Consider the following 50245-nt stretch of genomic DNA (forward strand, 5'->3'; position numbering starts at 1 on the left):
GGTAGCAGTCAGCGACCACTGTGATCAACGCGGTTTCACAGCGTTTGCGCCGTTGCAGTAACCATTCTGGGAAGTAGGTGCCTGAGCGCAGCTTGGGGATCGCCACGTCGATGGTGCCGACCCTGGTGTCCAGGGGCCGGTAGCGATACCCATTGCGCTGGGCCTGGCGCTGCGGGTCTTGTTGGCCCCACTGGGCCCCGCACACGGTGTCAGCGTCCGCTGAGAGCAACGCGTTAATCACGTGCTGGAGCAGGGAACGCATCAAATCTGGGGACGCCTGGGATAACGCCTCGCCAAGCAGGCCAGCAGGGTCGATAATATGAGGAGCGGTCATCGTTGTGCCTCCAAATCGTTTCGAGTCAGAAGTAGAGAGCTTTCTCGAAGGATCACACGGTGACCGCACCCATATCAAACGGGCCGACCACCCACGGTTACACCACTATGCGGGACGCTACTCTTTCACCGCTTAGTTACCGCCTGTTTGAGGCTAAGCGGTATATCGAAAACGTTGGTATATCAGTCAAAACATGGTGTGTTGCCGCCTCTACCGCCTAATTTCTAAAAAGTGTACACGCGAGTGTTCATCTTCCTACATATGCGTGTGTATATATAAAAGTTTTCGGTTTTAGGCGGTGAAGGCGGTAAAGGGTTGGGATTCGGTTGAGATACGAGGGAAAATGCTATACCGCTTTTGCATTTTCAGGCGGTAAACAGCCGGTATCAACGCCGATTAGGCGGTGAAAATCCTCCTCTGCAACCTCCCTCCCACGAGATCATGCACGAGCGAAGATAGTCATACGCCCCGAAGGGGCGTTGGATGATAGTCCTCGATGTTGGGTGATAGTCCCCCCTCCCCCCACCTCGACGACGGGCCTGAGTTTGGCTGAAAGGTAGGGAATAACATAGGGATTCGGTCTCGTCAGGGCAAAACAAAACCCGGTATCTCAGCGACTTTTCGTTGAGATACCGGGTTTTTCTGGTTGCGGGGACAGGATTTGAACCTGCGACCTCCGGGTTATGAGCCCGGCGAGCTACCGAACTGCTCCACCCCGCGGCGACTCATACAACTATACAGACCCCAAACCGGGCATGCAAGCCAAAAACGCGATTTGTAACCAAGCACACAAAAATAGGGGCTGTTGGGTAGAAAGCAGTTGGGTAGAAAGCAGTTGGGTAGGAATAGGGGCTACGGGGCAGTGCCAGGGGTAGAACATACAGGAACGGGGTGGAAGTGAATCACTTCCACCCCGTTCCCGCAGAGACCGCTAGAGCTAGTCGGTAGGAGCCGTATCCAGTGCAGGCCCCGGATCTAGAGCGAGGACGCTAGACCCGTGAGCATCCGGTATGGGCTACTCCCCCGCTGTCTCTTAGGCTTAGCCTCTTAGTCTTAGCGAGAAGCCGAGGCGCTGGCGCTGGGCTTCGCGCTTGCGGGGGCGCTTGCAGAAGCCGCGGCACTGGGAGCTGCAGAGGCGCTCGGAGCCGCAGAGGCACTGGGCGCTGCCGAAGCCTTAGCGGAAGCCGCGCTCTGCGCCTCCTCAGCCTCCAGAGCCTTCTTCACGGCTGCTTCCAGACGCTTCTGAGCCTCACCGTAGGCAGCCCAGTCGCCCTTCTTCATTGCCGCATCAGCATCGGTCATCGCCTTCGAGGCATCCGTCAGAGCCTGCTTCAGCTCCGAAGACTGCGAAGCCGACGAACCGCCGGTCGAAGCGCCCGAAGAACCAGAAGTACCAGAGGAGCCAGAGGCAGAAGCCGAGGGGCTAGCCGCCGAACCGTCCAGCTTCGCACCCGAAGAGCCACCGAACACCTGGTTCAGCGCCTCCTCCAGAGTCGGAGCGAAACCGACCTTATCGCCGAAGCTCACCAGCACACGCTGCAGACGCGGGTACTTGGCGTCACCGCTCGACTGCACGTACACCGGCTGAACGTACAGCATGCCGCCGCCCACCGGCAGGGTCAGCATATTGCCGTTAATAACCTCAGACGAACCGCGGCGCAGCAGGTTCAGCTGGTTCGACACCTCAGCATCAGAGTTGAAAATGTTCTGAGCCTGGCCCGGGCCCGGAACCACCGAAGAACGCGGCAACTCCAGCAGACGCAGCTTGCCGTAATCGGGGCTACGCTCGCCGTCCTTACCGGTACCGGCATCACCATTAGCGGCAAGGAAGCCGTACATCACGTTACGAGAGTTCGAATCGCTCTGCTGAGGAATGAACGTGGTCGTCAACGAGAAGTGCGCACGAGAATCGCCGGGCATCTGCAGGGACAGGTAGTAGGGCGAAATCGGCTGGTTACGATCATTGGTCGGGTCGTTCGGAATCGACCAGACATCGTCACCGGCATAGAAGCTATTCGCGTTCGTCACGTGGTACTTATTCAGCATGGTGCGCTGAATATTGAACATGTCAGTCGGGTAACGCACGTGGCTCATCAGCGAAGCGTTCATCTCACGGTAGCTCTTCACCGTGCCAGGGAAAACACCCTGCCACGCCTTCAGCACCGGATCCTCCTCATCCCACGCGTACAGGGTCACCGAACCGTCGTATGCGTCCACGGTAGCCTTCACCGAGTTACGGATGTAGTTCACCGAGTTAGAACGCTGAGCACCCGCAGCGGTTGCCGCATCCTGGGAGCTACCCTGCGCGTAGGGGAACTGGTCACTCGTGGTGTAAGCATCCACGATCCACTGCACGCGGTTATTCACAATCGCCGGGTACGGCTTAGAATCCACGCTCAGGTACGGCGCCACCTTACGCACACGGTCCAGCGGGTTGCGTTCATACAGAATCTGCGAACCCTCACGCACCGCATCCGACAGCAGAATGTCAGAGGACTGGAACTTAATCGCGTAGGACAGGCGAGCCAGCAGCGAATCAACGCGAGGACCACCGTAACCGGCAAAAGTGTACTTCGCATCGGAGGCGTTGGTTTCCTCAGCAGAAAGCGGACGGTCCAGCTCCAGGGTGTCGCCCTTACCGCCCACAATCGAATACTCCGGCGAGCTCATACCAAAGTAAATACGCGGCTCATAATCCTCGCTCAGGGTACCGGTCGCCTTAATACCGGACTGCAAGAACTTCGGGTTACCCGCAGAATCCACCTGGTTACCGTACGCGGCAATCACGCCATAACCGTGGGTGTACACCACGTGGCGGTTATACCAGGAATCGCCGCTCGTCTGCGCCGGGTTCAGCTCACGAGCCGCCAACACCGTATCCTGCGTGGTGTTACCCACCGAATAGCGGTCCACCGCCAGCTGCGAATCAAAACGGTAGTACGGGCGGAACTGCTGCATCTGAGCAAACGCCGAGGACACAACATTCGGATCCAGCAGGCGGATATTCGCAATGGTCGCGCTCGAAGAGCTCAACGCACCGGCGCGGGTATCAATCGTCGCGTCATACGGGGTGGTCTCAATCTTGTCCAGACCGTACGCGTAACGGGTCGCATCAATATTGCGCTGAATGAACTTCGACTGAGCACCCTGCTCATTCGGAACCACCTGGAAACGCTGAACAATCCACGGGTACAGGCCGCCAGCAACCACGGCAACAATCACCAGCATCGCGGTGCTAATCAGCGGCAGACGCCAACGATTCATCGAAGCAGCCACCACAAACATAATCGCCACCAGCAAAGCAGAAATCGCCAAAATAGCGTTCACCGGAATCGACGAGTTCACATCCGTGTACATCGCGCCAGCCCAACGGCCCACCTGCTGCTGAGTCGACGAATAGCGGTCCAACCAGAAGCTCACCGCACGAGTCAGCAAAAACACAGCCACCACAATCGCAGCGTGACGGCGGAATGCCGACGTGGTACTCACACCACCGGGCTGCACCTTAATACCGCCGTAGAAGTAGTGCATGAACAGGCCCGCGAGCGCCGACAGCACCACAGCGGAGGTCACCAGAGTCACCACCATGCGGAAGAACGGCAACGCAAACAGGAAGAAGCCGTAATCCAGGCCAAACTCCGGGTCAGTCTTACCGAAGGACTGCTGGTTGAAGAACAGCGCGACGGTGCTCCACTGAGTCATCGTCGCTGAAGCAATGAACAGACCCAACAGCAGCGGAACCACAATCAGCAGAACCTTACGCGCCTTATCCACGCTCTCGTGGTAGCGACGCATGCTCTCCTCAGCACGCTGCTGACCAAACACGTCACGCAGCATCTGCTCGGCAGCATCCGTGCCGCTCGTCGGCACGCTCTGATTCGGGTTCGGCGCCTCCTGCGGCTTCTTCTCGGACGCCGGCGCCACATCAGCATGACGGACCGCGTAGGACATCGAAGCCCACAGCGGCACAGCAATCACCATGGCAGCCACCACAAACACGGCTGCCTTCAACAAAATCTGGGTAGTGAACACGGTGCTATAACCCAGCTGATCAAACCACAGCCAGTCCGTGTACACCTGGGACGCACCCACAAAAGCAGCAATGAGCACCGCCACCACAGCAATCGTCACCCGCAGGGGGCTACGACGCTTAGGCGTTGACTTCTTCGGCTTGGGATGCGCGGTGTTATTGGTCGACTCAGACACAATTCCTCGCTCATCATACGTTCAGAGAAAATAACTGCCTTTAAGTATCTCAGAGGTAACGCGGAAGGGCAGAACCTCGTAGAAGCTCGGGGCGAAATACGGCAGATAAAAGAGGTAGGGAGGGCGCAGAACAGCCCCGGTACCGTAAAATACCGGGGCTGACTTCTACGCTATACGGGTGAGAACCTTGCGGAGAGAAACGTTACGTTAGGAGCCGCAGCGAGGCAGGGAATCATCCGGGGTGCCAGACTTAATTGCCTCGACCGTCTTCACCGCCTCATCCAGGGTCGACACCGGCACAACCACCATCGTGCCGCGCACCTGACCGGCGTGATAGTAGTTGAACAGGTCGGGGTCCTGCGCCTGCATCTTCACAATCGAATCGCAGTTCTCCTTAGGCGCCAAGAAATAACGCGCACCGTAACGGCCCGTCGCCAAAATCTTGTACTTGATGCCGCCAATTGCGCCAACCTTACCGTTCGCATCAATCGTGCCGGTACCCGAAATGTAGCTGCGGTACGGGTCGCCTCCGGCGTCCTCATCGGCGAGCAGGGTACCCTCGCTGAGCTTATCGACCGTGCCCAGCGCCAGCATCAGACCCGCACTCGGGCCGCCCACACCGTCCAGGTTGTACTGCACGTGCGCCGGCAGGTCATAGCTCTGCTTCAAGCCAGCACCCAGAATCCAGCGGCTATTGTCACTGGAACGAACCGGGGTCAGCTTAAACGTCTGCTGCGTGCCGTCACGTTCCACAGTCATCTCAACCGGCGAGCCGTTCGAAGCGTTCACAGCCTTCGGAACATCGGTGAGGGTCTCAATCTGCTTCTCCCCCACCTTCACAATGCGGTCGTTAGCCTTCAGAGCGCTCGCCGCCGGGGAACCCTCCACCGTGGAAAGCACCTGAACCTTCTCGGTCACCGCCATCTTCAGCTGGCGCATCGCCGCGACCTTCGCCTGGGTCTGCGAATCAGCCATCTGCGCGCCGGTCTCTGCCGTTGCCTGCTCATGGCTCACGTGCGGGTACAGGGCATCGGTCGGCACCACGAGACTGCGGTTACCGTCAAACGCCAACCAGCCGTAGAACGCCTCCGCGCCGGACAGCTCCGTGTACGGGCCACCCGAAACCGACACCGTGGTCATGTTCATCTTGCCGAACGTCTTATAGCTCGGCGCACCCGAGACCTCAATGACGTCCTTCTCCTGGTAGGTTCCGAGCACGTCAAAGAGCGGGCCGGGGCCCTCCTTCACATAGGAACTGGGCAGAACAAAAGCACCAGCCAGCAGGGCGCACGTCGCCACAGCGCTCACCGAACGCAGGTTCACGCGGCGCGGCGCAAAACGCGAACGGCGCTTAGCCGCTTTCTCATTACTCTTCACGCTCGCGGAGGCGGCGTTCGGCTGCTGCTCAGCATCGGGGGTGGACTTAGTCATGGTTTCTACAGTACCGGATAAACCTGCTTTTCAACACGCGCGCGGGCACCGTCACCCCGCTAAAAGTAGAGCAACCACGGGGCGTTTACTCTCTTGCCCCCGCTCTTGCCCACGCCGCGCTGTGTCAGCACCCGACGGTGACAGCGGCACGAAAAAGCTCCTAAACCCCGGCGACAGAGACAAGCTTGTGAGCCCTCAGCTGATTAAGCCGCATCCACAGCGGTGGCGCGGGAAATTCTCAGCAAAAATCGGTAGGCTGGACAGCGAGCGGGCCAGCTACGCCCACCCCCGGATTACGAAAGGCTTCACATGTCTGAGAACCCCACCGGCGGCGCCTCCAACGAGCGCGACCCCCTCGAAGAATTCATTAAGAAGATGCAGGAGCAGGGCTTCGACCCCTCCGCAGGGGCAACCGGCCAGGGCGGCAAGGGCACCTCCTCCAACGCACAGAACCCCTTCGGCGCGCTCTTCGGCGAAGGCGGTCAGAACCCCTTCGGCATCAGCATCGACCCCGAAGACCTGAAGAACATGGGCATGGGCTTCGACCCCGCCATGATGCAGAGCATGTTCGCGCAGGTACAGGCAATGTTCTCCGGCGCGGGCGCATCCGACAGCCCCAGCGGCGTGAACTGGGATAACGTGAAGAACCAGACCCGCCAGATGCTCGCATCCATGGGTGAAGACCCCTCCGTACCCGAAAACCTCAAGCGTGCAGTGGAAGACGCAGCGAACCTCGCCGACCTCTGGCTGGACGCCGTAACCACCGTTGAACGCCACAACCACCCGGTGCAGGCATGGTCCAAGGCCGAATGGGTTGAGCATTCCTTCGACTCCTGGCGCGAAATGGTCGAGCCGGTCGCAGCCGAAGTCACCCAGTCCATGGTCATGCCCGGCGCACCTGAAGACGTGCCCGAAGAGATCTCGCAGATTCTCAACAGCGGTTTCTTGAACAACATTGGTTCCGTGATTTTTGGTGCGCAGATGGCTCAGGCACTCGCGCAGCTCGCCGGTGAGGTGTACTCCTCCACCGACGTGGGTTTCCCCCTCGCGCCCGGCTCCTCCGCGCTGCTGCCCAACGGCTACCAGCAGCTCGCCGACAGCATCGAGGTGCCCCCGCAGGAGGTCCTGCTCTACCTTGCCGTGCGTGAATCCGCGCTGATCCGCCTGCACAAGGCAAACCCCTGGCTGCGTGAAGACCTGGTCCAGCTCGTGGCGCGCTACGCCCGCGGCATCCGCGTGGACATGAACCGCATGCAGGACGCCGCATCCCAGGTGGACATGAGCAACCCCGACGCCGTACAGGAAGCATTCGAAGGCGGCATGTTCAGCCCCCAGCGCACCGAAGACCAGGAACTGGCGGTACAGCGCCTGGAGGGTCTGCTCGCCCTCATCGAAGGCTGGGTATCCGTCGTCACCGAGGACGCGACCCGCAACCTGCCCAAGGCACCGCAGCTGACCGAAATCATGGCGCGCCGCCGCATCGACGGCGGCCCCAGCGAGCAGGTCTTCGAGAACCTGGTCGGCCTGGAACTGCGCCCGCGCCTGGTGCGTGAGGCACAGCAGTTCTGGCGCTGGTACGAAAACTCCCACGGCATTGAGGCCCGCGACGGCCTCTGGGACACCCCGGAGACCCTGCCCACCCCCGCCGAGCTGGAAGACTTCACCGCATACGATGCACGCATGAACGAAATCAGCCTGGACGACGTGGACTTCGACTCGGAGCTGCAGAAGCTGCTGGACGGCGGATTCGGCGACGCGCCCGAAGAAAAGTAGAGCTGAGCCAAGTAACGCTGAGCGAAGTAAAGCTGAGCGGCGAAAGTAAATAGCTGACACTCGAGCGGGGGTGGCTTGTGAATGTACAAGTCACCCCCGCTCGAGTGTTTCGTTTGGTTTTTGATTCTTTGATTTTCGGGAAGCGCGTTAGCCGGTTGGATTTTAGCTGGCTGGATTTTAGTCCGCGCTGTTTTCGCCGCGCTCGCCCTCAGCACGCGAGCGCCCCAGCGCGTACCCCTCCAGGTAGGCCTGCGCCCGCAGCAGCTGCGGGTAACGCGACTCCAGGGCACGGAACGCCGCCGAATGGTTCGGCTGCAGCAGGTGGCAGAGCTCGTGGTGAATCACCGAATCCAGCACGTACTCCGGTACGCCCTGCAGCTCCGATGAGATACGAATCTGCGTGTTCGCGTAGGTTGCCGAACCCCAGCGCTGACGCTGGTTGCTCACCCAGCGAATCGACAGCTTCTCGAGCCTGCCCGCGGCAACCAGCTCCGGCAGGTTCTTCTGCGCCAGGTGCAGAGCGCGGGAGCGCAGGTACTCGTCCGTGACCGTCAGCTGCGTGGCACGCTCACGGCGCGCGGCACGACGCTGAATGCGCGGCAGCAGGCGGGCAATATGCTCATCAATCTCCTCGCTCGTACTCGCAGCCGGAATGAGCAGGCGGTAGGCGGGATTGCCGTGCTCGTCCACGCCGTCACGCTGCATGCTGATGGTGCGGGTGCGGCGCGCCGAGCGGACCAGCTCAATCTGCGGTCGATCCTCGGTGGCGGGCAGAATCTCACGTTTAAAACGCTGAGCCATAGTCTCCTCTTCCCTTCGACGAACGGCGAGCCTGTGTTGCACGGGGCTGAGTCGAACGAGCCTGTGCCGAGCGGGGCTGGCTATACGAGGGGCCGGCGCTCTCAGCCCTGCGGCGGCGCTTCGCCGGATCAATATCGTCCAGGAAACGCGAACGCTTACGCTGACCGCGACCACCCACGGTGCGGGTCATGGTCCAGGTCAGCCACAGGTACTTGCGGGCGCGCGTAATACCCACGTACAGCAGGCGGCGCTCCTCGTCCACCTCATCCGGGGTGGTCGCGAAAGTAATCGGCATGAGGCCCTCGTTCAGACCGCACAGGAATACGGCGTCCCATTCCAGGCCCTTTGCCGCGTGCAGGGAGGCGAGGGTTACGCCGTTGACCTGCGGGGCGTCGTTGAATTCGCTGCGGTGGTTCAGGGTCGCCACCACCTCGTGCATGGTCAAAGGGAGCGGCTCGGGCACGCCCGGGCGAGGATTCGCGCGGTGCTCCTGAAGCTGCTCTTGGCGGTGCTGCGCCATCATATCCACCATATGCACCAGGGCGGCGAGGGACTCCCACTTCTGGCGAGTGGCGCCTCCCGAAAGGGGGCCCTCCTCCTTGTAGCCGAGGCCGCCGAGCACATCGCGGGTGTAGCGGGTGACGTCTTCGGTGCCATCGGTGGACTTGGCTGAGCCGCGCAGGGCGAGCATGGCCTGCTTGACCTCGGGGCGTTCGAAGAAGCGCTCCGCGCCGCGCAGCTGGTACGGAATGTGGGCGGCAGCCAGCGCAGACTCAATCGCCGCCGACTGCGCGTTCGTGCGGAACAGCACCGCAATCTCCGAAGGCGGCACGCCGTCCTTCTCAATCAGGTCGCGGATATCCTCGGCAATGCCGGCGGCCTCCTGCTCATCGTCCGCGTAACCGAACCACTCCACATCCACGCCGGGGCCGCGCTGAGACATCAGCTCCAGCGGCGGCGCCCACGAATGCGGGCTCGAATCCGGATGCGGACGACGCGCCGCCAACAGACGGTTCGCCAGCTCCACCACCTGCGAGTGGGAGCGGTAGTCGCGGGTCAACTTCACCATGTGCGCGCCACGGTGCCGGCGCGGAAAATCCAGCAGGTAACGGCTGGTCGCGCCGGTAAAAGAGTAAATCGTCTGGGAGGCGTCGCCCACCACGCAAATATCGTCGCGGCCGCCCAGCCACACATCCAGCAGACGCTGCTGCAGCGGGGACACGTCCTGGTACTCGTCCACCACGAAGTGGCGGTACTGGTTGCGGACGGTCGCGGCGAGCTTCTCGTCCTCCTCCAGCATGGCGATGGTCAGCAGTAGCACGTCCTCAAAGTCGATGAGGTTACGCTCATCCTTGAGGTCTTCGTACGCCTGGAAAATACGCTGCATATTCTGCGGGGTAATCGCCGAGGGCAGCTGCTTCTCGCTCAAACGCTGCATGATGGTGTCCGGGGTGAGCAGCTGAACCTTCGCCCACTCAATCAGCGACGCCAAATCACGCAACAGGGAACGATCCGTGCTAATGCGCAGACGGTTCGCCGCCTCCGTAATGAGCGAGGCTTTGTTCTGCACGATGGACGGGAACGTACCGCCCACCACCTGCGGCCAGAAATACACCAGCTGACGCAGCGCCGCCGAGTGGAAAGTACGCGCCTGCACGCCGTGCGCACCCAACTGATGCAGGCGGGTACGCATCTCCTCCGCAGCACGCAGGGTAAAGGTCAGGGCAAGCACGCGCGGGCCCTGGTAGCGACCAATCGCAATACCGTAGGCGATGCGGTGCGTAATCGCGCGGGTCTTACCGGTACCGGCACCGGCGAGCACACGCATGGGGCCGTCCAGCTCGGTGGCGACCGCACGCTGATCCGGGTCAAGCCCGGCAAGAATATCGTCTGCGGAGATCATATGCTGAGGCTGCTGAGGTGTGGCGGTCATAATGCTCCATCAGTAAGGCGGGCGGTACGGGCAGGCGGCAGGCGCTCGCGCTGGACATATGGATATGCGGGCGCGCGAGGCGGTGATAGCCGGTCTTCCATTGTATTCTCCCAGAGTCCACCGGGGCTTCTTAGCCGTCGCTTCTTTCATTCAGGGCGTGAGGCGCTACCTATCTGGGGGCGTGCAAGTAGAAGCACGGATAGAGGTGAGGGAAGAAGCGCAGGCGGAAGCGTTTAGGCTTATCCACAAGTATCTTCACCACTTGGCATAAAGATCCCAAAAACTACTAAACGGCACACATTGGTTTGGTAACCTTAACCCGTGACTTTATCTCCCCTTCAGCTAGCAGCCATTGTCTCCGCCGGAGTGCCCGGGATTTACCCCGTCGGCGCCGAACCGGTCCGCGAAGACAGCGACGACTTCGACTCGGCAATCATCGCCGATTCCACCGGTCGCCGCTGGCGAGTGCGCGCCCCGCGCCGCCCCGACGCCAGCATGCGTCTGGAAGCTGAACACCTCATCCTGCAGTCGTTCAGCCCCGGCCTGCGCGCCCGACTGCCCTTCGCCGTACCCACCGTCGCCGGCACCGTACCCTACGCGGGCGGCAACGTGTTCGTGTACACGCACATCCCCGGCACCATCTACGACGTGGACCAGCTCGCCGAGCTGAGCCGCCGCGAAGTTGCGGCGAACCGCCCCTCCCTGGCGTCCATCATCGCCAAGGACATTGCGACCCTGCACGTGATGCCCGAAGACATCATTTACGAAGCCGATCTGCCCTCCTACTCTTCGGAGCAGATTCGTCTGCGCAAGAACGCCGAGCTCGAGCGTGCCGCCGCAACCGGCAAGGTGCCCGCCGACCTACTCGCACACTGGCGTACCGTGCTCTCCCCCGGACCCATGTGGCAGTTCCGCCCGCGCGTGGTCCACGGTGACATGGGGGCCGAGAACCTCGTACTGCACGTCACGCCCTCGACGGCGCGCATCGTGGAGGTCACCGGCTGGTCCGATGTGCACGTGGGCGACCCCGCGCAGGACTTCGCCTGGCTGTACTCCTGCCAGGACATCGACTTCACCGACGAGGCAATCGAGGTGTACCGCCAGCAGATGCCTCAGCTGCCCGACGCCTACCTGGCGCAGCGCGCGAACTTCTACGCGGAGTTCGCGATCGCCCAGTGGCTCACCCACACCGTGGAGGTTGGCGACCGCGACGGCGCAACCCACGCGGTGTCCATGCTCCTGGACATTCAGGACGACCTGCGCGCCTCCGGCGAACTGCTCGGACAGGAGGAGGTCGGCCCGCTAGTCGGCCCCACCGAGTAGGTATTGGGTCGGGTAGCTGTTAGGTTGCTACTTACCGCATAGGTTTTCGGTTCAGCTAGATTTTCAGTTCAGCCCCGCAGTACTGCGCTGCGGGGCTGAACTGTACCTACTGGGTTGTATATCCGCTGACTCGCGCCCGGTGAAACCTGCTCTCCTGACTGTCTGTCAAACCGACGGGATGATGCCTATAAGGGCTAGTGGAGGGGCTTTAGTGGGCTTTTTGCCGAAATTTCTTTAAGTGTTTCCCCTCACCTTTTGAGCACCAGTTTTGCATTTTTGTGCATGAATGACTCAGATTAAGGCTGAGACTTGAAGGTGCGCTAAAGGCGCCATTCACAATATTTCCCGGGTGCTAATACGCCACAAACCCACATGAACCAACTTTTGACCTCGGGAGTCCACAGAGTCTCAACTTCACCTTGAACTATGCTCAAAATAGTGCATTTTAGGGTAAAAACTTACCCTGTAGATTTTTTCAAAAACTCCTGGAATACTTTTGCTGTGCCGCGAGAATACCAGCGGACACACTCCCCATAGCGCACTGACCAGCGCTGATATCGTGGCAGCGATAAATTGGGGAGACAGATTGGACGGGACCCTGACCGGTCATGTCAGACCCGAGCCGGATTCATGCACCGCGCAACCAATCACCGATGGCAGAAATCTATAGAGTTACTTTCGAGGTTGTGTTTGAGAGTAAAGACGCACGCAAACCCCACGGGGCGCCGGCGGCGCGAGTGAGGCCGCGAGAGCGGCAGTCGTTCGGCGCGATTCTTTCCCGGAGCGTGCGAGGGCACGAAGTACCTCTATAGTTCTTCAGCGGCTGAGGACGCCTCATCACCCTAATGCAGTGGGGTGAAGAGGCGTTCTCTGCCATTAACCGCAGAAGTCCACGCAGAAAAGCAGCTCACGAGGCGCAATGCCTCCGTGAGCTGCTTTTCTGTATTCGGTTATTGGCTCAAAGCTAACGCGCGAGCGCCGCCCGCCCGGCGCTGGGAGATTCGCTGTTGAGATCCGCTACCTAGCCCTTGCGCGCCTCGCGGATCACCTTCGCCAGCTGCGCCTCCGAGGGCAGGCCGCCGCGGATCTGGTGATCCCACACCTCCGCAACACCCTTGCCGCCCAGGTACACGAACACGGTGCTGATACGCTCCGGGTCCACGCCCATAATGCGGGAGAACGCGATGCGGTACAGGCCCAGCTGGAAGCGTCGAGACTGCATGGTCGACATCTTCGGGCGGGAACCGCTCTTCCAATCCACCAGCACCCAGCGTTCGCCGCCCTCGTCCTCGGTGCGGAACACCGCGTCGATACGGCCGCGCAGGCTTACGCCCTCGATGTGGGTTTCGACCGGGTATTCGACCGCCCAGATGCGGTCCTTCCACTCGTCGCTGCCCCACTCACTGTTGGCGAAGCGCTCCCAGAGGCGCTGAACGGAGGCGTCCAGTTCGCTCTCGGATTCCTCGAAGTCGTCCTCGAAGGTGAACTCGTCCTGTTCCTGCTGGTCAGCAGGCTCAGCAGGCTCAGCGGGCGCGGCGGAGGCGGAGGCAGCAGCAGAAGCAGGCAGGTCAACGCCCACCGTGTCCTCCGCGTCGGGTGCCTCCAGCGGGTCGGCGCTCGGCGCCACCCCGAAGTGCTCCTCAATTAGCGCGTGCACCGCCGTACCAATCGTTGCCGCGCGCGAGGGACGCTGCGGCACCGGGCGCATCAGCTGATGCACCGTGCCCTGCGGGTCCTCGCTTAGGCGAATGAACGTGGATGCGGACAGGTGCCCTGGCAGCTGCTCGCTCAGCACCGGGTCGGTCTGGCCCATCATGAGCAGTAGCAGGTCGGCTTCGCGTTCCCAGTCCACCGCCTGCTGGCGCAGGGATTCAGGAATGGCGGACTCGCCGTGTACAGCGAGTACGGCGGGTGCAGGGTGGTTTGCGCTCTCCCCCGCTACATCCCCGCTCTGGTGCAGGTCATCCTCCCCCGCGCCGACAGCGAGCTCCACCGCCAGGGCGGCACGCTCCACCGCCTCGCGACGGCTCGAGGAGTTAATCGCAATCTCACGTTCCAGCTGCTCATGCTGGCCGCGGCGAAGCACCGCCTCCGTGCCCCGATTGAGGGCATCGTCAGAAGCCCAACGCCAAATCACGGGGCGCTCCAGCGGATCAAAAGGCCACATGGCGGTCAGCACCGCACCCAGGTTCGGGTTCCTGTCCTCGTAGTTCTTCTGGGCGAACTGGCCGCGCACCTCAATCGGCAGCGCCGCCGCCACCGTCGGCGAGAAACCGGGCTGAGGCGGTTGCGCCTCACGCCATTTCTCCCGCTCGGTGGCTTCGATAATCCATTCGGGCACCGGCAGGTTCAGGCGGGTACAGTTCTCCGCCACCGTGCGTGCTCGTACGGAAGGAGCCGCCAGCTGCCAATCCTGCGCGAGGGCAGGAGCCATGGCCTCAACCAGCGCCCACGCGTAGCGTTGCACCTGCTCGGCGTAGGTTGCCCGAGCATTCGCGCGCGCCTCCGCCTGTACGGGAGTGAGCTCGTCAGCGTCTACGGGGTAGAGTTCCAGCTCTTCCAGCAGCGCCGCCTCATCGGGGGCGGGCGGCAGGTTCGAGGGATCCACGACCGTACCGTGCACCAGGGTCACCGGCTCCGCCAGGCGGTACTTCGACTCAGCCAGCTGCTCAGCCCAGCGGCGCACATGGTTCAGGTGCACCTTCTTGCGCTTATCGGCGGGGTTCGGCATCGTGTACGACAGGCCCATGCCCACCAACTGCGGCGCTGCCCAGGGGGTATCCATTGTCTCTTCGAAATGCAGAGAGGGCGCATCCAGACCCACGAACGGGTTGAAGAGCATCTTCAGCAGCTCCTCCCAGAAGGGCTGCACCGGCAGGGGGAGCATAGCGGCGCTCTTCCAGCGGTAGGCGCTCAACGCCAGCAGGTTACGGGCACGGGTCATCGCCACGTACATGAGGCGGCGGTCCTCCATGCCGGCATGCTCGGCGGCATCATCCTTGTGCTCGGCCAGGTAGTCTTCCAGGTCCTTCGCCTTCTCGAAGGCGGTAATCTCCTCCGGGGTCTCAAGAATCGACGGAAGGTACTCGCGGTCGCCACGCAGCGGCCAGGGCAGAGCCGCATTAGCCGACATCTGCCACAGGTTCGGGGTCTGCCCGCCGGTCGCACTACCGCACAGGCCCGGCAGAAGCACGTGATCCCACTCCAGGCCCTTCGCCGCGTGCATGGTCATCAGCTGCACCGCGTTCGGGTCAGGTTCGACGGCGCCCAGCGCCAGGCCCTTCTCCTCGTCATCGGCACGTTCAAGCCACGCGAGGAAGCCCATCATGTAGCTCACGCCGCCCGAAGACAGCAGGAAGCGGCGCGCACCCGGGTCGCCCTCCTCCGCGCTCACGCCGTCAGAGCCGGCGTAAATCATCGCGTTAATACGCGGCGCCGACATGCCGTAGGCGGCGGCCACCTCGTGGAAAGCGTCCAGGTTCGCGCGCGAACCCAGCGGGTCGGTACCCGGGCGGACCGCCAGCTCAATATCCAGCAGCATGGTCCGCTCAATCTCGTACAGAAGCGTGCCCAAATCCTCACTCAAACCGGCACGCAGCACGCGCATCTGCTCGGCGAAAGCACGCAGACGCTCCAGCGCTGCCGGGGAGAAACGGCGGCCGCGGTACTGCTCACCGTAGAGAGGCTCGCCGTCCGCGCCGTCCTGCGGCAGGTTCTCCACCGCCTCAATGAGGGAGGCGTAGCCGGAAGAATCCTCCACCGCGCCCTTGAGGGTTTCGTCCAGGCGCTCCTGGGCGGCACGCAGGTGCTCCGTCTGCAGGTTGATAGCAGCTGCGTCGTCAGCGTCTTCCGCCTCGGCGAGCATACGCAACGCCATCTGCTCACGCAGGGCACGCTCACGCTCACGCACCAGCGACTGAGCCCAATCACCCAGCGCCAACATATCCGCCGCACCCAAACGCCAACGCGCACCCGTCAGCAGACGCGCCAGGGCATCCGAACGGTTCGGATCAGCCAGCACACGTAACGCCGACACCAAATCCACAACCTCCGGTTGGGAAAGCAAACCGCCCAAACCCACTTGCTGCACCGGAATACCCAGGCGCTCGCACTCCACACGAATCGGGTCCAGCTGACCGTGCACACGCGCCAACACCGCAATCTCGGGCATCTTCAGACGCGGACGCACCGAACCATCACCGGAACGATGCGCCGCGTAGGCGCGCTCATACTCGCGCACCGCCTGCGCACGCATCGCCGCAATACGCTCGGCAATCGCCACGGCCTCCTCGCGGTCAGAGTCGTGGTACGTCAAATCGACGCGCCCCACCATGCCCGCGGCAGCCTGCTCAAAAGCGGGCGAGCCAGGCTCCCCCACCAGGGCGCAGCGCGGGCGCAGGTCAGGAACCTGAGCGGCGGTAATATCGCCGTCGGCGGCACGCACCCACTCGGGAACTTCCTTCAGCTTTTCCGCCACGTGGTTCGCCGCGTTCAGCACCGAAATGTCGTTACGCCACGCAATGGACAGGAACAGCGGCTGCACATGCTTAGTCGGGAAATGACGGTAGAAGCTGAACATCTGGCCGTCCGAAGCACCACGGAAACCGTAAATCGACTGCTTCGGGTCACCCACAGCCATCACCGGATGCGCCGGAATACCCGCCGCCTCATCGGCACCATAAATCGAGGAGAACAAGCTCATCTGCGCGTGCGAAGTGTCCTGGAACTCGTCCAGCAGAACCACCTTGAAACGGGCACGCTCACCCTCACGGATCGCCGAGTCAGCCTCCGCAATACGGGCGGCAAAACGCATCAGGTCACCAAAATCCAGCACCTGCATGCGCGCCTTCACGCGGGCGTAGCTCATCGCCATGCGCGCGTACACTCGGCGGTTCCGCAGCAGACGCTGAACCTTCAGAATGTCCTTCTCAGTCTTCGTCTCACGGCGAGGCTCGGGCACCGCCGCGTACGCCGCCAACTGCTCGGTGCAGAAGTCAATAACCTGTTGCGGCTCCACCAGGTGCTCCGCGCACTCGTCAGAAAGCTGCAGCATCTGGTTAATCATGGTCGCCGCAGACACCGGCACGCCGTCCTTATCGAGAGGAAGCTCCCCCTCCCAGTACTGCACAATCTGCGCGGCAAGCTGCCACTTCTGCGCATCACCGAGCATCTGCGCGTCCTGCTCCACGCCCAGGCGCAGACCGTACTCCTTGACGAGGTTATTCGCGTAAGAGTGGTAGGTGAGCACGGTCGGGTCAGCGATGCCCTCGCGCAGCTCCTCATCGCTCGGGGCGACGCGGCGGCTACGGCGCAACGTGTTCAGACCGGCGCGCATACGGCTGCGCAACTCGGTTGCCGCCTTGCGGGTAAAGGTCACGCCAAGCACCTCTTCAGGGCGCACAAAACCGTTATCAACCAGCCAAATCACGCGGTCAACCATGGTCGCGGTCTTACCCGAACCAGCGCCCGCAATGACGAGGGTCGGGGCGGGGCCCGCCTCAATCATGCGGACCTGCTCGGGGGTCGGCTTCTTGCCGTCGGCGCCGTTGAGCATCTCGGCAATGTCGAGGGCACTGCGGTAGCCGGCAGGCTTCAGCGCGGGGTCGTTCGCGGCGGCTTCAGCAGAAAAGAGCACTCCGTTGGGCAGCTGCCAGCTATTGTGCTCGCACCACTGGGCGGGGGTGAGCATGCCGGAAACCGCGCCGGTGCCAGGACCGGAGTTAGTAGCGCCGTATGCGCCAGAGTCAGTCATGATTCCTCTTCCTCATGGATCATTCTCATGGGAGGTTCGGGGTGAGTGATATCGAAAGTAAACGTAGGGTACGCGGCTACTAGGGCTGCGTCACCTGACGGCCGCGCGTACAGATCGGGCAGATCTCCGGCAGACGGCACCCATAGCCGCCCTCACGGTGACGAGCCTGCACCTGCGAGCCAGCAATCAGCTCCGCGGCGTGCTGCACCAGCTCAGCCGCCCACGAATCGTGCTCCGTCAGAGCCGGCTGAACCTGCAGACGAGTCTTGCTCTCGTCATTCACGCCCGAGGCGCCCAGCTGCACCAGCGCCGCGCCTGCGGAATGACCCGTGTAGCCGGTGTACTCCAGCTCCTGGGGGCGGGCATCCGGTAGCGGTTCGCCCGCCTCCAGGGCGGCGGCTTCGGCGCGGTAACGCTCCTCCAGCTGCTCACCCGCGCCAGCCTCCACCGCAACCTGGTAGGCGGCAAGCTGCGGATGCGTCTCCATCTCCGAGCCGGTCGGCTTAGACTTGCCGGTTTTCAGATCGACAATGGCGTAGCGGCGGGTGCCGTCCTCCGCCGGGGCGGTACCCTCGAGGCGGTCCACACGACCGGTGAGCAGCGCATCCAGCTCGCCAACCTCACCGGCGGGGTCGAAGGGCACGGGCACACGCACCGCGAAGGAGCCTTCAACACCGAGGTTCTGCCAGCCGGCGTCGCCCATGTGCTGACGGTAGTAGTAGCTCAGGCGCAGAATCATGCGCTTGGCGCGCTCGTAGAGGGCGTAGGATTCCCAGGGCACGCGCTCGCGGTACTCTTCATCGGTCTCATCGTCCTTGCGGGCGGGCACGCCGAGGGAGCTAATGCGCTCGTCGAGGGCGGTTTGGAGCTCTTCGAGGGTGCCGGTCGGGTACTCCTCGGCGATGGCGTGAACGAGCGTTCCGAGCGAGCGGGACAGGTCGGTTTGGGCTTCCGCGCGGGCGGCGGAAACCAGCCAGTCCAGCGGGGAGCTGTGGATGGTTTCCAGGCGCGAGGGCGAAAGCGTAATCGTGCGGCGGCCGGGGTTTTCAGCCTGTTCTTCGCCGTCTTCGCCATGGTTTTCGTCCAGCTCAGCGTGGTCTGCCGGGCGGTGGGCAAAGAGCAGCTCCGTGCTAGAAAGCGGTAGCAGACCCCACCACTCGTCGGGTGCGGCGCCGGGTGCCTGGGCGTTCGCCAGACGCGCCAGAGTGCGGGAGGCGGCATCGAGTCGGTACGCGGAAGCCTCCGGGGTGGGCGCCTCTTCCGGCGCGTTGTGCATTGGCGCGCCGTTCTGCTGTGTGTCCTCCTGCTGGGCGTCTTCGGCACGCATCGCGTTCATCGATTCCTCAACGAGGGTGCGGCGAAGCTCCGCCACGAGGGAACGCAGGGTGGCGGGGCGGCGCACGCGGGTGATGGGCACGTCCGTGGATTCGCCAACCGCGTCGGTGGGTAGCACGAAGTCGAAGAACTCGCCGGGTGCCTGATCGTCATTGCGTACGGCGGTGAGCACGAGGCGGGTGCTGGCTCGGGTGGCGGCGACGGCGAACATGCGCAGCTCGTCGTGGCGGGTGTCGCGCACGCGTTCGGGGTAGCTGCGGATGCGGGCGGGCGGCACAGGCTGCTCGCTCTCCCCCGCATGTTGTTCTGCCTGCTGGGCGCGCTGGCGGAGGCGTGCATCGCACAGGTCCGTAAGGTCGCCGGTGCTCAGCAGGGAGCCTCGCACGGTGGTGTTGGGCCAGGTTCCTTCCTGCAGACCGCATACATATACGGTGCGCCAGGACTGACCTGCGGCGAGCGCGGGGGTGAGAATCTCGACCGCGTCTTGGCGTACGCCGCGGGCGGCGAGGGTGTCCATGGGCAGGTCCTGCGCGTCGATGAAGTCGAGGAACTGCTCAGCACCGGCGCCGTGCATCTGCTCGTCGAATCGGTCGGCGGCTTCAAAGAGGCCGATCATGGCGTCGAGGTTGCGGTGGGCCGCGTCGGCATCGGGGCCTGCGCCGCGCGACTGGGCGACCCAGGTCTTTTCGAGGCCGCTGGCTTCCCAGAGCGCCCAGAGCACTTCGGTGCTGGTGGATTCGGGGCGGGCGAGTGCTTTACGTCCGGCGGAGAGCACGGCTGCGATACGGTGCACGGCGCGTCCTACGCCCTCTTCGGGGAGGGTTTCGGGGTGTAGCAGGGCGCCGAGGAGCAGGTCGTCGCTGGGTCGGTGTCCACCGCTTTGCAGTTCGATGGATCGTAGCTGCTGGCGGAGTCGTCGCACGTCCATGCTGGATGCGCCGCCGAGCCGGGAGGTGAGCAGGGTGATGGCGCTCTGCGCGCCGCCGAGGGGGTTGGCGCGGCTTTCTTCGGCGATGACGTCGTCGAGGCTTCGGCGCATGAGCTCTTCAGCTTCGGTGGCGCTGAGGGTTTCGTAGCCGCCACGCTCCGCTGCCTCCGTACCTTCTGCACCTTCTGCGGCGAGCATATGCACGGCGGGGTTCAGCGCCTTCTCGCCGCGCTTGCGTGCGTAGACGAGCAGGCTGAGCGCGTCGAGGAAGGGGCGTACGGCGGGCTCGTCGCGCACCGGCACGAGCGCCGCGGAGGTACGCGAGGGAATACCGTTCGAGGAGAGCACGCGGCGGATGCGCGCCACGTCCGCGCTGCTACGCACGATGATGGCGGACTCGCGGTAGGGGTGGTTGCCGTAGATGCGTTCTTCGAGCAGCATTTGGGCGATGAGGTTCGCCTCGTCCTGAGAGCTGGAAAGCGCATACTTATACACGCCAGCGGGTGCGGTGCGGTAGTGCGCGGGGTCGAGGATTTTGCCGTCGGCACCCAGGTGCAGCAGCGGTTCGTCGGCGGCGCCCCAGGTGAGGGCTTCATCGGCGGGGGTGGTGTTGATGCGTCCGAAGGTTGCGGGCGCACCGTTCTTTACCCCCTCCTGCGCGCTGTTCTTCTCCCCTGCCTGTTCGGCGGTGAGCGGCACGAACCGGGTGTAGCGCGGCAAGCGGCGGCGAATGTCCGCCACGAGCGGCATCATGAGCGCGGGCAGGCGGTACGAGGTGGTGAGCGTGCGGGTGCGCATGCTCGGGAAGCTTGCCTGCAGGGTGGTGACGAGGTCGGGGCGGGCGCCTCGGAAGCCCTGGACGACGGCTTCATCGCTGTAGGTCATGACAACCCGAGGGCCTTCAGCGAAGAGGTCGGGGTGGGTTTCGGTCAGGTGCGCGGCGTCTGCGGGGGCGACTTCGGCGGCGATGAGGCGCAGTAGCCGGTAGATGGAGGGGCTGAGTTCCTGCACGTCGTCGATGAGGATCAGGTCGTAGCGGCGGCGTTCTTCGGCGAGAAATTCGGGGGCACGCAGCAGTAGCCGGCAGGCGTCGTTGATGAGTACTGCCGGGTCGTAGGCGTTTTTGGCGCGGAGGGCTCGCACGGCACGGTATTCGGTGTGCAGTTGGGCGAGGGCGTGCCAGGCGGGCTGGTTGTGTTCGGTGGCGAGGGCGTGTACGTCTTCGGCGGTGAGGTCGTATTCTGCCATGCGGTCGAAGAAGTCGCGGATTTCGTGGCGGAATCCGCGGGTTGCGAGGGCGTCGCGGAGTACGTCGGGCCAGGCGGGGCCGGGTGCGATGCCTTCGGCGTGGTTGGCGAGTAGTTCGCCGATGATGACGTCTTGTTCGGGGCCGGAGAGGAGTTTGAGGTTGCCTTCTACGCCGCTGAGCAGCCCCCGGGTTTGGGCTCGTTTGAGCAGGTCGAAGGCGTATGCTGCCCAGGCGCGGGTGGGTGCTACGGAGAGGCTGCGGTCGCTGGAGGCGGCGATGGTGTCTCGCATGCGGGTCGCAGCGGTGCGGGTGGGTGCGAGGATGAGCAGCCGGGCGGGGTCGTTCCCGTCGGCGAGGTAGCGCAGGGCGCGTTCGGTGAGGTGATGGGTTTTACCGGTTCCGGGGATGCCGGTGAGAAGTTGGGTTGTCATGGTTTCAGTCTATCGGCTGTAGCGCGGTTGTACCTTGTGGGTGGTCATGTGGGCTCGTCAGCTGCTTATGTGCCGCCTCGGTGACTTAATATGCCGCCCCGCCGAGGGTTTATCCACAGCCGCGTGACAACCGGGCGCGCGCCCGCACCGCCGCTGGGTTAGTCTTATAGCATGACCTGGATGAACGGCCTGCGCGCCACTTTTGACCTTGAAACCACCGGTGTGGACGTCACCACCGCCCGCATCGTGACTGCTTCCCTGATCCTGCTGGACCCTCAGGGTAATGTGGTGCGCCGTGGCGAGTGGCTGGCCGACCCCGGCGTTGAGATCCCCGCCGGTGCCGCCGCCGTGCACGGTATTACGACCGAGTACGCGCGTGAGCACGGCCGTCCCGCCCGCGAGGTCGTGTGGGAGCTTGCCGGAGCGATTGGTGCGCTGAACCTTGACGGCGTGCCGATTATTGCATTCAACGCCGCCTACGATTTTTCGGTACTGCACCACGAGATGCTACGCCACAATATTGCCAACGGTGAGCTGCCGCCGGGTGTGGTGCTCGACCCGTATGTTCTGCATAAGCACGTGATTCCGCGTAAGCGCGGCAAGCGCACCCTTGAGGTCCTTGCCGCCGAGTACGGTGTCTCCCTGGAGAATGCGCACACCTCCGCTGATGATGCCCTGGCGGCGGAGCGTCTGCTGGTGAAGCTCACCGAGCAGTTCCCCGAGGTTCTCAACGTGGATGCGCGCCAGCTGCACGAGCAGCAGATTCAGTGGGCGGCGGAGCAGGCGGCGAGCTTCCAGGCGTGGTTGCGTACGCAGCCGGGTAAGGAATCTGAGGTCATTGACGGCCGCTGGCCGGTGCGCCGCTAAACCTGCGCCGCTAAAAACCTAGGTAGCGCCCCAATTACTTCTCCTTTGCTGACGGGCTGACACTATCCCCGCTTGGGCTTCTCCCCTATGCTAGAAGGTAACCGCACCTACACGAATAGCACGTGAATAGCACGACCCGGAAGGCCTCTCATGGATGATCAGCCCCGCACTACCGAGCCGTACCCTGACACTAATACGCGCAGTATCTATCTGGGGTCTACCCGTCTGGCGCATGAGCATTTGGTGGCGCAGTCTCAGGTGGTGCTCCGCCTGGGCCGCATCCTGATGAAGTCGGGTGCGAGCGCGTACCGTATTAAGGCGTCGATGGCGCGTTTGGCAAAGGCTGTGGGGTTGAAGGAGCATCACGCGCAGGTGACCTTCACCGAGATTTCGACCTCTTCGTACACGGAGGGTAATTTCCGTACCGAGGTCGCTGAGCAGCGCACGATGGGCATTAACGCTCATAAGCTGGATCAGTTGGGTAAGTTCATTTCTGAGCTTCCCGAAAAGATTACTCCGGCGGAGGCGAATGCTGAGCTTGACCTTATTGATTCGGCGAAGCCTCTGTACACCCGCTGGATGTTGGCGCTGGCGTCGGCGGTAGCGTGTGCCGGGTTCGCGTTCTTGAACCGTGGCGGTCTGGTGGAGTGCACGGTGGTGTTCTTCGCGGCGGGTGCCGGCCAGTTTTTGCGTTCGACTCTGCTCAAGCGCGGGGTGAGCCATTTGGCAACGTGGATGGCGTGCGGCTTCCTGGCGGCGGGCCTGTACATTGCGCTTGTTAATGTGCTGGTCGCGGCGGGTTGGATTAGCCCGAACCATATGATTGGTTTTATTTCGTCGGTACTGTTCTTGGTGCCCGGTTTCCCCATGGTGACGGGCATGCTCGATATTTCCCGCATGGACTTTTTGGCGGGTATTTCGCGTCTAACCTATGTGGGTTTGTTGTTGCTGAGTGCGTCGTTTGCGGTGTGGGTTTTGGGTTCGCTCTTCCACCTGCCGTTGGCGGCTCCTGCGCCTCTTAACCTGGATCCGACCCTGTATTTGGTGTTGCAGGTGCTTTCCTCGGGTGTTGCGGCGGCTGGCTTCGCGATGCTTTTTGCCGCTTCCCCAGTGGCGTGCGTGTGGGGTGGCGTGATTGCTGCGGTGGCGAACCCCATCCGTATTCACATGGTTGAGGCTGGTATGCCCGCGCATATGGCGGCGACGATTGCCGTGTTTGGTGTGGGTATTTTGGCTGAGATTGTGGCGCCGCTGCATCAGCGCAAGTACACCCGTATTTCCCTGTCGGTTCCGGCGGTGGTGACGATGGTTCCGGGTGTTCCGTTCTACCGTTCGATGTCGCATTTTGCTAGCGGTGACATGTACTCGGCGGCAAGCGGTTTCGTGCAGTCCCTGCTGATTTTCATGGCGTTGGGTATGGGCCTGGCCTTCGTGCGTCTAATCTTCGACAAGAACTGGCTGTTCGATCAGGACACCCAGGTTCTGAACCGCCTGGATACCGACCGGCACCTGCGTTAGCGCGTTGCGCGTCCTCTCTGTTCCCTAACTTGTCTGTTGTGTTTTATCGTCACCTTTCGGTACGTTCAGGTGCTTGTCACCTGCGGTTCATCTGTAGCGCCTATGATGGTTAGGTACGGGACGCTAGTGGCGTGCGGGCTCCGTTGCCTGGTGCGCATCGTCCCTTGTAATTCTTTAGTTCGCCGTCTCTGTTGAAAGGCACCGATACGATGACTCCTTCCTCTACCCACCCGCTGCACCACGAAGCCAGCGAGAAGCTGTTTGAGCGTTCTCGCGCGGTGATTCCCGGCGGCGTGAATTCCCCGGTGCGTGCTTTCAATTCTGTGGGCGGCACCCCCGCGTTTGCCGCGAAGGCTAAGGGCGCGTACCTGTACGATGCGGACGGCAACGAGTACGTTGACCTGGTCTGCTCGTGGGGCCCGTCGATTCTGGGTCATGCGCATCCTCAGGTTGTTGAGGCGGTTCAGCAGGCGGCTGAGCGCGGCCTGTCCTTTGGTGCGGCGAGCGCGCCGGAGGCTGAGCTGGCTGAGCTGGTGGTCAACCGTATTAACGCGGCGATTCCCGGCGCTATTGATCAGGTGCGTATGGTGTCGACCGGTACTGAGGCGACCATGACTGCGATTCGTCTGGCGCGCGGTGTGACCGGTCGCGACAAGATTATTAAGTTCGCGGGCTGCTACCACGGTCACGTGGATGCGCTGCTTTCCGAGGCTGGTTCGGGTGTGGCTACCCTGGCGTTGCCGGGTTCTGCTGGCGTGACTGCCGCAACCGCCGCGGAGACCATCGTTCTGCCCTATAACGACCTGGACGCTGTGCGTGAGGCGTTCGCAAACCACGAGGGTCAGATTGCCGCGGTTATTACTGAGGCGGCGCCCTGCAACATGGGTGTGGTGACCCCCGAGCCCGGTTTCAACCGTGGCCTGCACGAGATTGCTCACGCGAATGGTGCGCTCGTCATTTTTGATGAGGTGCTGACCGGTTTCCGTGTGTCTTCGGCTGGTTACTGGGGTTACGCGGCCCCCGAGGATGGCGGCTGGGTTCCCGATATTTTCACGTTCGGCAAGGTCATTGGTGGCGGTATGCCCATCGCGGCGCTGGCTGGTAAGCGTGAGGTCATGGAGCACCTGGCGCCGGTCGGCCCCGTCTACCAGGCGGGTACCCTCTCCGGTAACCCGCTGTCCGTCGCGGCGGGTATTACGACCCTGACCCTGGCTGATGCCGCCGTTTACGCGCACCTGGATGCCCGCAGCGCCCAGCTGCAGCAGGCTCTGACCGAGGCGTTCAACGCCGCCGGTGTGGACCACTCCATCCAGAACGCCGGTAACCTCTTCTCGGTCGCGTTTGGCACCTCTCAGGAGGGCGTGCACAACTACGCCGACATCAAGGCGTCGGCAACCAGCCGTTACAACGCGTTCTTCCACTCCATGCTCGAATCCGGAGTGTACCTGCCGCCGAGCGCGTTCGAGGCGTGGTTCGTTTCTGCCGCCCACGACGATGAGGCGATGGACCGTATCATCTCGGCTCTTCCGGCTGCCGCAGCTGCTGCCGCATCCGCGTAGGAGTTTGAGAGACGTAAGGAGGTGAGCCGCTCATGGATCTGAGCGCTCTGGGACTGCCTATGGAGCAGCTACGCGACGTGTGGCTGATCGCCTTCATGGTGTACCTGGGCTTGTGCCTGCTGGTGGATATCGCCTACCCGGTGCCCATCAAGAAGGAGAAGGCAGCCGAACTGTACCTTGAGGTGTCCGGCTCGCCCGTTGATGAGGCGCGCCGCGCCACCGCGGAACGCACCGCGATGGGTGCGCCGCTGAGCTCCTCCCGCAAGGGTAGCGCCACGAAGAAGGCGAAGAAGAAGCTGGATTCTATTGAGGGCGCCGGCGTGTTTAGCGGCTGGTTCCACGTGGTCATGTACCTGTGGGGCTGGATTGTGGCGGTCTCTATCTTCACCCTGTACTGGGATATCGTGTACGACGGTGTTGTACTACCGGCGCTGATTCTGCCGTTCCTCATGGTGTACCTGGGTGCGCGTATTGGCCGCCGTCAGTGGCGTGCAGTTCGCGGATACAGCAAGGACGACCGTGTGCTGGGCATGCCGCGCATCTACTCGGCGACGCTGGGTAAGCTGAGCGCACCGTTCCGTGTGCGCGGCACGGTGCCGGGTGTAGAGCCGATCCGTGACGACCGCACCGCCTACTGGATCCTCGGCGGTATTGCGTTCCTGCTCGCCTCGGTCTTCCTGGTTTCGTTGGCGGGCTGGAGCATTGACGAGGATTGGGAAGCGATCTATATCGGTCACGCATCCTGGTTCTTGCTGGCGGCGGGCGTTCTGCTGATTATCATATTGCTGATGCGTAGCCGCGATTACGTGCTGTACAACCCGGATTCGTTCCAGGCTGGGCGTCTGCTCCTTCCGGCGAAGTCCCGCCCCTACTCTGAGGTTCGCGCATTCCGTGTGTACCCGAAGAACCCGGACGCTATCAAGCTGAACCCGAAGGACGCGAGCCAGTGGACGCTGGAGATTCTGCTCCCCGGCGGCCGCAAGCACGACTATTCGCTGAATGAGCACCAGATTGATTGTTTGGTGGCGCAGATTGCGTTCAATATTGAGCAGGGACGCTGGGCGCAGCTGGATTCGCCGGCGGACCGTGAAATGTTGGCGAAGTACTTCGTGGACGGCCGCGTGATCTGCACGACCATGGGGTACAAGCCTGCCGGTAAGCATGCGGAGGAGGCGGCACGCCGCGCGTCCTTCCAGAAGGCGCAGTACAAGTAAACCTGTAGCCTACATACCGCGAGAAGCCACATGTGTTTCGAGAAGCCACGTTTTATGTTGCTTTTCGAAACACATGTGGCTTCTCAGCACCGTAGACACACCATCACCGATACCCGTAGAGAGGACAATTCATGGAGCTAAGCGCTTTTGGGATACCCCTAGAGCCGTTGCGCTACATATGGCTCATCGCCTTTATCGTTTACATAGGGTTATGCATAGTACCCGCTATCACCCATCCGGCAACTATCAGCAGGGAAAAGGCGAAGGAGCTCTACATCGCCCGTTACGGCTCCCCCATCAACAATGCAATGAGGTATGCCGAACGCCGCTCCCTGGAGGGTAACCCGCTACCAAAACATAAACTGCGCTCTAACCTCACCCGTGCCCGCAAAGAAATCGATAGCGTATACGGTATCTCCTCGATTGAGGCTTGGTTCCACGTGCTCATGTATGTGTGGGCATGCCTTGTCGCACGGTCCATCTTTCGTCTGTACACAGATATTGCCCATAATGGCATTCTGCTACCGGCTCTGCTGTTGCCGTTCTACATGGTGTTCGTGGGTGCACGTTCAGGTCGCCGCACCTGGCGCAAAGCCCGAAGCATCGATACGGATGACATGACAGCCGGGTTGCCTCAAATCTATAGCGCAGCATTGATGCGTCTCAACCTTTTTGCTGTGCCGAATGGGGCTCATCCTCAAGCTAAACCGGTTCGGGCAAAGAATGATTTCTACGTTGAAACCCACTTTGTGTTGGTTGTGGCTCTCATCGTCTTCTTCTATTCGCTTGTCGGTTGGACAGTTCTAGGTGTTCAGCCAATGCCCATTGGTGGAGCTTCCATAACGCTGGCAATTGTTACCACCGTAACTGCAGTAACTCGGTGGGTTTATATGAGGCGGTACCTGCTGTTCAACCCCGATTCGTTCTACATCGGGCGGCTCTTCCTCCCGGCGAAGAAGTACCGTTACCCCGATATTGAAGAGTTCTGCGTCTTCCCGAAGAACCCCGAACAGATCAAGCCGACCTTCTACGAGCCGTCACAATGGCAGATAGAAATCAAGGTGCCGTCTTTCATTCCGCCGAACCTTGCCAAGCGCATGCCGTGGCTGCGCAGGCATATTGTGGCGGTGCACGATGAGCGCGTCGTCTGCCTCACCTCCCAGGTGGCTTTCTACCTGGAGCAGGAACGCTGGGCGGACCTGCGCTCCCCCGCCGACCGGGAGAAGCTCGCGGAATACTTCACCAACGGCAACATCGTGTGCACCTCCCTCGGGTACAAGCCCGTCAGTGAAGAACCGGAAGAACAATCATAAACGGCGAAAAGCCACATGTGTTTCGAGAAGCCACCAAAAACGTGGCTTTTCGAAACACATGTGGCTTCCCGGCATCCAAAGAGGGAGGGATTTAGGCGTCCAGCTCGCGGAGCCAGCCCGCCGCCTCCGTACCGTAATAGGTCAGGATGACGTCCGCACCGGCACGGTGAATCGAACGCAGCGACTCCAACACTACGGCCTTACGGTCAATCCAGCCGTTCGCGGCAGCCGCCTCAATCATCGCGTACTCACCCGACACCTGATACGCCGCCACCGGCACCGGCGAAAATTCCGCCACCTCGCGCACAATATCCAGGTAGCTGCCGGCGGGCTTCACCATCACCATATCCGCGCCCTCCTCCAGGTCGGCGCGCACCTCCAGCAGCGACTCGCGGCGGTTCGCCGGATCCTGCTGATACGTCTTGCGGTCACCCTTGAAGGTCGACTCCACAGCGTCACGGAACGGGCCGAAGAACGCCGAAGCGTACTTCGCCGAGTACGCCAGAATCGACACGTCTTCGAAGCCTGCTTCGTCCAGGGCGGCGCGCATCGCCGCAATCTGGCCGTCCATCATGCCCGACGGGGACACCGTGTGCGCACCCGCGCGGGCCTGCGAAACCGCCATCTTGCAGTACAGCTCCACAGTCTCGTCATTATCCACCACGAGGGTGCCGTGGCCGTCATCGACCAGCACGCCGCAGTGGCCGTGGCTCGTGAACTCATCCAGGCAGGTGTCAGCCATAACCACCAGGTCGTCGCCGAACTCCTCACGGCACACCGCAATGGCACGGTTCAGAATGCCCTGCGGATCCCACGCGGTCGAACCGATCTCGTCCTTATCCTCGTCGCGGGGAATACCGAACAGGTCAATGCAGCGGATGCCCGCCTCGTACGCCTCACGCACGGCGGGGATGATGCTCTCCAGGGTGTGCTGGTACTGGCCCGGCATGGAACGAATCGGCTGCGGCTCAGTGATGCCGTCACGCACGAAGAACACCTGAATCAGCTGCGAGGGGCGCAGGGTGGTCTCGGCGACGAGGGAGCGCATGGCTGCGGTGGTGCGCAGGCGGCGCGGGCGGCGGGTGAGGTTCATGATCTCTCCTGAAAACTCGATAAAAATATGTGGTCTTAGTAGATGAGGGATGCGCCTACATGAGGGATACAGCGGCGCGCGCCAAATCCTGCGGTGACGGCGAATCGGCCTGCACGTAGCGCAGGTTCAGGGCGCGGCATGCGGAGGCGGTACTCGCCCCAATTGCCACCACCGGCGGCACAGATTCAGGCGATAGCGCGGGGGTGCCGTCGAGTAGGGCGTGCAGGCGGGAGGGGGCGGTCACCACCAGCACATCCAGCGCTGGGGTTTCCGGGGCGGGGGCATCTGCGGCATTCCCCTGTACGAGCGCGCGGGCGGCACTGAGGCTCAGCTCGCCGGGTGCTACCTGCTCGGCGGGCACCATGTCGTAGAGCACGCAGCGGTGGCTGTCCCAGCCCAGGTTTTTGAGGCCTTCGCGCAGGGTCGGTCGGGCGTTGGAGCCTTCCAGAACCAGCACGGCGGCGGGCTCGGTTGCAGGCTTTTCAAACTCCGCGAGCATACCGGCGGCGCTCTGCACCTGCGGCTGAAAATCCGTGTTCAGCCCCAGCTGGGTGTGCACGGCGCGGGCGGTTGCCGTACCCACGCAGGCGATGCGCACTCCCCCGCTCGCGCAGGCGCGGGCAAACTCCGCACCCCACAGCTCGGCGCAGGCGCGAACCGTGTTGGCGCTCGTGAAGCTCACCCACGCATAGTGACCGGAGGCGAGCGCCGCCAGCGCGGCGGCGTGTTCTTCGCCCGGCTCGACGGTGCGGGCCTGCTGTAGGGGGGCGAAGAGTACCCGGGGCTCCCCCAACCCGTTCTGTGCGCATTCTTCGGTGAGGGCGCGCGCGAAGGCGGCACCCTGGGTGGCGGAGCGGGTCAGCAGAACCGTGCGCGGGGATTCAGAGCCATGGTGAGCTTGCGGACTAGCGGCAGACATGGCGCCTACTTCAGGTCCAATCCGGCCAGGGCGGCGGCACCCATCTGCAGCAGGTCTTCTGCCACGCGCACGCCCAGGCGTTCGGCGCCGGGCACGTCCAGTTCGGCGGTTGCCGAGGTGTGGCGCAGCATGTCGGTGCCGTCCGGGGACGCCACCACAACGTTAAGCACCAGGTCGCCTTCAACCACGTGCGCGTACGCGCCGATGGGCGCGGCGCATCCGGCTTCGAGGCGGCGTAGCAGGGCACGTTCGGCGCTGACGGCGAGGCGGGTTTCGTGGTGGTTTGCGGCGAGCAGGGCACGGCCGAGGGCACGCACCGGGCGCGCCACCTCGGGGTCGGCGAGTACGGCGGGGTCCGGGTTCTCGAATTCGCTTTCGCGCACTTCCAGGGCGAGCGCACCCTGACCGGGGGCGGGCAGCATGCGAGTTGGGTCAAGGTACTCGGTGATGAGTTCTTCCTTGCCCAAGCGCTTGAGGCCGGAGACGGCGAGCACCACGGCGTCGCAGTCGCCGCTGCGTTCGGTGCCTACACCGTGGTCGGCGCGTTCGGAAGTTTCGGTGTTCTGGCGGAGTACGACCTGCTTGCCGGCGTGCTCTTCCAGGCCCTTCACGCGGCCGATGCGGGTGCCCACGTTACCGCGAATGTCCACGATTTCAAGGTCGGGGCGCAGTGCGCGCAGCTGGGCGGCACGGCGGGGCGAGCCGGTACCCACGCGGGAGCCTTCGGGCAGGGTGTCGACGGTCAGGCCGTCGCGTGCCACAAGGGCGTCGCGGGGGTCTTCACGCTTGAGGGTTGCGGCGACCACCAGGCCGGGGCAGGGCGCGGAGGGCAGGTCCTTGAGGGAGTGCACTGCCATGTCCACGCGGTTTTCTTCGGAGGCGTTCTCGCCGTCGAGCAGACGCTGGCGCAGTGCCGCAGCGAATACGCCGGTGCCGCCGAGGGTTGCCAGGGGTCCGGTGAGCACGTCGCCTTCGGTTTTGACGGTGCGCAGGGTGAAGTCCACGACCTCGGCATCTGCGGCGCCGTGGTGTGCCTGGTGTTCGGTGTAGAGGGAGGTGACGGTTTCAGCGGCAATACGGCTTTGGGTCAGGGCGAGAGCAGACCCGCGGGTGCCCAAGATGTACTCGTGATGGCTCATATCTCTCCTTTTCGGTGATGTGTGTGATAGCCCGTAGGCGTGTGCGTTTCCCCCAGAGGCTGTGTGTTTGCGACGCTGTGTGTTTGTCTAAATTCTGGGGGGGGTAGCCTGTAGGCACGTGCGCTCCGACCCGCCCGCACGCCCCGGTCAGGGGGGGTGTTGGGGCGAGCCGGAGCTACAGGGGTGGTGTTAGTGGGAGCAGCATCCGCCGGAGCCGCATCCGCCGGAGCGGCTGGCGGGTGCGTTCTCAGAAGCGCTGGTCGCAGAAGCACTGTCCTCAGCGCCGGTAGCACCGGCTGTGTACTCGGCGATGACCGGCTTCGGCGCGCCACGACCGGGCTTGCAACAGCCCGGTTCGCACTCGTCGAACCAGCCGTACTGACCGCTCGCGCTCGGGGCGAGGACGCTCTCACTTTCGGGGCGCAGGTCGGCTGAAACGCCGTTCTCCACACGCTCCTCAATGAGGCGGCGCAGCGACTCCACGTACGCCGGATGCGTGCCGGGGGTGGGGGTGCGCACGGCAACCATGCCCAGGCGTTCGCAGGTGTCCAGCGCCTCGGTGTCCAGATCCCACTTGACTTCCATGTGGTCGGAGACGAAGCCGAGGGGCACCAGCACGACGCCTTCCACGGGGGCTTCGCCGTCCTCCGCCGGGTTGGCGGGGGTGGGCAGCGCCTCCAGGGCGTCGTTGACGTCCGGTTCCAGCCACGGCATGGACGGCGGGCCGGAACGGGACTGGTACACCAGCTCCCATTCGACGTTCTGCAGAAGCTGCGGGGCCTCATCGCGAACCAGCGAAAGCACGGCGCGAGCGACCTGCAGGTGCTTCTCCACGTAGGCGGAGCCGCCCTCGTAGTTCACGCCGCGCGGACCTGCCTCGTTCGCAGCGGAGGTCGGCACCGAGTGGGTGCAGAACATGATGCGCAGGCGCGGGTTCAGCGAACCGCTATCGCGTGCGGCAAGCTGTTCACGAACCGTTGCAAGGCCGTCCTTCAGCCCGTCAGCGAAAGCGCGGGAGAAGCCGGGCACATCAAAGAACTGACGGATCTTACCCACGTGCACGCGACCTTCCAGGCCGAGCTGTTCAATCGCCATACCGTAGTCTTCACGGTACTGGCGGCAGCTCGAGTAGCCCGGGTAGGCGCTGGTCGCCAACACGAGCACGTTGCGGTGGCCGTTCTCGTAGGCTTCGGCGAGCACGTCCTTCACGTAGGGCTTCCAGTTGCGGTTCGCCCAGGTGATCGGGATGCGCGGGCCGCGCTCGGCGAGCGCCTGCTGCAGCGCGGCGAGCAGGGCACGGTTCTGCTCGTTAATCGGCGAGATGCCGCCGTTGGCGCGGTAGTGGGTGGCGACCTCTTCGAGGCGCTCATCCGGGATGCCGCGGCCAGCGGTCACGTTGCGCAGGAACGGGATGACGTCCTCCTGCCCCTCGGGGCCACCGAAGGAGGAGAGAATCACCAGGTCGTAGGGGCGCACCTCTTCGGCACGGTCACGGGTGATGCTGCGTTCGCTTCGGTAGTCGCCGAGGGTCTGCTCATTGAGCGCGGCGGGGCCGTTGGAGGCGGTGTTCGCCGGGTCGGTGCGGTTGGGTACCACGTTGTCCGGCAGGAGCGTGCCGTTGAGGGTTACGCCGTTGTTCGGCTGGTGGCTCACGCCAGAACCTCTGCTACTTCGTCTGCGCCGATGCGGCGGCCGGTGTAGAAGGGGGTTTCCTCACGTACGTGCAGGCGTGCTTCAGTGTTGCGGAAGTGGCGCATCATGTCGACGAGGTCAACGAGCTGGGGTGCTTCGAGGGCGAGGACCCACTCGTAGTCGTTCATGCCGAAGGTTGCGACGGTGTTTGCCAGAACCTGCGGGAAGTCGATTGCCTTCATGCCGTGGTTCTTGAGCATTTCTGCGCGGCGTTCGGGGTTCATGTAGTACCAGTCGTAGGAGCGTACGAAGGGGTAGACGCAGACCCATGCTTCGGGTGCCTTGCCGCGTGCGTAGGCGGGTGCGTGGTTGCGGGTGAACTCTGCTTCGCGGTGTACGCCCATAGTGGACCAGACGATGGTGGTGCCTGCGAAGAGTGCGGTGCGGCGGATCTTGCGGACTGCTGCCTGCAGCTTTTCGGGGGTTGCACCGTGGGTCCAGATCATGACGTCTGCGTTGTCGCGCATTGCGGAGACGTCGTAGATGCCGCGCAGGGTCACACCCTCGGCGGCCAGCTGCTCGGCGACCTTCTCGAATTCGGCGCGAGCCTCGTCGGTGTTAGCCTCTGCCGGGCGTGCGCCGGAGCGTGCGAACACGGTGTACAGGGCGTAGTGCAGGGTTTCGCCTTCTTCGCGGCCGCGGCGGTTCTCGTCAGCTGCGGAGTGCTGGACTGCGTAGCCCTTGGGTGCGCCGCCGTAGCCGTGGCCTGCGTGGGTGTAGCCGCCCTGACCTGCGCCGTGTGCGCCGCCGTGGCCGTGTGCTGCGTGATCGTGAGACATTGTGTGTTCCTTTCTTCAGCGAGGGTTCGCTGTGCTGGAGGCGCGGCTTCCGTAGCTGCGCGTTTTCTCAATTTTTTGGTCTAGTTACTGGCTGAGCTTCTGCCGCCGCTGCGCCGTCTACTTGGCGGTTGCGGCCTTGGGTGCGGTGACGCCTTCCCAGTCCTGTGCCGCGTGGTAGATGAGGCGGTCGATCTGTTCGTAGGTGTCTTTGACGGTTAAGACCAGGCCGGAGCCTGCCGCCCAGGAGCCGACGGTGCTGAGGGTTCCGAGTTCGCTGGCGCGTTCGCGGAATTCCTTGACTCGGTCGCGGTGGCCGGGGGTGGAGGCGGGTAGTACACCGCGCCAGCGTACGACGTCCGCGTCAACGAGGTTGTTGTGGGTGAGGGCTACGTCCATCATGCGGCTTGCGTCGCGCAGGGCGAGGGTGATGAGCTGCTCGTCTGCGAGGGCGACTTCGGAGAAGCGGGAGTCTTCGCCGCCGCGGCCGTAGGAGAGGCGCACAACGTGGCGTCCGGGGCCTGCGGCCTCGGCGACCCACTGCCATTTGGCGGTGGCGTGGGTGAGTGCCTTGGCGCGTACGGCGGTGGCTTCTTCGGAGACGAGCAGGCCGGTGCCGCGGGGGTGCTTGTCCAAGGCGGGGGCATCAACGACGAGGGTGACGAGGGCGACTTCGGGGCCGGGTTCCAGGGCGGGTAGTGCGGTGGAGACGTGCGGGCCGATGAGTCGTGCCACGGTCGGGCCGTCGGTGGCGAGCACCAGGTAGTCGGCGTAGAGGGGGGTGTTTTCGCCGTCGGTGGTGTGGCGCTGGATGATGAACCACTGACCGGTGGATTCGTCACGGTCAACGGCGATGACGTCGAATCCGGTGACGATGCGAACACCGGCGGCGTACAGGTCTTCGACGAGACGTTCGGAGAGCTGGTTCATGCCGCCCACAATACCAGCGACCTGTGAGCCTGCGGGGGCTGCCGAGCGGAAAGCGTGCGCTGCGGCGGAGAGGGAGCGGTGCTTGCGGAAGGCTTCGCGCAGGCCGGGGATGGTCGCATCGACGTCGAGTTTGTCGGGGTGGGTGGAGTACACGCCGGAGACGACGGGTGCGACGAGGTTGTCGAGCACTTTCTGGCCCATGCGGATGCGCACGAGCTCACCGAGGGTCTTCGCGTTCTCGCCTGCGGAGACGGGCAGGAACTTGTCCACCTGGGCGCGGCGCAGACCGTTCTTACCGATGACGGGGATCAGCGACTTATCGTTCACGTTGCCGGGGATGCCCATGATGCCGGTGCTGGGGGTGCGACGGGCGCCCTGCGGCAGGTACAGCCAGGAGCCGTAGGAGTTGGGGGTGACGATCTGGTCGCCCAGGCCGAGTTCCTTGACGAGGTCGCTGACAATGGGGCTGCGGGTTGCGAAGGATTCTGCGCCGGAGTCCAGCAGAAGGCCGCCAACTTCGTGGGCACCAACGGCACCGCCGAGGTGGTGGCGCTGTTCGAGCAGGGTGACGCGCATACCGGCTGCGGCGAGGCGGCGTGCGGAGATCAGGCCGGAGGGGCCGCCGCCGATGACGATGGCGGTGGGTGCCTTCTCGTTGCGGGTGAAAGCTCGTGCGTTCTGGGGCGCGGCGGAGGAACTGACCTGTGCGGTGCGGTGCGGTGCCTGGTTGGTGTGGCCCATGGTGGTTCTCCTTTGGTCTGCCTGCAGTGGAGTTGCCCATTGCGGTAACGGGTGTGGTGGTTGGTTCGGGGTGCAGATGTTCGGTGCAGATGCCGGAGGGTTTCCGGCATCTGCGCCGTCTATTTATCGTTATTTATCCTATGCCTGCGCGGTGCGTTCGTGGATATATGCCACGAGGTCGGTGAGCACCTGCGGGTCGGTGGTCGGGGGTACGCCGTGGCCGAGGTTGACCACGTGCGAGGGGGCGGCGCTGCCTTCTGCGAGCACTTCGTCTACGTGTGCGTAGAGGTTTTCGCGACCTGCGGCGAGCAGTGCCGGGTCGATGTTGCCCTGCAGGGGTACGGCGCCGTTGAGCAGGGTGTTCGCAGCGGACAGCGGCAGGCGGTAGTCCACGCCGATGACGTCTGCGCCGGCTTCGTGCATGGCGGGCAGCAGGGCGGTGGTGCCGGTGCCGAAGTGGATACGCGGCACGCCGTATTCGCGCACCATATCGAGGGCGGTTGCGGAGTGCGCCTGCACGTAGCGGCGGTAGTCGCCTTCGCCGAGGGAACCAGCCCAGGAGTCAAAGAGCTGCACGGCGGATGCGCCAGCCTCGATCTGCGCGCGGAGGAACTGGCCTGCGGTGCGGGCTGCCCATTCGGCGAGTTCGTGCCAGGCGGCGGGGTCGGCGTGCATCATGGTGCGCGGGCGCAGGTGGTCGCGGGAGGGGCCGCCTTCGACCATGTAGGCGGCGACGGTGAAGGGGGCTCCGGCGAAGCCGATGAGCGGGGTGTCGCCGAGCATTTCTACGGTTGCGGCGACGGCTTCGCGGATGGGGTCGAGGTCGCTGTCTTTGAGTTCGGGCAGGGCGCGCACCTCGTCGAGGGTGCGTACGGGCTGGTCGAGTACGGGGCCCTTACCGGGCACGATGTCGACGTTGACGCCCGCGAGCTTCATGGGGATGACGATGTCGGAGAAGAAGATGCCGGCGTCGACCTTGTGGCGGCGGACGGGCTGCACGGTGATTTCTGCGGCGAGGTCGGGGGTGAGGCATGCGTCCAGCATGGGGATGCCTTCGCGTACCTGGCGGTATTCGGGCAGGGAGCGGCCTGCCTGTCGCATGAACCAGACGGGTCGGTGGCTGGAGGGGCGGCCGGTGAGGGCACGGAGCATGGGCGAGTCGGCGGTGGTGCCTGCGCGCAGGGGGTGGTTGGCGGGTAGGTGTGCGAGCTGTTCGTCGGTGAGCAGGGGTCGCTGGGCGTCGGTGGGGTGTGCGGGCAGGGCGGGTGCCTGTGCGGTGCCCTGTGCCGACGCGGGGGTGGTGTGCTGGTTTTCGCTCATAGTGTCTAGTGTGACAGGTTTATGCGGGCGTTTTTGCGACACTATGTCATGGTGACTCTTACCTAATGATGGCTTTCTTAGCGGTGAGGGAAACCTTAGTTCGTGCCTACTCTTTGTGCCCGCTCCCCCACTGTGCAGATTTTCTTGCCCCCTACGATGATGGAACTTAGGTTCTGTGAGCTTTACAGGGGCTTAGTCGGCGTGGTTATGATTAATCTCTAGTGAGTACTTATGCATTTGTGGCATCGCACCACACCGTTGATCTGACCACCGTCGCTGCGTTGAGCGCCGGTGCCTCCGGCGTACCCGATGTTCTGGCGGGCGATATGGCACGCCAGCTGGGCGTGAAGGGTGCAGTCGTTCTTGCCACCTGTAACCGTCTTGAAATGTATGTTCAGCTACACGTATCCGCCCATGTAAACATGGTTCGTGAGCTGATTGCTGATTCGATCGCGCGCACCTCCGGCCTGGATCAAGAACTGGTTGATTCCAGCTTCGACGTGTACGCCGATGATGAGGCTGCACGCCACCTGCTGACGGTCGCCTCCGGCCTGGAATCTGCCGTGGTCGGCGAGCGCGAAATCACCGGTCAGGTGCGCCGCGCCCTGGCCGCCGCGCAGGCGAAGGCACAAGAGGACGGCGTACCCCTTCCCGGTGAGCTGGTTCAACTGTTTGAGCATGCGGCGCATACGGCTCGTCAGGTGGGTCAGCATACGGCGCTTGGCGCTCAGGGCCGCTCCATTGTGTCTGTTGCCCTCGATCTTGCGGATGAGGTTGCCGAGAAGGACTGGTCGACCCGCCGCGCCCTGATTTTTGGTACGGGCGCTTACGCGGGTGCGACCATTGCGGCGCTGCGCGAGCGCGGTTGCACCGATATTTGGGTCAATTCCCGTTCGGGTCGTGCCGCCGAATTCGCGGCAAAGCGCGAGGTTTCTGCGGTGCCGGTGGACGGCATGGAGCAGGCCATGGCTTCTGCCGACGTCATTATTGGCTGCTCCGGCGGCTCCGACCCGTTGCTTCCCGAGCAGATTCCGGGCGGCCACCACACGATCCTCGACCTGGCGCTTTCGCGTGACTTTGACCCCTCGGTCGCCGACCTGCCGAACGTTGAGCTGATTACCCTCGAATCGGTGCGCCTTGCCGCACCCGAGGAGACCGAGGAGTCCGTGGCGACGGCTACGCGCATCGTGGAGTCTGAGCTGGCGGCGTTTGTGTCTCGTCAGCGTTCCCGCACGATTGACTCCGCGATTGTTGCGCTGCGCTCGCACACTATGGATGTGCTGGATTCCGAGCTGGAGAAGGTGCGCAGCCAGTTTGGTTGTGGTGCGGCGACGGAGCAGTTTGAGCTGGCGATGCGCCGCATGGTGAAGTCCCTGCTGCACACCCCGACGGTGCGTGCCAAGAAGCTTGCGGCGGAGGGCCGCACGGAGGATTACGTGCAGGCGCTGGAGACTCTCTACGGTATTCAGGTGGAGGACTCATAAGAGTCTCCTCTCCCGCGCTCTTCCCGGCGTTTTTGCGCGTATTTTCACGCATCCGGCGGCGAGTATTTTATTAGCCCCCGGCGAAGTACCGCCCGTTCACGGTGCCGATGGGCGCATTCACGCTAGAGTAGATGCTAGATAAGACAGTTCCCATACCCGGCGCACGTTTGGTTGCGCCGGACTATTCTGCGAGGAGACTCATGGAAATCAAGATTGGCATTCGCCACATTGCTCGTGAAATCGTTGTTGAGACCAGTGAGGCCAAGGAAATCCTCATGGAGAAGGTCTCGAAGGCTATTGAGGATGGCTCGCTGCTGCAGATTATGGATGATAAGGGCAACACCACCCTGATTTCTGGCGCTCAGATTGGCTACGTCGAGCTGGGTTCCGACGCTAAGCGTCACGTTGGTTTCGGTATCGGCGCCTAATTAGTTTCGGTAGCTGTTTACCCTTTAGCTTGAGCTTTCCCCCGCATCCGTCACGATGCGTAACCGCGCTTTATGCGCTGTGTGCGTGCGCTGTATGCGCCACGTGGTTACGCCGTGCCGAATGCGGGGGTTTGCGTTTTAAACCGCCCGCACAAAAACCTCGCGACACCCGGTTTTGGGGCGGTATATCGCCCATCACGGGCGCACACCACAACCGGTCGGGGGTGCGCCGGAAGCAAATCCGGGTTAACATTGAGGGGTTAAGTGAATGACCGGTCGTACCCCTTTCAAGACCCCGAGGCTGCACCTCATCATGAATCAACCATGAGCACTAACCATGTGCGTTGAGCATGTGTGCAGGCGGCGTCTCGGTAAGAATTTCCCGTGTAAGAATTTCCCGCGGCCGGCTTTCGACGCCCGCCCGTCACCGCCTCCACCATTGAGGCGCTGGCTGGTACACCCCCGTTACGGGGAGAAACACACCCCGAGCAGGGGTAGAAAGATACGGTCCAGTGACTGAAACGAACACGCAGGAAACCACTCAGACTGCAAAGTCCTTCGCCGACTTCGGCGTTCGCCAGGATATTAGCGACGCCCTCGCGGCGGTTGGCATTACCTCCCCCTTCCCCATCCAGGAGCTGACTCTTCCCGTGGCTCTGTCTGGCCAGGACATCATTGGTCAGGCAAAGACCGGTACCGGTAAGACCCTCGGCTTCGGTCTGCCCACCATTCAGCGTGTGGTCGGCCGCGACGATGAGGGTTGGGCTGATTTGGAGCACCCCGGCGCACCTCAGGCGCTGATTCTGGTTCCGACCCGTGAGCTTGCTATTCAGGTGGGCGAGGACCTGGCGATTGCTGCGAAGCTGCGCAACGCCCGCGTCGCCACCCTGTACGGTGGTGTGCCGATTGAGCCTCAGGCTGAGCTGCTGCGCCGCGGCCTGGAGGTTGCGGTGGGTACCCCCGGCCGCATTATCGACCTGTACCAGCAGGGCTTCCTGAACCTGAAGCAGGTTAAGATCGTGGTCCTCGATGAGGCTGACGAGATGCTGGATCTGGGTTTCCAGCCGTCGGTTGAGAAGATCCTCAGCTACCTGCCGGAGGACCGCCAGAGCATGCTGTTCTCCGCAACCATGCCCGGCCCGGTCATTGCGATGGCACGCCAGTACATGACCAAGCCCATGCGCATTAGCGCCGCTGACCCCGAGGACGCCTCGAAGACTAAGGCTTCGATCCGCCAGGTCGTCTACCGTGCACACCACCTGGACAAGGACGAGATGATTGGCCGCATTCTGCGCGCTACCGGCCGCGGCCGCACCGTCATCTTCACCAAGACCAAGCGTGACGCTGCCCGCGTGGCGGAGGAGCTGGTGAACCGTGGCTTCGCTGCCGCTCCCCTGCACGGTGACCTGAACCAGGTTGCGCGTGAGCAGGCGCTAAAGGCGTTCCGCACCGGCAAGGTCGACATTCTGGTCGCGACCGACGTGGCGGCTCGCGGTATTGACGTTGAAGACGTGACCCACGTGATTAACCACCGCGTGCCCGAGGATGAGAAGACTTACCTGCACCGTACCGGCCGTACCGGTCGTGCGGGCAATGAGGGTACCGCTGTGACCCTGGTTGACTGGGATGACCTGCCGCGTTGGAAGGTCATTAACGATGCCCTGGAGCTGGGCGTTCCGGAGCCGGTTGAGACCTACTCTTCCTCTGAGCACCTGTTCTACGACCTGAACATTCCGGCTGGCACTAAGGGCCGCCTGCCGCGCGAGGAGCGTGTGGCTGAGGGCATGGGCGATGAGTTCTTTGAGAGCGCCCGTGACTCGCGTGATGGCCGTCCGGCTCGTTCTCACGGTGGCCGTTCTGGCGGTCGTGACGGTGAGAAGGGTTCGCGCCGTTCCCGCGGCGGTCGTGACGGTGGCCGTGAGGGTCGTTCCGGTGAGGGCCGCGGCGAGCGCCGTAGCCGCTCCGAGGGCCGCAAGCGTTCTGAGCGTTCCGAGCGTTCTTCCGAGCGTAACGAGCAGGGCGCATCCGAGCGTACCGAACGCTCTTCTGAGCGTTCTGAGCGTGCGCCTCGTCAGCGTCGCCGTACCCGCCGTGTTGAGGGTCAGCCCGTGGAGGGTGAGGGCCGCCGCCGTACCCGCCGCCGCTCTGAAGGCTCGCGTTCTGAAGGCTCGCGTGCTGAGGGCTCTCGTTCTGAGGGTTCTCGCGGTAAGGGCCGTGGCGCTGACCGTGCTGGTTCTGAAGGCTAGGGCCGGGGTTGGGTATTTCAGCATCCCCGGCGCCCGCCGCGCCCTCCCCTGCCGCTGAGTCGCCCCGCACGGATTCGACGGTTTTCGATCCGCAGGGCCCGTCGCTGCTGGTGCAGGCAGATAACCTGGAGTATCTGCGTGAGCTGCCCGACGGTGCGTTCACCGTGATTTACATTGACCCGCCGTTCAATACGGGCAAGAAGCAGACGCGCCGCACGTTGAGCGCGGAGGCTTCTGAGAAGGGTGACCGCACCGGTTTTAAGGGCAAGAGCTATTCGAGCACCCTGCAGACTCTGGCGAGCTATAACGACTCGTTCGAGGATTATTGGGCGTTCCTAGCGCCGCGTATTGAGCAGGCGCATCGTCTGCTGGCGCAGGACGGTACCCTGTACCTGCACCTGGATTGGCGTGAGGTTCATTATGTGAAGATTATGTGCGACATGATTTTTGGTCGTGAGAACTTCATTAATGAGCTGATTTGGGCTTATGACTACGGTGCGAAGTCTACGCGCCGCTGGCCGACGAAGCACGACAATATTTTGGTGTACGCGAAGGATCACCGCAGCTATTACTTCAATACTGCGGAGGTTGATCGTGAACCGTATATGGCTCCCGGTTTGGTGACTGAGGAGAAGGCTTCTCGCGGTAAGCTCCCTACTGATGTGTGGTGGCATACTATTGTGTCGCCTACGGGTAAGGAGAAGACGGGGTATCCCACGCAGAAGCCTACGGGTTTGTTGCGTCGTATGATTGCGGCGAGTTCCCGCCCGGGTGATTGGGTGTTGGATTTCTTCGCTGGTTCTGGTTCTACGGGTGCGGCGGCGGCTCAGCTGGGTCGTAAGTTCGTGTGTGTGGATCAGAATCCGCCGGCTATTGAGGTGATGGCTAAGCGTCTGGGCGTGGATCCGGTGTCGTTCGCTGAGTATCGCGGTGTTCCGCGTGGGGCGAGTGTGTTGTTCACGCCGAAGCGTACGGTGGGTGTTCGTGGCGGCACGAGTCGTGATGCGTTGACGGCGGCGAGCCGTCATGCGTTGAAGGCTGTGTTGGATACGTTGACGGAGACTACGCAGCCGGTTGAGGGTGCGTCCTGCCGGTTTGTGCGTCACTGGTCGATGGATGCGGTGGATAAGAAGATGCGTATTGATGGTCGTGATGAGTTGCGTCGTCAGCGTCAGCATCAGGCGCGGGCTAAGGCTCGTGCGGCGCGTGCGGTTGCTCAGATGGATGCGGCGGCTGCGGGTGCGGTGTTGCAGCATCATGCCTCGCGTGAGAGCGTCTAGGCTGTCTTGTCTGCGCGTTCGTGAGAGCACGTGTTAAGAGTGTGGGGCGGGTTCCTTGATGAGGAACCCGCCCCGCACTCTTTCGTCTTACTACTGGTCTTACTACTGGGCTGCCAGCTGCTCGCGGATGCGAGCCACCGTCACCGCATCCGTCGTGTTCTCACCCAGCAGGTTCGGCTTGCCCGCACCGTGATAATCGCTCGACCCCGTCACCAGCACCTCACGGCCCGCCGCACGCTGACGCTCAATGAACTCCAGCAGACGCGCGCGGTCCTCCGGAGAGTTCTCGCGGTGATACACCTCCACACCCGCCAGGCCAGCATCCACCATCAAACCCAGATACTCCAGGCTCAACGCGGGTCCACGCATCGTACTCATCGGATGCGCAATCACCGGCACGCCCCCAGCCTCACGCACCAGACGCACCGCCTCCAACGGGTCCAGCGCATCCTGCGGCACATAGTAGGGGCTGCCCGTGTACAGCAGCTTCGCGAAAGCCTCAGAACGATCAGCAACCACACCGGCAGCAACCAGCGCATCAGCAATATGGGGGCGGCCCACCGCCGTGTTCCCCTCCCCCACCTGCGCCAACACGTCATCCCAGGTCAGCGGGTAGTCAGCGGCAAGACGGCCCACAATAGCCTGCGCACGGCCCTCACGGCTGGCACGAATCGCCTCCACACGGCACGCCAACTCCGAACCCACCGAATCAAAACCATAAGCGAGCAGATGAATAGTCTTCGTGCGTGCGCGGCCCTCACCGTCGGTGTACCGGTAACGGCAAGAGAACTCGGCACCCGGCAGAAAATCCAGACCGTGCTCATCCGCCAGCTGAGCCGCCTGCGCCCAACCAGCCGTCGTATCGTGATCAGTCAGCGCAAACCCAGCCAACCCGGCGCGAGCAATCAGCGGCACCAGCTCGGTCAGGCTCTGCGTGCCGTCAGAGATAGCGGAGTGAATATGCAGATCGTAGCGCCCGGCACGGTTCAGGTTTTCAGGCGCGCCCGATTCAGCGGGCTGCGGTACCTGCTTCGCATTAGGTGCGCTATTTCGGTGTTCTGTCTGCGTCATATTCTCTCCTTCCCCGCCCCTGCTAGTTCGTCGCCACCTCAGCGGGGTTTTAAGGCATGTCATCTACTACTCTTCTGATTCAACCCTACCAATATCGGCGGCGCAATATCAGGTACCCGGTCGCAGGTCAAAGATATATTCTGCTCCACCGCGCCCTCTCTTATGGTCAAAAGCGCTAAAACACCTGCCCACCTGTGGTGAAGGCGATATGATTAACCCATGACTGAGAACAACGAGAAGAGCACCGAAGCTCAGAAGACTGACCACCGCAGCACCCCTAAGGCGTCTGCGTTCACCGAATTCATTGCCGCAAACTGGGCACCTGCCGAAGATGACGGCTACACCCGCGAGCCCGTAGCAGACTACGCAGCTGAGCGCCGCGCCAAGATCTCCAAGGCATTCCCCGGCGAGCGCCTCGTCCTGCCCGCAGGCCCGCTGAAGGTCCGCTCCAACGACTGCGACTACCGCTTCCGCCCCCACTCGGCGTTTGCGCACCAGACCGGTCTGGGCATCGACCACGAGCCTGACGCCGTGCTGATCTTCGAGCCCGTCGAAGAGGGTACCGGCGACAACGGCTCCAACCACGAGGTCACCCTGTACTTCCGCCCGCTGGCTGGCCGCGACACCACCGAGTTCTACGCGGATGCACGCTACGGCGAGTTCTGGGTTGGCCCCCGCCCCACCCTGAAGGAATTCTCCGAGCGCTTCGGTCTGCGTACCCGCGACCTGTCCGAGCTTGAGGTTGCTATCACCAAGAACGCCGGTAACCAGGGCCTGGGCGGCGTGAACATCCGCCTGGTCCGCAACGTTGACCCGGCTGTTGACGCGCTGGTTGACACCTCCCGCTACAACACCGGCGTGGAGCTGGAGCAGGCTGACAAGCTGGACTCCGAGCTGGCTGTGGCTCTCTCCGAGGCTCGCCTGATTAAGGACGCTATCGAGGTTGAGAACCTGCAGCGTTCCGTTGACATGACCGTCAAGGGCTTCGAAGAGGTCATTCGTGCACTGCCGAAGGCTAAGGAGCACCACCGCGGCGAGCGCGTCGTTGAGACCGCGTTCTTCTCCGTGGCACGTACCGACGGTAACGACCTGGGCTACGACACCATCGCGGCCTGCGGTAACAACGCAACCATCCTGCACTGGATCCGTAACAACGGCACCGTCGATGACGGCAAGCTGCTGCTGCTGGACGCAGGCGTTGAGGACGACACCCTGTACACCGCAGACGTGACCCGCACCTTCCCCGTGAACGGTAAGTTCACCGAGGTTCAGGCGAAGGTCTACAACGCTGTGCTGGATGCCGCTGACGCCGCATTCGCTGTGGCTAAGCCGGGCCGTAAGTTCCACGAACTTCACGACGCCGCGATGGAGGTTCTGGCTCACCGTCTGGAAGAGTGGGGCCTGCTACCGGTTTCTGCCGAGGTTTCCCTCACCATTGAGGGCGGTCAGCACCGCCGCTGGATGCCGCACGGCACCAGCCACCACCTGGGCCTGGACGTGCACGACTGCGCGCAGGCGAAGGCTGAACTGTACATGTGGGCTGAGCTGGAGCCGGGCATGGTCTTCACCATTGAGCCGGCACTGTACTTCAAGGAAGAGGACATGTCTATCCCCGAGGAGTACCGCGGTATCGGTATTCGCCTTGAGGACGACGTGCTCTGCACCGAGGACGGCAACGTGAACCTCTCCGCTGCGCTGCCGCGCACCGTTGAGGGCATTGAGGAGTGGATGGCGAAGCTGGCGAAGTAACGTCTAGCTCCCAGTTACGTTAGTAACGTTTTATAGGGAAAGCCCCTCACCGATTCGTTCGGTGAGGGGCTTTTCGCGTATCTTCTATGCCTGTTTCCCGCCGTTGTGCCTTACGGCTATTCGGAGTCCTTCGAGGACTTATCCTGCAGGCCCTGCGGGCGCGGAGTCGGACGTTGCGGCTTGGGCTGAATCAGCTTCGCGTATTCTTCCGGGTCGTCCACGCGCAGACCGTACCGCTGAGCCGGACGCTTCTGCGTATCTGACTTCTGAGCGGTCACCTGGCCAGTACTTGCCTGTTCTGCAGGCTGAGTGGACTGTGCAGCCTGTGCGGGCATGTTCTGCGCCGCGCTCTGAGACACCGCATTCTGCGCGGTAGTGTCACGCTCGGGCAGGGTCTGGTTCGGTGCCGGCTGGCTACCCGCCTGCGCACGGTACGAAGGAGCCTTCGGCGCACCGGTCGGAACCGGTGCACCATTCATCGAGACGGTGCTCTGAGCCGCACGAGCCTGCGAAGCCTCCGGGGCAGCCGCCGCACGAGCAGCCGCAACCGCCGCCGAAAAGCGAGGATGCGCACCCAGCACGCGGCGCGCATCCTGAGCGTACTCCGGCAGAGCGTACATCACGGTACGCGAGGGAATTGATTCGGCACGCATCGGATGGCGGCTCCCATGAGAGCGACGCAAAACGAACATCTGCCAGAGCACAAACATAGCCATCGACAGCAGCACATACTTTATTACCTCAAACGCAGAGGAGTCATTAGTCGAGGCTATAACCAGCAGTGCAAAAAACGCACCGAATCCTGCCCCTCGAAGCGCTGCAAAAGTCAAGATACGGCCATACGGCAACGGTACCGGGTACTCCACCTGGCGGATACCGTCATTGACCAGGTACAGCGCCGTGACCGGGTAATCCTGCTCGCTGAGCACGTCAAAGGCGGCGAGCGCATCATCGTGACGCACGAAGGAGGCGATCGCCTCACCGGCGGGCAGGGGCTTGCCTTGAGCCTGCGCCAGGCGCGAGGCAACGAAAGAAGAAGTCGGGGTCGAGGGAATATTCGGCAGGTTAGAAGTCATGGCTTCTATTCTACCGCCCGCCCCAACCCTGGACCCGGTGGGCAGTTAGCTCCTCTATAGGCGTAGCGAACACCCGTTCAATTTCGGCTTCTCAAAGTGCGAATCCCCGCGGCGGAGCGTACCCTAGAGAGGTGAGCAATTCGAAGTTCAGCACCCCCAGCAAGATTTACATTGCCCGCCTTTTGGGCCTCGACGTTTTTGACCCCTTCGGTGACCGCCTCGGCCGTCTCCGAGACGTCGTCGTGCTCAAACGCGGCCTGGGCGCATCCATTGCGGGCGCCCGCCCCGCCAAGGGCAGCGAACCCATTGTTGTCGGCATCATCGTTGAGGTGCTCGGCAAGAAACGCGTGTTCATGCCCATGACCCGAGTGCGTAGCATCGACGCCTCCCAGATTATTTCAACCGGCCTGGTGAACCTGCGCCGCTTCGAACAGCGCAACTCTGAGACTCTCATCGTCGGTGAGCTCTTCGACCGCCGCGTGCGTCTGCTCGACGGCAGCGGCGACGCCGTCATTGAGGACGTCGCCATTGAGCAGCGCCGCAACGGCGACTGGGGCGTGACCGAACTGTTCGTTTCCCGCGTCAGCTCCTCCTCCAGCACGTGGCGCCGCCGCTCCAAGGAGACCCTCATCGTCGACTGGGACGAGGCTCTGCTCTCCACCGACGTGGAGCCGCAGGCGGCAACCGCGTTCGTGGCGAACCATGAGAACTCCAAGCCCGCCGACCTTGCGGACGCTATCCACGAGATGAGCGATAAGCGCATGGTCGAAATCGCCGCCGAGCTGCAGGATGAACGCCTCGCGGACGTTCTGCAGGAGCTGCCCGCCGAGGACCAGGTGCAGATTCTCTCGCACCTGGACGACGAGCGTGCCGCGCAGGTCCTCGAAGAGATGGAACCGGACGACGCCGCCGACCTGCTCATCGAACTGGACGACACCCAGCGTGAAAAGCTGCTCGAGCTCATGGAACCCGACGAAGCAGACGACGTGCGTCGACTGCTCGAATATGACGAGGGTACCGCTGGTTCGCTCATGAACCCGGTGCCGATCATCCTCTCCCCGGAGGCGACCGTTGCGGAGGCGCTTGCGCACATCCGTGCCGAGGAGATCCCTCCGGCGATGGCGGCTGCCGTCATGGTGACCCGCCCGCCTCTGGAAACGCCGACCGGCAAGTACTTGGGTCTGGTGCACATGCAGAAGCTGCTGCGTGTGCCGCCGAGTGAGCCGATTGGTCACATCCTCGATACCGACACTGAGCCTGTCTCTGACCAGGCAAGTTTGGAAGAGCTAGCACGCGTGCTGGCGACCTATGACCTGACCATCGTTCCCATTGTGAACGAATCGCACCGCCTGGTAGGCGCAGTGACCATCGACGACGTGCTCGATGCGCTCCTGCCCGAAGACTGGCGCACTTACGATGATGGAACTCCCGTACGAAAGGTAGGACGACGCTTTGCCTGAATCGAACCGCCGCGACGCAAACCGTACCGAAGAGAACCCCCGCATCGATAAGGCGCGCATCCTCAAGGACCGCCTGGAGAAGAAGTACGCTGAACGCAACCGCGAGCGCGGCGACTCCCGCCCGCAGCGTAGCGACTCTCAGCTGAGCACCCCCGGAACCCGCAAGCCGAAGCTGTTCTCGAGCCCCAACCCGGACGCTTTCGGCCGCATGACTGAGGGTTTTGCACGCTACATGGGTACCCCGCAGTTCCTGATGTGGATGACCATTTTCTGTGGCGTGTGGCTTGTCTGGAACTCCCTGGCGCCGGAGGAGATGCAGTTCGACCCGCGTAGCCTGAACTTCACCCTGCTGACCCTGATGCTGTCCCTGCAGGCTTCTTACGCTGCTCCCCTGCTGCTGTTGGCGCAGAACCGTCAGGATGACCGCGACCGCGTGGTGGCCTCTGAGGACCGTAAGCGTGACCAGCAGAACCTGGAGGAGACCCAGTACCTGACCCGCGAGATTGCTTCGCTGCGTATTGCTCTGCGTGAGGTTGCGACCCGTGACTTTGTCCGTAGCGAGCTGCGCGACATTCTTGAGGAACTGCAGAACATTGCGCAGGAGCAGGAGCGTCACGCCGAGCAGCTGCAGGACATCAGTGAGGACATTGAGGACCTGGAGGAGGCTATCGACGATATCGATATCTCCGAGGGCGAGGAAAAGGACGCTGAGGAGCAGGGCTCCGAGAAGAACTCCGAGAAGAACCCTGAGCAGAAGGAATCTGCGGGTGCCGAGACCGGTACCGAGAAGTCTTCTGACAAGGCTGAACGCTCTGCGAAGGATTCTGTGAAGGACTCCACGCAGGATTCCCGTCACGGCGATTTGAGCCAGCCTCAGAGCCGCGAATCTCAGCAGGCGCAGCAGCAAGCAGAGCGTACCCGTGAGGGAGGCGCCCGTGACCGCTGATAACCCGCTGCAGGATGCCCTATACGCGGCGCTCGCCCGCGTTGAAGACCCCGAATTGCGCCGCCCCATTACGGAGCTGGGCATGGTTGAGACGGCGCTCGTGCATCCTGAACTGGATGAGCACGGTGAGCCGATTCCCGGCCGCCACTGGGCTGAGGTCACGGTGCTGCTCACCATTGAGGGCTGCCCGCTGAAGAACACCATCGAGCAGCAGGTTCGTGACGCCGCCGCTACCGTTGAGGGTATTGAGCGCGTGCAGCTGCAGGTGGGTGCGATGAACCCGCAGCAGCGTTCCGCCCTGCGTTCCATGCTCAAGCCGGAGCGTTCTAACCCGTTTACCGCGCCCGGTTCGCTGACCCGCGTGTTCGGCGTGGTCTCCGGTAAGGGTGGCGTGGGTAAGTCCTCCATGACCGCGAACCTTGCCGCCGCGTTCGCCTCGCGCGGGCTTGCGGTGGGCATTATTGACGCGGATGTGCACGGCTTCTCCATCCCGGGTCTGCTGGGTATTACCGACGCCCCGACCCGCCTGGATGACCTGATTCTTCCGCCGACCGTGGATGTGCCCGCCCCCGCCCAGCGTTGGGGTGAGCAGAAGGTCAGCGGCGGCTTTATTCGCGTGATTTCTATCGGCATGTTCCTCAAGGGCAACGAGCCGGTGGCGTGGCGCGGCCCCATGCTGCACCGTGCCCTGGAGCAGTTCATCATGGACGTGCACTTCGGCGCCCTGGATGTGTTGCTACTCGATTTGCCGCCCGGCACCGGCGATATTGCCATCTCCATGGCTCAGCTGCTGCCGAATGCGGAGCTGGTGCTCATTTCCACCCCGCAGCACGCCGCGGTGGATGTGGCGGAGCGTGCCGGTACCCTGAGCTTGCAGACCGGTCAGAAGGTCGTGGGCGTGGTGGAGAACATGGCTGCCATGACCCTGCCGGACGGTACCGTGCTCGACATGTTCGGTTCTGGCGGCGGTCAGGTGCTCGCTGAGCGTCTTTCGGAGGCGCTCTCCTACCCGGTACCGCTGCTCGGTTCCGTCCCGCTGGATGTGAACCTGCGTACCGGCGGCGACGAGGGCACCCCGGTGGTCTGGAGCCACCCGGACTCCCCCACCGCCGAAGAGATTCAGTCCATCGCCTCGCAGTTGCTGCAGTCGGGCGAGTCGCGGGCGGGTCAGAGCCTGCCGCTCTTTGTCTAAAGATTGAGCATCTAGAAGCTGACGGCAAAAGCTGAGAACAGAAAGAACCCCGCACCATCACGGTGCGGGGTTCTTTCGTTTCAAAATCTTAGGTGGCGTCCACGTCGAAGGGGGCGTATGCGCCTCGCGGAAGAGCACGGCTCTCCGACTTTTCCTTCTCCTTCAGCAGCGCCTCTTCACGTTCCCTCGCCTCACGCTCACGCTCGGCGTCATCCTCAGCGAACGCCTGCTTCACAATCACGCGCGGATCGTACTGGCGGGGATCGTACTGGCGCCAGTTAATATCTTCCAGACCCGTCTCGCCCAGGGCTTCCTTGAAGTCGTCCTTCGCGTCAAACGCCATGCGGCGCACAGTCTTGACGAATTCACGGATCTGTCGGGCGTATTCGGGCATGCGTTCGGGGCCAATCACCACAAACGTGATGATGGCCAAAATAATCAACTCGGTGCCACTAATACCAAACACAGAATATAGATTATCAGTTCCGAGCCAGCACCGCCGAACCCGCGGCGCTTTCTGGACGTGTCTTTAAGCTCTGGACAAGCAGAAGGCGTACGCTACAGCACCGCGGAGGGGCATTGCGCCCACGGCTAAGAACACCACATCAGCGGTTTACGGCGGATAATCTCCACCGCCGGGTTAAAACGCTGCGGCTCCAACCGCAGGCATGCCCGCCTCCCGAACGCAAAAGACCGCCGGCAGCACACCGGCGGTCTCCAGTCACGATATTCGGTT

At 62.9% G+C, this 50245-nt stretch carries 32 protein-coding genes and 1 tRNA gene; 15 read left to right on the forward strand and 18 right to left on the reverse strand.

Going from position 1 to position 50245, the window contains the following annotated elements; translation table 11 throughout:
• The 4 genes from HMPREF2749_RS05090 to HMPREF2749_RS05105 all read right to left on the reverse strand — a co-directional run.
• The coding region (locus tag HMPREF2749_RS05090) for a transposase (protein ID WP_210395334.1) at positions 1-334 on the reverse strand (334 nt) is incomplete at its 3' end.
• Between the two features lie 643 nt (positions 335-977).
• Positions 978-1054, reverse strand: a tRNA-Met gene (locus HMPREF2749_RS05095).
• A gap of 333 nt (positions 1055-1387) precedes the next feature.
• The gene (locus tag HMPREF2749_RS05100) at positions 1388-4540 is read right to left on the reverse strand and encodes a UPF0182 family membrane protein (protein WP_070593615.1); all 3153 of its coding nucleotides are present in this window, start codon (positions 4538-4540) and stop codon (positions 1388-1390) included.
• Between the two features lie 207 nt (positions 4541-4747).
• Positions 4748-5971: a YlbL family protein gene (locus HMPREF2749_RS05105; protein WP_070593617.1), complete on the reverse strand. Its 1224-nt coding sequence runs from the start codon at positions 5969-5971 to the stop codon at positions 4748-4750.
• A 309-nt stretch (positions 5972-6280) separates the two neighbouring features.
• Between HMPREF2749_RS05105 and HMPREF2749_RS05110 the strand changes: the two genes are divergently transcribed.
• Complete coding sequence (locus tag HMPREF2749_RS05110) at positions 6281-7744, forward strand: zinc-dependent metalloprotease (protein WP_070593619.1); 1464 nt, start codon at positions 6281-6283, stop codon at positions 7742-7744.
• Positions 7745-7921: 177 nt separating this feature from the next.
• On the opposite strand, the gene HMPREF2749_RS05115 is transcribed toward HMPREF2749_RS05110, so the two are convergent.
• Both HMPREF2749_RS05115 and HMPREF2749_RS05120 read right to left on the reverse strand, forming a co-directional pair.
• Positions 7922-8545 (reverse strand): M48 metallopeptidase family protein, encoded by a 624-nt coding sequence (locus HMPREF2749_RS05115; RefSeq protein ID WP_070593621.1) that lies wholly within the window; start codon positions 8543-8545, stop codon positions 7922-7924.
• Positions 8529-10478 carry an ATP-dependent helicase gene (locus HMPREF2749_RS05120; RefSeq protein WP_070593623.1) on the reverse strand — a complete coding sequence of 650 codons (1950 nt, stop codon included), beginning with the start codon at positions 10476-10478 and terminating at the stop codon, positions 8529-8531. Before HMPREF2749_RS05120 ends, HMPREF2749_RS05115 begins: the two co-directional genes overlap by 17 nt.
• 321 nt (positions 10479-10799) lie before the next feature.
• Between HMPREF2749_RS05120 and HMPREF2749_RS05130 the strand changes: the two genes are divergently transcribed.
• A complete protein-coding gene (locus tag HMPREF2749_RS05130) occupies positions 10800-11801 on the forward strand; it encodes a phosphotransferase (RefSeq protein ID WP_070541642.1) in 1002 nt (333 codons plus the stop codon).
• 1021 nt (positions 11802-12822) lie between these two features.
• Here the strand turns inward: HMPREF2749_RS05130 and HMPREF2749_RS05135 are convergent.
• Both HMPREF2749_RS05135 and HMPREF2749_RS05140 read right to left on the reverse strand, forming a co-directional pair.
• The gene (locus tag HMPREF2749_RS05135) at positions 12823-17553 is read right to left on the reverse strand and encodes an ATP-dependent DNA helicase (RefSeq protein ID WP_070593625.1); all 4731 of its coding nucleotides are present in this window, start codon (positions 17551-17553) and stop codon (positions 12823-12825) included.
• Positions 17554-17632: 79 nt separating this feature from the next.
• Positions 17633-21496 (reverse strand): UrvD/REP family ATP-dependent DNA helicase, encoded by a 3864-nt coding sequence (locus HMPREF2749_RS05140; RefSeq protein ID WP_049349432.1) that lies wholly within the window; start codon positions 21494-21496, stop codon positions 17633-17635.
• 171 nt (positions 21497-21667) lie between these two features.
• On the opposite strand from HMPREF2749_RS05140, the gene HMPREF2749_RS05145 reads away from it, so the two are divergent.
• The 5 genes from HMPREF2749_RS05145 (at position 21668) to HMPREF2749_RS05165 (ending at position 27967) form a co-directional block, all read left to right on the forward strand.
• Positions 21668-22363, forward strand: coding sequence for a 3'-5' exonuclease (locus HMPREF2749_RS05145; RefSeq protein WP_012903182.1), 696 nt, complete (start codon positions 21668-21670; stop codon positions 22361-22363).
• Between the two features lie 150 nt (positions 22364-22513).
• Positions 22514-23881, forward strand: coding sequence for a threonine/serine exporter family protein (locus HMPREF2749_RS05150; protein ID WP_049349429.1), 1368 nt, complete (start codon positions 22514-22516; stop codon positions 23879-23881).
• Between the two features lie 209 nt (positions 23882-24090).
• Positions 24091-25440 (forward strand): glutamate-1-semialdehyde 2,1-aminomutase, encoded by a 1350-nt coding sequence (gene hemL / locus HMPREF2749_RS05155; RefSeq protein WP_049349427.1) that lies wholly within the window; start codon positions 24091-24093, stop codon positions 25438-25440.
• Between the two features lie 32 nt (positions 25441-25472).
• Positions 25473-26654, forward strand: coding sequence for a hypothetical protein (locus HMPREF2749_RS05160; RefSeq protein WP_049349425.1), 1182 nt, complete (start codon positions 25473-25475; stop codon positions 26652-26654).
• A 131-nt stretch (positions 26655-26785) separates the two neighbouring features.
• Positions 26786-27967 carry a transcriptional regulator gene (locus tag HMPREF2749_RS05165; protein WP_070593627.1) on the forward strand — a complete coding sequence of 394 codons (1182 nt, stop codon included), beginning with the start codon at positions 26786-26788 and terminating at the stop codon, positions 27965-27967.
• Positions 27968-28058: 91 nt separating this feature from the next.
• On the opposite strand, the gene hemB is transcribed toward HMPREF2749_RS05165, so the two are convergent.
• The 7 genes from hemB to hemE all read right to left on the reverse strand — a co-directional run bounded on the left by hemB (position 28059) and on the right by hemE (position 36577).
• Positions 28059-29060 (reverse strand): porphobilinogen synthase, encoded by a 1002-nt coding sequence (gene hemB / locus HMPREF2749_RS05170; RefSeq protein ID WP_070593629.1) that lies wholly within the window; start codon positions 29058-29060, stop codon positions 28059-28061.
• Positions 29061-29115: 55 nt separating this feature from the next.
• Entirely contained in the window at positions 29116-29979 is an 864-nt protein-coding gene (locus HMPREF2749_RS05175; protein WP_070593630.1) for a uroporphyrinogen-III synthase, read from the reverse strand.
• A 5-nt stretch (positions 29980-29984) separates the two neighbouring features.
• A complete protein-coding gene (locus HMPREF2749_RS05180) occupies positions 29985-31118 on the reverse strand; it encodes a hydroxymethylbilane synthase (protein WP_005505274.1) in 1134 nt (377 codons plus the stop codon).
• A gap of 189 nt (positions 31119-31307) precedes the next feature.
• Positions 31308-32771 (reverse strand): ferrochelatase, encoded by a 1464-nt coding sequence (locus HMPREF2749_RS05185; RefSeq protein ID WP_070593632.1) that lies wholly within the window; start codon positions 32769-32771, stop codon positions 31308-31310.
• Positions 32768-33589, reverse strand: coding sequence for a hydrogen peroxide-dependent heme synthase (gene hemQ / locus HMPREF2749_RS05190; protein ID WP_049346921.1), 822 nt, complete (start codon positions 33587-33589; stop codon positions 32768-32770). The genes HMPREF2749_RS05185 and hemQ overlap by 4 nt, the downstream gene beginning before the upstream one ends.
• A gap of 117 nt (positions 33590-33706) precedes the next feature.
• Positions 33707-35257: a protoporphyrinogen oxidase gene (gene hemG / locus HMPREF2749_RS05195; protein ID WP_070593634.1), complete on the reverse strand. Its 1551-nt coding sequence runs from the start codon at positions 35255-35257 to the stop codon at positions 33707-33709.
• Between the two features lie 138 nt (positions 35258-35395).
• Complete coding sequence (gene hemE, locus HMPREF2749_RS05200) at positions 35396-36577, reverse strand: uroporphyrinogen decarboxylase (protein ID WP_070593636.1); 1182 nt, start codon at positions 36575-36577, stop codon at positions 35396-35398.
• A 221-nt stretch (positions 36578-36798) separates the two neighbouring features.
• Between hemE and HMPREF2749_RS05205 the strand changes: the two genes are divergently transcribed.
• The 4 genes from HMPREF2749_RS05205 (at position 36799) to HMPREF2749_RS05220 (ending at position 42015) form a co-directional block, all read left to right on the forward strand.
• Complete coding sequence (locus tag HMPREF2749_RS05205; RefSeq protein WP_070593638.1) at positions 36799-38061, forward strand: glutamyl-tRNA reductase; 1263 nt, start codon at positions 36799-36801, stop codon at positions 38059-38061.
• A 200-nt stretch (positions 38062-38261) separates the two neighbouring features.
• Positions 38262-38489: a DUF3107 domain-containing protein gene (locus HMPREF2749_RS05210; RefSeq protein ID WP_005505268.1), complete on the forward strand. Its 228-nt coding sequence runs from the start codon at positions 38262-38264 to the stop codon at positions 38487-38489.
• Between the two features lie 512 nt (positions 38490-39001).
• Positions 39002-40735 (forward strand): DEAD/DEAH box helicase, encoded by a 1734-nt coding sequence (locus HMPREF2749_RS05215; RefSeq protein WP_070593640.1) that lies wholly within the window; start codon positions 39002-39004, stop codon positions 40733-40735.
• A gap of 8 nt (positions 40736-40743) precedes the next feature.
• Positions 40744-42015 (forward strand): DNA-methyltransferase, encoded by a 1272-nt coding sequence (locus HMPREF2749_RS05220; RefSeq protein WP_070593643.1) that lies wholly within the window; start codon positions 40744-40746, stop codon positions 42013-42015.
• Positions 42016-42117: 102 nt separating this feature from the next.
• Here the strand turns inward: HMPREF2749_RS05220 and HMPREF2749_RS05225 are convergent, their stop codons facing one another.
• Positions 42118-43086, reverse strand: coding sequence for a PHP domain-containing protein (locus HMPREF2749_RS05225; protein ID WP_070593644.1), 969 nt, complete (start codon positions 43084-43086; stop codon positions 42118-42120).
• Between the two features lie 219 nt (positions 43087-43305).
• Between HMPREF2749_RS05225 and HMPREF2749_RS05230 the strand changes: the two genes are divergently transcribed.
• A complete protein-coding gene (locus HMPREF2749_RS05230) occupies positions 43306-44835 on the forward strand; it encodes an aminopeptidase P family protein (RefSeq protein ID WP_070593646.1) in 1530 nt (509 codons plus the stop codon).
• Between the two features lie 116 nt (positions 44836-44951).
• Here the strand turns inward: HMPREF2749_RS05230 and HMPREF2749_RS05235 are convergent, their stop codons facing one another.
• Positions 44952-45911 (reverse strand): hypothetical protein, encoded by a 960-nt coding sequence (locus HMPREF2749_RS05235; protein WP_012903160.1) that lies wholly within the window; start codon positions 45909-45911, stop codon positions 44952-44954.
• A gap of 131 nt (positions 45912-46042) precedes the next feature.
• Between HMPREF2749_RS05235 and HMPREF2749_RS05240 the strand changes: the two genes are divergently transcribed.
• From HMPREF2749_RS05240 to HMPREF2749_RS05250, 3 genes are read left to right on the forward strand one after another with little or no spacing between them, the layout of a single operon-like run.
• Complete coding sequence (locus HMPREF2749_RS05240; protein ID WP_012903159.1) at positions 46043-47371, forward strand: magnesium transporter MgtE N-terminal domain-containing protein; 1329 nt, start codon at positions 46043-46045, stop codon at positions 47369-47371.
• Positions 47364-48317 (forward strand): DUF1003 domain-containing protein, encoded by a 954-nt coding sequence (locus HMPREF2749_RS05245; protein WP_070593647.1) that lies wholly within the window; start codon positions 47364-47366, stop codon positions 48315-48317. The genes HMPREF2749_RS05240 and HMPREF2749_RS05245 overlap by 8 nt, the downstream gene beginning before the upstream one ends.
• Positions 48307-49509: a P-loop NTPase gene (locus HMPREF2749_RS05250; protein ID WP_049359064.1), complete on the forward strand. Its 1203-nt coding sequence runs from the start codon at positions 48307-48309 to the stop codon at positions 49507-49509. Before HMPREF2749_RS05245 ends, HMPREF2749_RS05250 begins: the two co-directional genes overlap by 11 nt.
• Positions 49510-49597: 88 nt before the next feature.
• On the opposite strand, the gene HMPREF2749_RS05255 is transcribed toward HMPREF2749_RS05250, so the two are convergent.
• The gene (locus HMPREF2749_RS05255) at positions 49598-49975 is read right to left on the reverse strand and encodes a twin-arginine translocase TatA/TatE family subunit (protein ID WP_012903155.1); all 378 of its coding nucleotides are present in this window, start codon (positions 49973-49975) and stop codon (positions 49598-49600) included.
• Between the last annotated feature and the right edge of the window lie 270 nt (positions 49976-50245).

The sequence above is a fragment of the Rothia sp. HMSC075F09 genome (assembly GCF_001810515.1).
Taxonomy (GTDB): Bacteria; Actinomycetota; Actinomycetes; order Actinomycetales; family Micrococcaceae; genus Rothia.

What these genes read in the sequence shown, in the direction of transcription:
- HMPREF2749_RS05115 (WP_070593621.1), bottom strand. Translation starts at nt 8,545, where the DNA reads ATGGCTCAGCGTTTTAAACGTGAGATTCTGCCCGCCACCGAGGATCGA.
- hemL (WP_049349427.1), top strand. Translation starts at nt 24,091, where the DNA reads ATGACTCCTTCCTCTACCCACCCGCTGCACCACGAAGCCAGCGAGAAG.
- hemE (WP_070593636.1), bottom strand. Translation starts at nt 36,577, where the DNA reads ATGAGCGAAAACCAGCACACCACCCCCGCGTCGGCACAGGGCACCGCA.
- HMPREF2749_RS05235 (WP_012903160.1), bottom strand. Translation starts at nt 45,911, where the DNA reads ATGACTTCTAACCTGCCGAATATTCCCTCGACCCCGACTTCTTCTTTC.
- HMPREF2749_RS05120 (WP_070593623.1), bottom strand. Translation starts at nt 10,478, where the DNA reads ATGACCGCCACACCTCAGCAGCCTCAGCATATGATCTCCGCAGACGAT.
- HMPREF2749_RS05225 (WP_070593644.1), bottom strand. Translation starts at nt 43,086, where the DNA reads ATGACGCAGACAGAACACCGAAATAGCGCACCTAATGCGAAGCAGGTA.
- HMPREF2749_RS05150 (WP_049349429.1), top strand. Translation starts at nt 22,514, where the DNA reads ATGGATGATCAGCCCCGCACTACCGAGCCGTACCCTGACACTAATACG.
- hemQ (WP_049346921.1), bottom strand. Translation starts at nt 33,589, where the DNA reads ATGTCTCACGATCACGCAGCACACGGCCACGGCGGCGCACACGGCGCA.
- HMPREF2749_RS05230 (WP_070593646.1), top strand. Translation starts at nt 43,306, where the DNA reads ATGACTGAGAACAACGAGAAGAGCACCGAAGCTCAGAAGACTGACCAC.
- HMPREF2749_RS05165 (WP_070593627.1), top strand. Translation starts at nt 26,786, where the DNA reads ATGGAGCTAAGCGCTTTTGGGATACCCCTAGAGCCGTTGCGCTACATA.
- HMPREF2749_RS05145 (WP_012903182.1), top strand. Translation starts at nt 21,668, where the DNA reads ATGACCTGGATGAACGGCCTGCGCGCCACTTTTGACCTTGAAACCACC.
- HMPREF2749_RS05210 (WP_005505268.1), top strand. Translation starts at nt 38,262, where the DNA reads ATGGAAATCAAGATTGGCATTCGCCACATTGCTCGTGAAATCGTTGTT.
- HMPREF2749_RS05140 (WP_049349432.1), bottom strand. Translation starts at nt 21,496, where the DNA reads ATGACAACCCAACTTCTCACCGGCATCCCCGGAACCGGTAAAACCCAT.
- HMPREF2749_RS05180 (WP_005505274.1), bottom strand. Translation starts at nt 31,118, where the DNA reads ATGAGCCATCACGAGTACATCTTGGGCACCCGCGGGTCTGCTCTCGCC.
- HMPREF2749_RS05160 (WP_049349425.1), top strand. Translation starts at nt 25,473, where the DNA reads ATGGATCTGAGCGCTCTGGGACTGCCTATGGAGCAGCTACGCGACGTG.
- HMPREF2749_RS05105 (WP_070593617.1), bottom strand. Translation starts at nt 5,971, where the DNA reads ATGACTAAGTCCACCCCCGATGCTGAGCAGCAGCCGAACGCCGCCTCC.
- hemB (WP_070593629.1), bottom strand. Translation starts at nt 29,060, where the DNA reads ATGAACCTCACCCGCCGCCCGCGCCGCCTGCGCACCACCGCAGCCATG.
- HMPREF2749_RS05135 (WP_070593625.1), bottom strand. Translation starts at nt 17,553, where the DNA reads ATGACTGACTCTGGCGCATACGGCGCTACTAACTCCGGTCCTGGCACC.
- HMPREF2749_RS05110 (WP_070593619.1), top strand. Translation starts at nt 6,281, where the DNA reads ATGTCTGAGAACCCCACCGGCGGCGCCTCCAACGAGCGCGACCCCCTC.
- hemG (WP_070593634.1), bottom strand. Translation starts at nt 35,257, where the DNA reads ATGGGCCACACCAACCAGGCACCGCACCGCACCGCACAGGTCAGTTCC.
- HMPREF2749_RS05175 (WP_070593630.1), bottom strand. Translation starts at nt 29,979, where the DNA reads ATGTCTGCCGCTAGTCCGCAAGCTCACCATGGCTCTGAATCCCCGCGC.